Genomic DNA, 57,671 nt, shown 5'->3' on the forward strand with positions numbered 1-57,671 from the left:
TGCAATTACCTGATGATATAGATAATGAATTCAAAGCGGGTTTGGGTTTCAATTTAATTAATGCCGATGGTTTTGCTAAAATCCCTATTTCAAGTAAAACCGAATTGCAACTATCAACTCGTCGGTCTATAACAGATTTAATAAACACCTCAACATACAACCAGTATTTTAAACGCATTTTTCAAGATTCAGATTTCACAAAACCGAAGAATAACACCAATTCCATTTCACAGAATGAATCGTTTTATTTTTATGATGTTACTGCTAAATTTCTATATGATATTTCAGAAAAAGATAAACTTAGATTTCATTTTTTAAACGTAAAAAACAATTTAAATTATGACGAGCAATCTACTATAAATGATAAAGACGAAGCTTTAAACAGTAAACTCACACAGCGTAATACAGCCATTGATTTTACTTACACCAGAAATTGGAATGATGATCTTTCAACAACATCACAAATTTATGTTTCTAATTACGATTTAGATGCCACTAATTTTGATATTCTAAACAATCAGCGCCTAATTCAAGAAAATGAAGTTTACGATGGATCTGCAAAAATGGATATCAATTACAAACCAAATACACTAATTAAAATTAATGGTGGCTATCAATTTACAGAGGTTGGTATTAGCAATTTAGAAGATGTTAATAATCCTATTTTTAGAAGTTATATTAAAGAGGTTATTAGAAGCCATTCTATTTATGGTGAAACTAATTTTTTATCAAATAATGCCAAAACCAGATTGAATTTAGGCGGACGATTAAACTACATTAAAAAATTTGATATGTTTTTTGCTGAACCTCGCTTGAGTTTTAGTCAACGTTTTTTAAATCATTTCAGATTTGAAGTTTTAGGTGAGTTTAAAAGTCAGACCACCTCACAAATTATAGACTTACAAAACGACTTTTTAGGTATCGAAAAACGCCGCTGGGTGCTCTCTAACAATAATAATATTCCAGTCCTAAAAAGCAAACAGCTTTCAGCAGGAATTCATTTTAATAAAAATAAGTTGCTCGTAAGTGCCGAAGGTTACATTAAAAAAGCAGATGGTATTACAACACGAAGTCAAGGCTTTCAAAACCAATATCAATTTATAAATGCTATTGGTAGTTATAAAATAAAAGGTATTGATGTTTTGTTAAACAAACAATTTAACAATATTATTAGCAGTTGGATTTCCTATTCCTATAGCACCAATAATTATACTTTTAATGATTTAAATAATGGTGAATCGTTTCCTAATAATGCCGATATACAACACGCCATAACCTTTGCAGGCACCTATACTAACAACAACATAAAATTGGCAATAGGTTTAAATTGGCATTCTGGAAAACCAACTACAGAACCTAGCGAAACTGATGACGCAGAGGATAGTGTTATAACTTACGAAAAACCTAATAGTAAAAATCTAGATGATTACTTGCGTGCCGATTGTTCTGCAACTTATGCATTTAATATTTCTGATACTGCAAAAGCAACTATTGGTGCTTCGGTTTGGAATGTATTAAATAAAAGAAATATTATAAATACTTACTACACTTTAGACGATAATGATATGGTTAACAAAGTTGAAAACGAATCTCTTGGTATTACACCTAATGTGAGCTTTAGAGTTAATTTTTAAACTTATTGTATATTTAGGCTTTTAAATAAAAACCCTATGATATCTAAGCACACTTTAACAATAATTATTCTAATTTTCTCTTACACTTTTGGACATGCACAATGGAAATTAATGGACAAAAATGCTACAAGAGAAACTAAAAAACTGTTTCATAGTTTAAAAAAAATCCAAAAAAAAGGAACCATTTTTGCTCATCAACACGCAACAGAATATGGTCGGGGTTGGTCTGGTGATGATGATCGATCGGACGTAAAATCTGTTATTGGTACGCATCCTGGAATGATAGGTATAGATTTTCAAAATTTTACTGGTCCTAATGCTGAAGCTGATAAAGCTAGACTAAAAAAAATTGCTGAAGATGCATATAATCGTGGTGCTGTTATTACTGTTGCTTGGCATTTCTCTAATCCTGTTGGTCCCGGCGGATTTTATTGGCAAGATTCTATTTCCAAGCCTGTTGTAAATAAATTAATTCCTAATGGCGATGCTCATGACAAATACAAAGACATTTTAGATGGTATTGCAGAATGGGCAAATAGTTGTAAAGGTGCCAATGGGGAATTAATTCCTATGATTTTTAGACCATATCATGAGTTTGATGGCGATTGGTTTTGGTGGGGAAGATCTCATTGTACCGTTGAAGAATTTAAAACCCTTTGGAAATTCACGGCTTCATACCTAAGAGATGAAAAAAATGTACACAACTTTATTTGGGCATTTTCGCCGGATACTAAATTTAATACAGAAGAAGAATATTTAGAGCGTTATCCTGGTGATGAATGGGTAGATATGGTTGGTATGGATAATTATGCAGATTTAGGAAGAGACCAATATGATTTAGATACTGCCTATAAAAAATTAAAAATAGTTTCAGATTATGCCATAAAAAAGAAAAAGCTAGCTGCCTTTACAGAAACTGGTTTAGAGTCTATACCTAACACAACATGGTGGACAGGAACTTTATTAAACCTTATGAAGCGTGATGAATTGCGTTTATCGTACGTACTTGTTTGGCGAAATGATAGTAGAAGTGACACACATTATTACGCACCTCATCCTGGACATAAAAGCGTGCCAGATTTTATAGAATTTTATCAAGATAAATTCACTTGGTTTGAAGATGATTTAGCCAAGAAAAATATTTACAAGAAAAGAAAACATAAATAAAAAGTAGTTTAAAAAAACTCATCTTAAACTTATAACTTTACAAAGTGAATTTAAGAAGATTACATAAATGGTTTACATACATTGCATTATTAGCAGTTGTCTTGTCGTTTTCTGGCTTTACAAGCATTATTACTAATTACCAAAAACCACAAACCGAACTTGTCCATAACACAAATTCCATTTATGACTCCTCAGCTAAACAATATAAAAGTTTACACAGTGTTTTAACAAAAGTTAGTTTTAACCCGTACACTTTTTTTAGTTTTAAAAACCTTTTAAATAAACAACATCTAAACTTTAGTGTCAAGATAAAATCTCAAAAAGAAAAATTTCTAGAATTCACAAATTACAATGATATTTTAGAACAAAATCTCATTGCAAAATCCCAAGCTCAAAATTCTAACCACATCTATATAAAGTAACATCTTTTACTTGCTATCATTAATAGCGAATTAGATTATTATTCATTGCTAATTTGAATCTAGATAATTAGTTAGCAATGTCACTTCCTAATACTTTATAAAATGAAAACTTTAAAAAAAGCATTAAGGCTTTTGGCTTTAGCATTTATTATTGCGCTTGCATCTGTTTTGCCTGTCCCTATAACTTTTTACAGAAAAGATAATTTACCAAAATATACTATTGAACAAATTGACAAAAAAGAAAATGATGATGAAGACAAAGACATAAAAGAAATATTTTGACAGTTAATTTTACTAACAACCTCATTAATCTAAAACTGCTTAATTTAAGTTGTTTCTATTTAACATTGTAACAAAACCCATAAATCTATTACTAATAAATAAAGGTTACAATAAAACATCATGTTCAATCAAATTACATATTTACTTTTTAAACTGAAACTTATTCAGCCATCTGAAAGTGCTATTTATTTTTGGACACAGTATGGACATGTTGAAAAATTAGAATATGCATTAAGATTTGGGAACTACAAAACCAGAAAATTATCGGCTGAAGCTTTAGAAATTGCTGGTAAACCATCATCAATTCCAGTGCTTATTAATGCCATGAATGATAAAGTACATAACGTTTCTATTGCTGCTTTAAATGCCTTAGAAAGCATAGCCGAATCTGACGAGCTTATACAAACTATTGTAAAAAAACGCTTTAAATGGATAAAGAAAATTCGTGAAAACAAAGCAAAATATGAGGCTAATAAAAACAAGAAATATAAAATTTACCGATGGGAACGTGCCAGTAAAAAATCGTTTGATCGTGTAAAAGAACAACTTAAAAAACCCATACACTAGTTTGCGTTAGGGATTGTAGTGAAAATCCTTTTAGCGAGGCACGAACTAAAAGATTGCAACGAAAAGCCCGACCCTTGTGGTAACGCCCAAATTATTTTACTAAAACTTATACTCTGATAATGCTTTAGGAAATTTTTCTGGGTTTTCGGCTAAATGGTAACGTGGGTCGTCAATATCTTCTACTATAACTTCTCTAAACTTAGGGCTTGCTTTGTATAAAAGCACTTTACAATCTTCGCTTAAGTGTTTTAGTTTTATTGTTTTGCCTTCTGCTTCGTACTTATTAACTAAGCTAAAAATAGCTTCTAATGCAGAATGGTCACTTACACGAGATTCTACAAAATCTATTTCAACATTTTCTGGATCATTTTTCACATCAAACTTATCGTTGAAAGCTATAATTGAACCGAAAAATAATGGTCCCCAAATTTCGTATACTTTAGTGCCATCTTCTCGCATGCGCTTGCGTGCACGAATACGTTTTGCGTTTTCCCAAGAAAACACCAAAGCACTAATAATTACACCTGCAATTACAGCTATTGCTAAATCGAAAATAACGGTTAATGCAGAGACTGCTATTAAAACAATAACATCACTTAATGGGATTTTATTTAAAATTCTGAAACTACTCCAAGCAAACGTACCAATAACCACCATAAACATAACGCCTACTAATGCAGCTATTGGAACTTGCTCAATAAGTCCGGAAGCAAATAATATGAAGATTAATAACATTACTGCAGCAACAATACCTGATAATCTTCCGCGTCCTCCTCCTTTAATATTAATTAATGATTGACCAATCATGGCACAACCACCCATACCTCCAAAAAATCCAGTTATTATATTAGCACCACCTTGTGCCATACATTCTCTATTAGTATCTCCTCTGGTTTCGGTTAATTCATCAACTAAATTTAATGTCATTAACGATTCTATTAAACCTATGGCAGCAAGAATTAATGCATATGGCCCAATAAATACCAATGTTTGCATATTAAATGGTACTTTACTAAAAATATCTGTTTGAAATTGTGGCAAACCTCCTTTTAAACCTTCACCACCTCCATCGCGAATAAAACTTCCAACGGTTGCAACATCTAAATTTCCAAAAATAACAATAGCTGAAACTACTAAAATAGCTACTAAAGCTTCAGGTAATTTTTTAGTAAGTTTAGGTAACCCAAACATAATAGCCATGGTTAACAAAACTAAACCTAACATGATATATAGTTGTGAGCCTGTAAAAAAATCACCATTAGCATCTTTAAACATGCCTAATTGTGATAAGAAAATCACTATAGCTAAACCATTTACAAAACCCATCATAACAGGATGAGGAATAAGTCTTACAAACTTACCAAGTTTTAAAACACCTGCTAGCATTTGTATAATACCCATTAAAATAACGGTTGCAAACAAATAATATAAACCTAATTGCTCACCTTCTATCCCCATAGCATTTCCTTCGGCAACAAGACTTACCATAACTACTGCTAAAGCACCGGTTGCACCACTTATCATACCTGGGCGACCACCAAAAATTGAGGTTATTAAACCAATCATGAATGCCGCATATAAACCCACTAAAGGATCTACACCAGCAACAAAAGCAAATGCAACAGCTTCTGGAACTAAAGCTAAAGCTACAGTAATTCCACTTAAAATATCGTTTTTAGCATTGGCTGCACGCTTTCTAATAAATTCAGTCATGATAATTTGTTTGAAAATGCAAATTTACGTTTAATATACTGCCTTGCAAGTGAAGTATTATAATTTGCTTTATATGGAAACTATAACGTTTGAAAATTTATACATTAACCATTTTATTTAACCATACTAGAGCGTCTTCTCTTGCTCTAAAAAATCTTACATTCCAATTATTATCTTTATTTAAGCTTAATAAAGTTTCTGTAGACATTATTCCTGCATTTGATTCTACAAGCACACCCATTGCATTAATTTTTTTAAAATTAACAATGCTTTTTTGGGCTTCATAAGTATAACTGTATGAATTAGTTTTATTTATCAAAAGAGAAAAAGGAGCGTCAAGATTTGTTAAAAGAAAGTCATGATATTCATCTACCATTACTTCATCCATTACAACACCATCATCTACAATAACTTCTGCTAAATCATTTTTTAAAATGGTAATAGTACCAAAAGATAGTTTATAACTTTTCATGTAAAATTTAATTGTGAGAGAAAGATTAAATTACAAACAACTTCAAAGTAATTAATTTGAAAATAGCAATTGTTAACTCAAATCGAAAGTAATAATTTTATTTAATTTGAAAAGCAATAAATCAATTTTTCTTAAGAAATTGTAAGCTTAACAAACAATTCATTTTTCATGAAAAAAATACTTCTAGTTTTAGTTTTTGTAACAGCCTGTAACACTTCTAATAAGAAACCCGTTTATGATTTTGAAACTCATTTTGAAAAAACCAAAGGTTTAGAAACGGCTACTTACCAACAAACTATTAAGTTTTATAATAATTTAGCTGAAGCGTACCCAGAAATATCCATTGATAGTGTTGGTGAAACAGATTCTGGCAAGCCATTGCATATAATTACTTTGAATATAGATAAAGTATTTAGTTTCTCAGAAATTCATAAAACTGAAAAGAGAATTTTGCTGATTAATAACGGTATTCACCCAGGTGAATCTGATGGTATTGATGCCACCATGATGCTTTTTAAAGATATTGTTCAAGGCAAAATTGAAGCTCCTAAAAACACTATTTTAGTAACTATTCCTATTTACAATATTGGTGGAAGTTTAAACAGAAATTCTACAACACGTACCAACCAAAACGGGCCTAAAGCATATGGTTTTAGAGGAAATGCTAGAAATTATGATTTAAACCGCGATTTTATAAAATGTGACACTAAAAACGCTAAAACATTTGCTAAGATTTTTCATTTGGTAAAACCCGATGTTTTTATTGACAATCATGTTAGCAATGGCGCCGACTACCAATATGCTCTCACCCATTTATTTACGCAACACAATAAACTTGGTGGTAGTTTAGGGAATTATATGCATACTAAAATGATGCCTAAACTTGAAGAAAAACTAGCTATAAAGCATTGGGATATTACACCTTATGTGAATGTTTTTAACGAAGTGCCAGAAAATGGGTTTTCACAATTTATGGATTACCCTCGTTATTCTACAGGTTACACAACGCTGTTCAATACCCTCGGCATGATGGTAGAAACACATATGTTAAAACCATACAAACAACGTGTAGAAGGAACTTACGAACTCATGAAGAGTATGATTGAAATTGTTGAAGAAGATGGAGAAGCCCTTTCTAAATTAAAAAAGAATGCTTTATTAGAAATTCAAAATCAAAAAAAATATGTTTTAGATTGGGAAATTGATACAACAAAAACATCAATCTTAAATTTTAAAGGATTTGAAGGTGAAACCATAAAAAGTGATATTACTGGTTTTAATAGATTAAAATACGACAGAACAAAACCATTTACAAAACAGGTTACTTATCAAAATTATTTTAAACCAACTATTGAAGTAGAAATTCCAAAGGGTTATATTATACCTCAAGGTTGGTACAATATCATAGATTTATTAAAATTGAATAACGCTGAAATGACTACTATTAAAAAAGATACAATAATTACTGTTGAAGCTTATAAAATAGCTGATTATGAAACTAGACAAATGCCATATGAAGGACATTACCAGCACTATAACACAAATGTTGAAAAAGCAGAAAAAAGTATTCAATTTTTAAAAGGTGACTATATCATATATACAAATCAACATGCATTTAGATATTTAATAGAAACCTTAGAACCTCAAGCTCCAGATTCATTTTTTAATTGGAATTTTTTCGACACCATACTTCAGCAAAAAGAAGGTTTTTCCCCTTACGTTTGGGAAGATAAAGCGTTAGAAATACTTGCGGAAAATCCAAAACTGCAAATCGCGTTTAACACCAAGAAATCTTATGAAAAAGATTTTGCAAACAATTGGTATGAGCAACTAGATTGGATTCACAAGCAAAGCGAATATTATGAAAAAGCACATATGCAATATCCTGTTTTTAGAATCAGTAACTAAATTCTAGCGTTGACTTTGTCAGAAAAAAATGATAACTTCGTTTAACTATCAACTTAGATAATTTAAAAAAAACTTATCATAAAAATTTATATGTCTTAGTGCTAACTCAATAAAATTTAAATACTGAAATAATATGTTTGGAATTAAACACATAAAATTTGACTCAATGACTTATGTTCTTCATTTTAAAAATGGGAATATTAAGAGAGAAGGAAGAGGTCTTTCTTTTTTCTACTTTGCCCCGAACAGTTCTATAGTTGCAATTCCAATGGGAAGTAATGACTTACCTTTTGTATTCAATGAATCTACCAATGATTATCAAACTGTAACTATTCAAGGACAAATAAGCTACAAAATTAATAATCCTAAAACCTTAGCTGATGTGCTGGATTTTACGGTTCAGGATAACGGACAATATAAGAAAAATGACATTGAGAAATTAAATCAAAGAATTATTAATGAAGCTCAAACAGCCACTTCCGCATACATACATGGAATAAAACTGAAAGAAGCTATTCGTTCAGCTAAATTTATAGAAGAAAACATAACAAAAGGGCTTAAATCTTCACAAGCAATTGGAATGCTGGGTATAGAAATCCTTGGCGCTAATATTCTTGCAATTCAAGCAACACCAGAAATGACCAGGGCATTGGAAACAGAAACCCGTGAAAAATTACAACAAGAAGCCGACCAAGCAATATATGAAAGACGAAATTTTGCGGTTGAACAAGAACGAATAATTAAAGAATCAGAACTTAATACAGAAATTGCTGTTGAAGAAAAGCAAAAGCAAATTGCTGAAAAGAAAATGGAGTCGAATGTTCAAAATTCTGATAATCAAAGAAAATTGAGAGAAATGAAATTGGAAGCAGATATTTCAGTTGAAAATCAGCGAAAAGCTTTAATTGAGCAAAAAACCGAAAATGATAAAAAAGAAGCAGAAACTAAAGGTTACGTTTTAGAAACAACTCTAAAACCTTATCGTGAAATGGATTGGAAAACAATAACAGCTTTAAATAACAACTCAGACCCACGATTTAATATTTCACTTGCCTTTAGAGAATTGGCTGATAATGCTGAAAAAATAGGAAATCTAAACATAAGCCCTGACCTATTAGATTCAATTCTTAACGAAAAAAGAGAAACTATAAAATGAGTTTCGAGTATGCAATAATAGTAAAGAGCAAAACTCGTCTTGAAACACTTATTGAAAGATTTAATACTAAGGCACAAGCCAAATTTTACATTGAAAGACTTGGTGGTAATTTTGAAGAATACCAAATCGAAGATGAGATATTTAAAAACTCATTAAATTCTTTGCAAACACAGCTTTCTAAAATAATAAAAAACAAGACAATAGATAGGCAATATGTTTCTTCTTATATTTTTTCTGAGAAAAACATAATTGTTGTTATTGGACAGGATGGCCTAGTGGCGAACACTGCCAAATATTCAAATAATTTGCCAATTATTGCCGTAAACCCTGACACAAAAAGGTATGACGGAATATTATTACCTTTTAATACAAGTAATTTTATTCAAGGAGTTGAAAATGTAATAACGGAAAATTATAATTCTAAAATTTTAAAGTTTGCAGAAGCAAAATTAAATAATGGTCAAAGATTACTTGCTTTTAACGACTTATTCATAGGCGCTTCCTCTCACGTTTCTGCACGATATAAAATAACATTTAAAGATAAAACAGAACAACATTCCTCCAGTGGAATTATCATTTCAACGCCTGCCGGCTCAACAGGTTGGCTTAGTTCTATATTTAATATGGCCTATGGTGTAACAAGTATGTTTGAAAAAAACCTCACCCCTAAACAACCCAAATTAAAAGAAAATGATTTGCTTTTTGCTGTTAGAGAGCCATTCAAAAGTATTAAAACACAAACTAAATTGACTGCGGGTATTATTAGGAATAATTCGTTAAAAATAGAATCTTATATGCCAAACAATGGGATAATCTTTAGTGATGGTATTGAAAAAGATTTTTTACAATTCAATAGTGGATCGATAGCAACAATAGGAATAGCAAAAGAAACAGTAAATATAGTAATTAATAATGCTGTATAAATAATATTCCCTAAAGCTAATACTACTCAAAACTAAACCGTTAAAAAACATTGGTTAATCCATATCAAACCTTACTCCAATAGAAATATTGTTTTGCTTTATAGTTTGATCTTTAAAAATAGGTGACAAATCGTATTTAACATAGAGAGCAACTTCGTCAATAGCTATGTAACCGCTTAAACCATATACTAAATTAGTAGCATTAAAACCTCTTTTTTGTTTGTCTTTTATACGTTCACCATCCAACTCATATTTAAGTTTTTGACGCGTACCTATATTAAATCCTGCATAACCACCAATACCAATTTTAAATTTATTATCGGTTGAATATCTGAAGTAAGTGTCTTTATCAATTCGTTTAGATGGTCCAAATTCAAAATGCACAGGAAACACCAAATTAGTTATAGATAGTTTTGATTTTTTAAGTTCTTCTGGGAATTCTTGCAAAACGGTTTCGTTACCTTGTTGAACAAAATACTTATTATCATTTGGCTTAAGTCCATTAATCTGAAATGAATAACCGTATTTTAAACGTAAAAAATTAGATTCTTTAAACACACGTGTTTTCCAAGCCCAACCTATTTCAAAAAAACGTGAGCCTCCAAATTTATAAGGTGAATCATCTAGATTTTCACCTTCAATAATAGCATTATTTAAACCAAATGCTAAGACAAAATCGCTTGAGGTACGTAAATCATATTTTCTTGGTTTGTTTTTATTTTTAATTTTTATTCCGGCGAAACTGCTTTCTTCACCACCAAAATTAAAACCAATTTTAGATAATTCGCCATCATCATCCGTATGGTAACCATCTTCGTTACGCTTTAATAAGTCAATTTTATTATTAACGATTGCTATTCTATTTTCAATATTTAAAGCACGCTTTTTAGCAACTTCTTTTTTAAGCTTTTCGGCTTCTACATTTGTAATTTCACCTTTCTCTAAACGTAAATTAATAGCTTCAACTTCTACTTTCAAAAACTCTCGTTCTTGAATTTTAATCTCGTCCTTAACTTTTTGTAATTCTTCAATTTTATATTGATTATTAGAATTTTGAATGGTGTCTTGTGCACTGATGAATTGCACACTTAATGATAGCATAAGTAGTGCTAAAAATTTAGTAATTGTTTGCATAACTGTTCGTTTTTTGCCTAGTAAATAGGCGTTGATTTAATTGATTGAATTTAATCGTTACGTTGGGCAACTGCAGTTTTTACCGATTTGTAACTTAATCTTATAGCTTCAAAAACCTTGTTTCTAAAGGATTGATCTAACTCTGCTTCAACGTCTTGAAGCAACAAATTAGCATCCACAACTCCAGAGGTTTCATTAACTAATCTATATAATTTTATTTCCTGTTGAGCTTGCTTTAATAACGCATCAATACTAGCATCTGTCACTTCTTTATTATTACTTTTTAATGCCTGGACTTGTGCAACAACATCTTGTATTTTTTGTTCTTCGAATGTTAAAGCTTTTATAGGAGTTTCTATTTCCTCTATTTTTAAATCATTTTCGTTTAAGCTTTCATTTTCTCTGGAAGCGGCTATTTTAGTATCATTTGCACTATTACTTTTCAATAACTTTTTAACTTCAGTTCCTTCAATGATTACCTTTTTATTAACAGCCTCTACTTCATCCTTAACGATTTTCAAACTTTCTTTTTCTGGGTTTTCAGAAGCTATTTTAATTGTTTGATTTTGTTGAATAACCTTAGGTGTTTTAACAACTTTAATTTCTTCACTACTCTTTGTTTCAATATTCAAAAACTGCGAGACTACAAACAATATCCCAACAATACTTGCAGCAAAACCTAGCCACCAATAAGGCTTGCTATTCTTTTTTTCTTGAGTATCTAAACGACTTGAAAGTTTTTCCCAAGCATTTTCTGATGGCTGCAGCGTGCGTTTTTCAAGCTTGTCTTTTAATTTTTCTTCGTATTTAAGTGGTGCCATAGCTTGTTGTTTTATTTATTCTTTTAATTTTTTCTTGAAGCATTTTTCGCGCTTTAAATAATTGTGATTTGGATGTGCCTTCTGAAATATTAAGCATTTCAGCTATTTCATAATGCTTATACCCTTCAATAGCATACATAACAAATACTATTTTATAACCTTCTGGAAGTGCGTCTATAAATTCTTGTATTTGTGCAACTTCAATATTCGTGTCTATATTATTAGTGTAATTATCATGAATAAGCATGTCTTCAACTGGAAATTCCACTTTTTTTTGTTGTCTTAAAAATGAAATTGACTCTCTTACCATTATGCGACGTATCCAACCTTCAAAACTACCTTCGTTTCTAAAATTTTTTAAATTTGAAAACACTTTAAAAAATCCATTAAGCATCACATCTTCGGCATGTTGAATATCTTTTATATAATATCTACAAACACTTAACATTTTTGGTACATGCATCTCATATAAAACATGTTGTGCTTCACGATTTTGTTTAATCGCTTTTTTTATAAGTGCAGATTCGTTTTTATGGAGTTGTATGACTTTCAAAAATGATTTCATTTTGCTTTCTATATATACAGACGCAAATTTTATACAAATGGTTGCCTAAGATTAATTAATATTCTAAAATAGTTATATTTAATGTATAAATATTTGAATATCAATTTTATATAGCCATCTATATTCTTCGAAAAAAAATAATTTTATGGTATTTAAATTTATAAGAAAAATTAATCTCTTATTAAGGGCATAGTTGTACAACGCAATAAGCCTCCTTGTTTAGATATTTCAGCATAAGGTACTTCTTCAACTGTAAATCCTTGTTTGCGTAACCAAGTATTTAAACGAGTAAAGGTTTTTTCTGAAATAATAACATCTTCTGAAATGGAGAAAATGTTACTATTCATTTCATACATTTCATCTTTAGTAATTTCAAAAACGTTTTCTTTTCCAAAGAAATCAACTAACCAGTTATATTCCTTTTCTATTAAAAATCCGTTTTTATGAAGTATTGCTTTATCTTTTCCAATAGGCTGGAAACAACAATCTAAATGCAAAGCATTTTCCTTTGCGTTGGTATTCGATTTTCGAAGTTCAAAAGACTTCACAATCTTATCAGGAAATAGCTCTTGAATAGCAATTACAGCATCCATATTGGTGCGTGCAGTAATTAAGTCTGGGTAATCTTCACCAGAATATGTTCCTATAAAAATATAATCGTTCCAAGGCATGACATCACCGCCTTCTACATGGCATTCTTCTGGTAATATAATTCGATTTTCACTATCTACTTGATTCCAAATATATCCAATAGCTTCAATTTCTCTATCTCTATCTGGCAAAATATTGGCGCGGATAATTTTATCTTCTATAACAAATGCAATATCTCTAGAAAATATTTGATTACAATCTTTAATAACCTCTGGTCTAAAAACTTTAACATCATATTTTTTAAACACCTTAGCAACAGCTTCCATTTCTAAAGCCATATCAGATTCTTTTGGGTAAGTTTCTGCTAAAACATGCTCTACACTTTTAGGATCGTAGCAATCTTCAACTTTTGGAATAGATCCATTACTTTCGGCTGTTCCTAATATTACAGCACGAAGTCTTGAAGTTTCATTTTTGATATTAAGTTGTAACATGTTGTAAATATAAAAAAGCTCCATAAGTATTAACTTATGAAGCTTCATGTTTTTTATAATTTAAAAACTATCTTTTATTTATTGGCACAAACTTTCTTTCTGTTTCACCTATATAAACTTGTCTTGGTCTACCAATTGGCTCTTTGCGTAAACGCATTTCACGCCATTGTGCAATCCAACCTGGCAAACGCCCTAGAGCAAACATTACAGTAAACATATCTGTTGGTATCCCCATACCTCTATAAATTATTCCAGAGTAAAAATCTACGTTAGGATATAATTTTCTATCTACAAAGTATTTATCTTCTAAAGCTTCTTTTTCAAGACCTTTTGCTATATCTAAAATCGGATCTTCAACACCTAAATTACCCAATACTTCATCAGCTGCTTTTTTAATAATTTTAGCACGCGGATCGAAGTTTTTGTAAACACGGTGTCCAAATCCCATTAAACGAAAAGGATCACTTTTATCCTTTGCTTTTGCCATATACTTTTTAGTATCTCCTCCATCTTCTTTAATAGCTTCTAGCATTTCTAATACTGCTTGGTTTGCACCACCATGAAGTGGTCCCCAAAGTGCAGAAATACCTGCCGAAATTGAAGCAAATAATCCAGCGTGAGATGATCCAACAATCCTTACGGTAGATGTTGAACAGTTTTGTTCGTGATCTGCATGAAGAATTAAAAGTTTATCTAAAGCATCAACTAAAATTTTATTTTGAATATAACAAGCATTAGGCTGTCTAAACATCATTTTCAAAATATTTTCAACATAACCTAATTCATTATCACCATAATCAAGTGGTAAACCTTGTTTTTTACGAAGTGTCCATGCCACTAAAACAGGAAATTTACCTAAAATCTTTACTACAGATTTATACATATCCTCTTCTGAATCAACATTTACTGATGATGGATTAAATGCTGTTAACGCACTAGTTAAAGAAGATATTACACCCATTGGATGTGCCGTTTTAGGAAAGGCGTCTAATATTTTTTTTATGTCTTCATCAACAATTGATTGCGCCTTAATATCTGTATGAAATTTATCATTTTGTTCTTTAGTTGGTAATTCACCAAAGATTAAAAGGTAAGCTACTTCTAAAAAATCGGCCTTTTCAGCTAATTCTTCAATAGAATATCCACGATATCTTAAAATTCCTTTTTCACCATCTAAAAATGTAATTGCACTTTCACAAGAACCTGTGTTTTTATAACCAGGATCAATAGTAATAACACCTCCTGTAGTACCTCTTAGACTAGAAATATCTATTGCAATTTCATCTTCTGTTCCTTTTATTAAAGGATATTCACTTTTTTGACCGTTGATTTCTATAGTAGCAGTATTTGCCATATTTTGTAATGAATTTTTATATTAATATGCAGAAAGCTAAATTACGAAATATACCTTGATTTTTAAAGATTATTCCGAATGATTTAATCGATTAACATATTATTAAAATTGATACAAATAAAAAAGCGATTATTAAAAAATAATCGCTTTTTAAATATAAACTTAATAGAATATTATTTTATTTTGAATGCTTTTTCTTGAGGAAAATAAGCAACTTCTCCTAATTCTTCTTCTATACGAAGTAGTTGATTGTATTTTGCCATACGATCACTACGCGAAGCAGAACCTGTTTTAATTTGACCTGTGTTTAAAGCTACTGCTAAATCTGCAATAGTGTTATCCTCTGTTTCTCCCGAACGGTGAGACATTACCGAAGTATAACCTGCATTATGCGCCATGTTAACGGCTGCAATAGTTTCGGTTAATGTACCTATTTGATTTACTTTAATAAGTATTGAATTAGCTATACCATTTTCAATACCTCTTGATAAACGCTCAACATTAGTAACAAATAAATCATCACCAACTAATTGTACTTTATCTCCAACTAATTCTGTTAAGTATTTCCAACCATCCCAGTCATTTTCATCCATTCCATCTTCAATAGAAATTATAGGATACTTTTCAACCAATTCAGCTAAATAATCTGCTTGTTCTTTACTTGTTCTTATAACACCAGTTTCTCCTTCAAACTTAGTATAATCGTATTTTCCATCTACATAAAATTCCGCCGAAGCACAATCTAAAGCGATTTTTACTTCGTCACCATATTTATAACCAGCGTTTTCTACAGCTTTTGCAATAGTCTCTAAAGCATCTTCTGTACCACCTGCTAAGTTTGGAGCAAATCCACCTTCATCACCAACTGCTGTACTTAAGCCTCTATCGTGTAATACTTTTTTAAGATTATGGAAAATTTCTGTTCCCATTTGCATTGCATGCGTAAAGTTTTTAGCTTTTACAGGCATAATCATAAACTCTTGAAATGCAATTGGTGCATCACTATGAGAACCACCATTAATGATATTCATCATTGGTAATGGTAATGTATTAGCTGAAACTCCTCCCACATATCTATATAATGGTAAACCTAATTCTCCTGCTGCTGCTTTTGCAACTGCTAAAGAAACTCCTAAAATAGCATTAGCTCCTAATTTAGATTTGTTTGGTGTACCATCTAAATCAATCATAATTTGATCGATTAAATTTTGTTCAAATACTGAAACTCCTAATAATTCTTGAGCAATTATAGAATTCACATTATCTACGGCTTTTAATACACCTTTACCCATATATGCTTTTCCTCCATCACGCAATTCTACTGCCTCATGTTCTCCTGTTGAAGCTCCAGATGGTACAGCTGCTCTTCCTAATACATCATTTTCTGTTACAACATCTACTTCAACTGTAGGATTACCTCTTGAATCTAGAATTTGTCTTGCGTGGATATTAATTATAATGCTCATAATTGGTTTGTTTTTTAAACTTTTATTATTTCAAATTTACGGTTAAATCTTCTTTTTATTTAATGGTTTTTAAAGAAATTAGTAAAATAACTTCTATAACGTTTTAGTTAACAAAAAACCTCAAAAACATTTTTGTATAATTGAGGTTTTAATAAATTTTCTATTTTTTAATATTATCCATAAATTGATCAAAAAGATATGAGGAATCATGAGGTCCTGGACTTGCTTCTGGATGATATTGAACGGAAAAACAATTTTTATTTTTCATAGCTAAACCAGCAACAGTATAATCATTTAAATGCACATGCGTTATTTCTAAATCTGGATGTTTTTCTGCTTGTTCTCTATTAACAGCAAATCCATGATTTTGGGAAGTAATTTCTCCTTTACCTGTTTTAATATTTTTTACTGGATGATTAATCCCTCTGTGTCCATTATGCATTTTATATGTTGAAACACCATTAGCAAGTGCTATCACTTGATGCCCTAAACAAATACCAAACAGCGGTAAATTTCTTTTTATAATTTCTTTCGCTACTTCTTGAGCTTCTACTAAAGGCTCTGGATCTCCAGGTCCGTTTGATAAAAAATACCCATCTGGATTAAACGCTTCTAAATCTTCAAACTTACTATTGTATGGGAAAACCTTAATATAAACATCTCTTTTGGCAAAATTTCTTAAAATATTTTTTTTAATACCTATATCCAAAGCTGCTATTTTATATGTAGCATTTTCTTCACCAAAGTAATAGGGTTCTTTAGTTGAAACTTTTGATGATAATTCAAGACCTATCATATTTGGTACTTCCGCTAATTGTTTTTTTAAGCCTTCAATGTTATCTACTTCAGTAGAAATAACAGCATTCATGGCACCATTGTCTCTTATATAACTTACCAAAGCTCTGGTATCAACATCAGATATCGCTAAGAGATTATTTTTATCTAAGAAATTTTCTAAAGAATCGTCTGCTGTATCTCTAGAGTATTCATAGCTAAAGTTTTTTACAATAAGTCCAGCAATTTTAATCGAATCAGATTCTACTTCATCAACATTAGTCCCATAGTTACCAATATGTGCATTAGTAGCTATCATTAATTGACCGTAGTAAGAAGGGTCTGTAAAAATTTCTTGATAACCAGTCATTCCTGTATTAAAACAAACTTCTCCAAAAGCTGTTCCTTGTTTATTACCTACAGCTTTACCGTAAAAAATTGTACCATCTGCTAAAAGAACAATGGCTTTTTGTCTATTTTGATATTTCATGTTTTTTGAAAAGTTTTACAAAATTGCATAAAAAAAAGGATAAACTAAAATAGTTTATCCTTTATATTTTAAATGCTTATTAACATTTATTCTTCTTCGTTTGATGCTTTAGTTTCAACAGGAGCAGCAGCGGCTGGTTTAGAACCACCTCTTCTACTTCTACGAGTTGTTTTCTTCTCTGTTTTACCAGCGTTGTAAATCTCGTTATAATCTACTAATTCGATCATAGCCATATCTGCATTATCACCTAAACGATTACCAAGTTTAATAATTCTTGTATAACCTCCTGGTCTATCTGCAACTTTAGCAGCAACGTCTCTAAATAACTCTGCAACAGCTTCTTTTTGTCTTAGACGTGCCATAACAATACGTCTATTGTGTGTTGTATCTTCTTTAGATTTTGTAATCATTGGCTCAACAAATTGCTTTAAAGCTTTCGCTTTAGCAACTGTTGTGTTAATACGTTTGTGCTCAATTAAAGAACAAGCCATATTTGCCAACATTGATTTTCTATGTGCAGTTTTTCTACCTAAATGGTTTATTTTTTTTCCGTGTCTCATGACATTTGTTTTATCATCTTGCTACCAAACTCGACTTGCGCGAGGAGCAAAATATGATTAATTAATCTTTATCTAATTTGTATTTTGATAAATCCATTCCGAAATTTAGTCCTTTAACATTTACAAGCTCTTCAAGCTCAGTTAAAGATTTTTTACCAAAGTTTCTGAATTTCATTAAATCGTTTTTGTTGAATGATACTAAGTCTCCTAAAGTATCTACTTCTGCAGCTTTTAAACAATTAAGCGCACGAACAGATAAATCCATATCGATTAACTTAGTTTTAAGCAACTGTCTCATGTGAAGTGATTCTTCATCATAAGTTTCAGTTTGTGCTATTTCATCAGCTTCTAATGTAATACGCTCATCAGAGAATAACATGAAGTGGTGAATTAATGTTTTAGCAGCTTCAGTTAAAGCATCTTGTGGAGTAATTGATCCATCTGTAATGATTTCAAAAACTAATTTTTCATAATCAGTTTTTTGCTCAACACGATAGTTTTCAATACTATACTTAACGTTTTTTATTGGTGTATAAATTGAATCTGTAAAGATAGTACCAATTGGAGCAGCAGCTTTCTTATTTTCTTCTGCAGGTACATAACCTCTACCTTTTTCAATAGTAATTTCCATGTTAAAATTCACTTTAGGATCTAAATTACAGATTACTAACTCTGTATTTAATACTTGGAATCCTGAAATAAACTTTTGAAAATCACCAGCTGTGATACGGTCTTGACCAGATATTGAAATTGAAATTGATTCATTATCAATATCTTCAATTTGTCTTTTAAAACGAACTTGTTTTAAGTTTAAGATGATTTCTGTTACATCTTCAACAACACCAGCAATAGCTGAAAATTCATGATCTACACCTTCTATTCTAACCGATGTAATTGCAAATCCTTCTAAAGAAGAAAGCAAAACTCTTCTTAATGCGTTACCTACTGTTAATCCGTAACCAGGTTCTAAAGGGCGAAATTCGAATTTGCCTTCAAAATCTGTTGAATCAATCATGATTACTTTGTCGGGCTTTTGAAAATTAAATACTGCCATATTTGCGATTTGTATCAGTTATTATTTAGAATATAATTCGACGATGAATTGCTCGTTTATGTTTTCTGGAATTTGAATTCTAGCAGGAACAGAAACATAGGTTCCTTGCTTTGTATCATCGTTCCAAGTAATCCATTCGTATACTTGACTTGAATTTGAAAGTGATCTTTCAATGGCTTCAAGTGATTTTGATTTTTCTCTTACAGCAACAACATCACCAGCTTTTAATTGGTAAGAAGGAATATTTACTAATTCCCCATTTACAGTAATGTGTCTGTGTGAAACTAATTGTCTTGCACCGCTTCTAGTAGGAGCAACACCCATTCTAAATACTACGTTATCTAATCTAGATTCGCAAAGTTGTAATAAAACTTCACCTGTAATACCTTGAGCAGCTCTTGCACTTTTAAATAAATTTCTGAATTGACGCTCTAATATACCATAAGTATATTTTGCTTTTTGCTTTTCCATTAATTGGATTGCATATTCAGATTTTTTTCCACGACGTCTAGCGTTTCCGTGTTGACCTGGAGGATAATTTCTTTTTTCAAAAGATTTATCATCTCCAAATATAGCTTCGCCAAATTTACGAGCTATTTTAGTTTTAGGACCAGTATATCTTGCCATTTTAAATTTGTTTTTGAGAGTGATTATGAATTAAGGTCTTAATCTTATCCTTCGAAAATCGTTGATCTCTCTGTTGATACTTGTTAATTATTTTTTTCAGTTTGCAAATTTACATATAAAAAAATTAATATCAACTGTAAAAACAATTGATATTAATTTGAATATATATAGATATTAAACTCTTCTACGTTTTGGAGGACGACATCCATTATGTGGTAATGGAGTAACATCAATAATTTCTGTTACTTCTATACCTGCATTATGAATAGAACGAATAGCAGATTCTCTACCGTTTCCTGGCCCCTTAACATAAACCTTTACTTTCTTCAATCCAGCTTCTTGTGCTACACCTGCAGCATCTTCAGCAGCTAATTGAGCAGCATAAGGAGTGTTTTTCTTAGAACCTCTAAATCCCATTTTACCAGCTGAAGACCATGAAATAACATCTCCTTTTTTATTGGTAAGTGAAATAATGATGTTATTGAAAGAAGCTGTAACATGTGCTTCACCAACAGCATCTACTATAACTTTACGTTTTTTTGTGCTTGTTTTTGCCATATTTTCTAGTTTTCAGTTATTAGTTGATAGTCGCTAGAATCCTAAACCTTTATAATTTCAAACAGATTCCTTCCAACGTCTAAATACTAAAGACTAAATTATTATTTAGTTGCTTTTTTCTTATTAGCAACTGTTTTTCTTCTACCTTTTCTAGTTCTAGAGTTGTTTTTTGTACGTTGCCCTCTTAAAGGAAGTCCAGATCTATGACGAATACCTCTGTAACATCCAATATCCATTAATCGCTTAATGTTTAATTGAGTTTCAGAACGTAATTCACCTTCAATAGTGAAAGATCCAACTGCATCACGAATACCACTAATTTGGTCATCTGTCCAGTCTTGAACTTTAGTACTTTCATCAACTTTAGCTGTAGCTAAAATTTCTTTTGCTCTACTTCTACCTACTCCGTAGATATAAGTTAAAGAGATTACTCCTCTTTTGTTTTTTGGTATGTCTACACCTGCAATTCTTGCCATAATTACCCTTGTCTTTGTTTAAATCTAGGATTCTTTTTGTTTATCACGTAAAGTCTACCTTTTCTACGCACGATTTTACAATCTGCACTTCTTTTTTTAACTGATGCTCTTACTTTCATCGTATTAGTATCTATAGGTTATTCGAGCCTTAGTTAAATCGTAAGGACTCATTTCTAATTTTACTTTGTCTCCCGGTAATAATTTAATATAATGCATACGCATTTTACCAGATATATGTGCAGTCACAATGTGACCATTTTCTAATTCAACACGAAACATAGCATTTGATAATGCTTCTATAATTGTTCCGTCTTGTTCTATTGCTGCTTGTTTTGCCATAGTATAATAATTAAGCTACTGCTTTTCTATTTTTACCAGTCTTCATCAAACCATCATAGTGTCTATTCAACAAATAAGAGTTTACTTGTTGCATAGTGTCAATTGCAACTCCAACCATAATTAATAGCGAGGTTCCTCCGAAAAATAACGCCCAACCTTGTTGTACTCCCATTAGTTTAACTATAAATGCTGGGAACACAGCAATAAGAGCCAAAAACATAGAACCAGGCAAAGTAATTTGAGACATTATTTTATCTAAATATTCAGATGTTTCAGAACCAGGACGTATCCCAGGAATAAAACCACCACTACGTTTTAAGTCATCTGCCATTTTATTAGTAGGCACTGTAATTGCAGTATAAAAGTATGTAAATACTATAATTAATAAAGCAAAAGTTACGTTATACCAAAACCCAAAGATATCTGCATAATTTGTTTGCATCCATGCTCCAGCAGCTGTTTCTTTCAAGAAAGAAGACCCTCCTATTAAACTTGGTACAAACATAATTGCTTGAGCAAATATAATTGGCATAACTCCAGAAGCATTTAACTTTAAAGGAATGTACTGTCTAGAACCTGCCATTGCACTTTTTTCGTAACCCCCAGTTGCAGTTCTTCTTGCATACTGTACAGCTATTTTTCTAACTCCCATCACTAGCAGAATAGCCGCTAAAATAATCACGAACCATATTACTAATTCAAAAAGAATAAGCATTACATTATTACCTTCTAATCTAGTAGCTGCATTTTGTAAAAATGCTTGTGGTAATCTAGCAATAATACCTACCATAATTAATAGAGAAATACCATTACCTATACCTTTATCAGTGATTTTTTCTCCCAACCACATTGCAAAAATACAACCAGTTACTAAAATAGTAACCGATGAGAAATAAAATAATGGTCCAGTTCCTAATAAAAATGCGCTTTGTGGAATCCCTAAAGCTGGTAAACTTGCTAGGTAACCTGGTGCTTGTAATAAACAAATAGCAATTGTCAACCAACGTGTTATTTGATTAATTTTCTTTTGACCACTAGCTCCTTCTTTCTGCAATTTTTGCAAGTACGGAATAGCTATTCCCATTAACTGTACCACAATAGAAGCAGAAATGTAAGGCATGATACCAAGTGCAAAAACAGAAGCATTAGCAAATGCTCCACCAGTAAAGGCATTAAGTAATCCTAATAACCCTCCATCAGTTTTATCAGCTAAACCTCCTAATTGAGAAGCATCAATTCCTGGTAATACTACTTGTGCACCAAAACGATAAACCAATAACAGACCCAATGTGACTATGATTCTGTTTCTTAGTTCTTCTATTTTCCAAACATTCTTTAACGATTCTATAAATTTCATACTTATAATACGTCTTATAAAGTTACAGCTTCTCCTCCAGCAGCTTCTATAGCAGCTTTTGCTGAAGCAGTAAACTTATGAGCAGATACTTTTAATTTTGCTTTTAATTCTCCACGTCCCATTATTTTAACTAGATCATTTTTTCCAGCTAAACGGTTAGTAAATAACGTTTCAAAATCTACTGTATCTTTTATTTTCTTGTCATCAACCAATTGTTGTAAAGTATCTAAATTGATACCTTGGTATTCAACACGGTTAATATTAGTAAAACCAAATTTAGGAACACGTCTTTGAAGTGGCATTTGCCCACCTTCAAATCCTACTTTTTTAGAATAACCAGAACGAGATTTAGCTCCTTTGTGACCACGTGTAGCAGTACCACCTTTACCAGAACCTTGTCCTCTACCTATTCTTTTCCCTTGGTTTTTTACTGAACCTTCTGCAGGTTTTAAATTACTTAAATCCATTTTCAGTTTTATATTATTTTGTTTCTTCTACAGAAACTAAATGTGAAACTTTAGCAACCATACCAAGAATATTTGGTGTAGCCTCGTGCTCTTTTACTTGACCAATCTTTTTAAGACCTAGAGCTTCTAAAGTTCTTTTTTGTCTTTGAGTACGATTGATTGCGCTTTTAACTTTTGTTACTTTAATTTTTGCCATTTCTGTCCTTTATTAAGCCTTAAAAACTTGTTCAAGTGAAATACCTCTATCTTTAGCTATAGTATTAGCGTCTCTTAATTGTAATAAAGCATCAAATGTTGCTTTTACTACATTATGAGGATTTGAAGATCCTTGAGATTTTGATAATACATCATGTACACCAACTGCCTCAAGTACTGTTCTTACAGCACCACCAGCAATTACACCTGTACCAGGAGCAGCAGGAATAATATTTACTCTTGCTCCACCGTATTTACCTTTTTGCTCATGCGGTAAAGTTCCTTTTAAAATAGGAATTCTAACTAGATTTTTCTTAGCATCTTCAACAGCTTTTGCAATTGCACTAGCAACATCTTTAGATTTTCCTAAACCTTGTCCTACAACACCTGCTTCATCACCAACTACTACAATTGCTGAGAAACCAAATGCTCTACCACCTTTAGTTACTTTTGTAACTCTTTGTACACCAACTAAACGATCTTTAAGATCTAATCCACCTGGTTTTACTAACTCTGCACTTTTATATTTTTGAAACATAATTTCTTAGAATTTAAGTCCTGCCTCTCTAGCTCCTTCAGCTAATGATTTTACTCTACCGTGATATAAATATCCACCTCTATCAAAAGCTATAGTTTCTACACCAGCTTTTATAGCTTTTTCAGCAAGTGACTTACCTACTAATTTAGCTACTTCTGATTTAGTTGCTTTTGCAGCACTAATATCTTTATCTCTTGAAGATGCTGAACTGATAGTTATACCAGTTACATCATCAACTATTTGAGCATAAATTTCTTTATTACTTCTATAAACAGCTAATCTAGGTCTTGCTTCTGTACCAGAAACAACCTTACGGATTCTGCTTTTTATTCTTAGTCTTCTTTCGTTCTTTGTCAATGCCATAACTTAATTATTAAGCTGATTTACCTGCTTTTCTTCTTATTACCTCACCAACAAACTTAATTCCTTTACCTTTATAAGGTTCTGGTCTTCTAAAACCACGAATTTTTGCTGCTACCTGACCAACAAGTTGTTTATCGAATGATGTTAATTTTACAATTGGATTTTTCCCTTTTTCTGATACTGTTTCCACTTTTACTTCTGGAGCAATATCTAAAACTATATTATGAGAAAAACCTAAGGCTAAATCTAATTTTTGTCCTTGGTTTGATGCTCTATAACCTACACCTACCAATTCTAATTGTTTAGTCCATCCTTTAGATACACCTTCAATCATGTTATTCATTAAAGATCTGTATAAACCGTGTTTAGCTTTTTGATCTTTAGTATCTGAAGAACGTGTTACTAAAACATTTCCGTCTTCAACTTTTATCTCTATAGAATCGTAATTTTGTGTTAACTCTCCTAATTTTCCTTTTACAGTTACAACGTTATCTTTAACGTCAACTGTTACACCTTCTGGAATGGCTACTGGATTATTTCCTATTCTTGACATTTCTTTTCGGCTTTAAATTAGTAAACGTAACATAATACTTCTCCACCTACATTATCTCTCTTAGCTTGTTTACCTGTCATAACTCCGTGAGAAGTTGAAACAATAGCAATACCAAGACCATTTAAGATTCTAGGTAAATCATTAGCACCTGCATACTTACGTAAACCTGGTGTACTAATTCTTTGAAGTTTTTTAATTACTGGTTCTTTAGTTTCTTTATTATACTTAAGTGCTATTTTAATAGAACCCTGTACAGAAGAATCATCAAATTTGTAACTTAAAATATATCCTTGTTCGAATAATATTTTAGTGATGTCTTTTTTTAAATTAGATGCTGGTATCTCAACCACTCTGTGGTTAGCACGCACTGCATTTCTAATTCTTGTCAAATAATCCGCAATTGGATCTGAGTACATAATGAATTGATTTTGTGATCTTGGTTTTCGAACTATTTCGAACCTTAAATCTGATTATTTAAATAATATTACCAACTAGCTTTTCTTACTCCAGGAATAAGACCTTGGTTAGCCATTTCTCTAAAAGTTACACGAGATATTCCGAAAGTTCTCATATATCCTTTTGGTCTTCCTGTTAATTTACATCTATTATGCATACGAACTGGAGAAGCGTTTTTTGGTAACTTTTGTAAAGCTTCATAATCGCCAGCTTCTTTTAAAGCCTTACGTTTATCTGCATACTTAGCTACTGTTTTTGCTCTTTTTACCTCACGGGCTTTCATTGATTCTTTAGCCATATCTTAGTTCTTTTGAAAAGGTAATCCTAATTCGGTTAATAATGATTTTGCTTCTTTATCAGTCTCTGCAGTTGTTACAAATGTAATATCCATACCAGAAATTTTATTAACTTTATCAATGTTAATTTCCGGGAATATAATTTGTTCTGTAACTCCTAAATTGTAGTTACCACGTCCATCAAATCCTGTAGCTTTAATTCCGTTAAAATCTCTTACACGAGGTAAGGCAGAAGTTACTAAACGGTCTAAAAATTCATACATTCTTTGTCCACGTAAAGTTACTTTAACACCAATTGGCATTCCTTTACGTAATTTAAAAGAAGCAACATCTTTTTTAGAAATTGTTGCTATAGCTTTTTGTCCAGATATATTAGTTACCTCTTCTACTGCGTAGTCAATTAACTTTTTGTCTGCTACAGCTGCTCCAACACCTTTAGATATTACTATCTTAGTAAGTTTAGGAACTTGCATAACATTTTTATATCCAAATTCTTCTGTAAGAGCTGCAATTACTCTGCTTTTATACTCTTCTTTAAGTCTAGGTGAATATGCCATAACTATATTACTTCATTAGATTTTGTTGAAAATCTTACTTTTTTATCGCCTTCTACTCTAAAACCAATTCTTGTTGTTTCTCCTTTTGAAGTTAACAATGATAAATTAGAAATATGAATAGCTGCTTCTTTCTCTACGATTCCTCCTTGAGGGTTTTGCGCACTTGGTTTAGTATGTTTCTTAACCATGTTTACTCCCTCAACAATCGCTTTGTTCTTTTCTATCAATACTTTTTGTACTTTACCTTCAGATCCTTTATGATCTCCAGCAATTACCTTTACAGTATCTCCAGTTTTTATTTTAAGCTTTGTCATCTTACATTGATGTATTAAAGCACCTCTGGTGCTAATGATACAATTTTCATGAATTGTTTATCACGAAGTTCTCTAGCAACAGGACCAAAAACACGTGTACCTCTCATTTCACCCGTTGGGTTTAATAAAACACAAGCATTATCGTCAAATCTTATATAAGATCCGTCCGGTCTTCTTACTTCTTTTTTAGTACGAACAACAACTGCAGTAGAAACAGCACCTTTTTTAATGTTTCCATTAGGTGTTGCATCTTTTACAGAAACAACAATTTTGTCTCCTACAGAAGCGTATCTTCTTTTAGTACCACCTAAAACACGGATAGTTAAAACTTCCTTTGCTCCAGTGTTATCTGCTACTTTTAATCTTGATTCTTGCTGTACCATAATTATTTAGCTCTTTCTATGATTTCAACTAATCTCCAACATTTAGATTTACTTAAAGGTCTTGTTTCCATGATCTTTACAGTATCACCAATGTTACAATCGTTTGTTTCGTCGTGTGCAACGTATTTTTTCGTTTTTAACACGAACTTACCATACATAGGATGTTTTACTTTTTTAACTTCAGCAACCACAATTGATTTCTGCATTTTGTTACTAGTAACAACTCCTATACGTTCTTTTCTTAAATTTCTTGTTTCCATCTTTCAGCAGAATTATTGTAATTCTCTTTTAGTTAATTCAGTCGCAATTCTTGCTACAGTTCTTCTTATAGAACGTAATTGAATTGGATTTTCTAAAGGAGATATTGCATGAGCTAATTTTAGGTCAGAATAACTCTTTTTTGTTTCACCAAGTTTCTCTTGTAACTCAGCTACAGATAATTCTTTAATTTCTGATTGTTTCATAATATCAAATAAATTATGCTTCGTAATCTCTAGCAATTAAAAACTTAGTTTTTACAGGTAATTTTTGTGCTGCTAAGCGTAATGCTTCTTTTGCAACATCTAGAGGCACTCCTCCAATTTCAAAAATCACTCTGCCTGGCTTACAAACAGCAACCCAGTACTCAACGGCACCTTTACCTTTACCCATACGTACTTCAAGAGGCTTTTTTGTAATAGGCTTATCTGGAAATACTTTAATCCAAAGTTGTCCTTCTCTTTTCATGTAACGAGTAGCAGCAATACGAGCAGCTTCAATTTGACGCGATGTCAAAAAAGTTGAGTCTAATACTTTTATTCCAAAAGTTCCGCTTGAAAGTTGGTTTCCTCTTTGAGAAAGACCTTTCATACGTCCCTTTTGTTGCTTACGAAATTTTGTTCTTTTAGGCTGTAACATTTTTCTTTACTTTATAAAAAATTACTTTCTACGACGAGGTTTGTTGTCTCTGTTTCCGCCACGTCCTCCGGCTCCACCTTTTCCTTGCTTCTTAGATAATCCAACAAGCGGAGAAAGTTCTCTTTTACCATATACTTCACCTTTCATGATCCATACTTTAACACCCAATCTACCATAAGTAGTGTGCGCCTCAACTAAAGCATAATCGATATCGGCTCTAAAGGTTGATAAAGGAATACGTCCTTCTTTATAGTGTTCACTACGTGCCATTTCAGCACCATTTAAACGACCACTAATTTGGATTTTAATTCCTTCAGCATTCATACGCATTGTAGCAGCAATAGCCATCTTAATTGCACGTCTGTATGAAATTCTATTTTCAATTTGACGAGCGATGCTTGATCCTACTAAAAATGCATCAAGTTCAGGTCTTTTAATTTCAAAGATGTTAATCTGAACTTCTTTACCAGTAATTTTCTTAAGTTCTTCTTTTAACTTGTCTACCTCTTGACCTCCTTTACCAATAATGATACCTGGACGAGCCGTTGTGATAGTAACGGTTACAAGTTTTAAAGTTCTCTCAATAATTACTCTACTAACACTAGCTTTAGATAAACGTGCATGAACGTATTTTCTAATTTTATCGTCTTCGGCAAGCTTGTCTCCATAATCATTACCTCCGTACCAGTTAGATTCCCATCCTCTGATAATACCTAAGCGATTCCCGATTGGATTTGTTTTTTGTCCCATATCTATCTTAGCTTTGTGTGTTATTTTTTGCTCCAACTACTAATGTAACGTGGTTAGAACGTTTTCTAATTCTGTGTGCACGACCTTGAGGTGCTGGACGTAATCTTTTTAACATAGATCCTCCGTCAACTCTTATTTCTTTCACAACCAATTCAGCATCTTCGATACTAGCTTCTTCATTTTTAGATTGCCAGTTTGCAATTGCAGACAGTAACAATTTCTCTAAACGACCAGATGCTTCTTTTTGGTTGAATTTTAAGATATTAAGTGCATGTTCTACTTTTTCGCCTCTTACTAAATCAGCTACTAAACGCATTTTTCTTGGTGATGTAGGACAATTATTAAGTTTAGCAAAAGCAACTTGCTTTTTCCCTTCCTTAATAGCGTCTGCCATTTGTTTTTTACGACTTCCCATAGCTTACTACTTTTTACCTTTATTTTTAGCACCTGCATGTCCACGAAATGAACGTGTTGGTGAAAATTCTCCTAATTTATGACCTACCATGTTTTCAGTTACATAAACTGGAACAAATTGACGGCCATTATGTACTGCTATTGTTTGTCCAACAAAATCTGGAGTAATCATACTAGCTCTTGACCAGGTTTTGATTACTGTTTTTTTGTTAGCTTCAACATTGGTAGCCACTTTTTTCTCTAGTTTATAATGAACGTAAGGTCCTTTTTTTAATGATCTTGCCATGTCTTATTTCTTTCTACGTTCAACAATATATTTATTACTTGCATTCTTTTTAGAACGTGTTCTGTATCCTTTAGCTGGAATACCGTTTCTAGAACGAGGATGTCCACCTGAAGATTTACCTTCACCACCACCCATTGGGTGATCAACTGGATTCATAACAACTGGTCTTGTACGTGGACGTCTACCTAACCATCTTGTTCTACCTGCTTTACCAGAGACTAACAATTGATGATCTGAATTAGAAACAACACCTACAGTAGCCATACAGTTAACAAGAATTAATCTTGTTTCACCTGAAGGCAATTTAATAGTTGCAAACTTACCATCTCTTGCCATTAACTGAGCAAAAGCACCAGCACTACGAGCCATAATAGCTCCTTGTCCTGGACGTAACTCTAAACATGAAATAATAGTTCCTAATGGAATCTCACTTAAAGGCATTGAATTTCCAATTTCTGGAGCAATTCCTTCTTTACCAGATACTAAATTCTGCCCAACTTGTAAACCATTTTGAGCAATAATGTATCTTTTTTCACCGTCTTGATAATTCAACAACGCGATAAAAGCGGTTCTGTTTGGATCGTATTCGATAGACTTAACTTCTGCTGGAATTCCAGCTTTGTCACGTTTAAAATCGATAATACGATACTTTCTTTTATGACCTCCACCTATATAGCGCATGGTCATTTTTCCTTGACTGTTTCTACCACCAGACCTTTTATTCGGAGCTAATAAACTTTTCTCCGGCTTATCAGTAGTTATGGCGTCAAATCCATTTACTACTCTAAATCGCTGTCCTGGTGTGATTGGTTTTAATTTTCTTACTGACATTTTTGTCTAATTACATGTTACTGTATAAATCAATCATTTCACCTTCCGCCAGTTGTACAATTGCTTTTTTAACAGCATTTGTTTTACCATGTTGAATACCAGTTTTTGTAAACTTGGTACTACGATCTGGACGGACATTTATAGTACGAACTTTTTCAACAGAAACACCATAAGCAGCCTCAACCGCTTTTTTGATTTCTACCTTGTTCGCCTTTGTCTTCACTGCGAATGTATAGCAATTTCTTAACTCGCTATTTGCAGTCGCTTTTTCTGTGATTATAGGTTTAATTAAGATACTCATGGTTTCTATTTACTTAAATTTGTTTCAATTCCTGCTAAAGCCCCTTCTAAAAGCACTACTTGATTTGCATTCAAAATTTTGTAAGTACTTAATTCTGAAGAAGTTATAACTTCTGAGCCTTTTAAATTGCGCGATGACAAATATACATTATTATTTGACGCACCCAACACAAATAAAGACTTTTTGTTTTCTAGGTCTAATGCCTTTAAAACTGCTGTAAAATTCTTAGTCTTTACAGAATCAAAATTAAAGTCTTCTAAAACTGTAATTGATTGCTCTCCTGCTTTGATACTTAGAGCTGATTTACGAGCTAATCGCTTAAGGTTTTTATTAAGTTTGAAGCTGTAATTTCTAGGTCTTGGACCGAACATACGACCACCACCTTTAAATACACCAGACTTAATACTACCTGCTCTTGCTGTACCAGTTCCTTTTTGCTTTTTAATCTTACGTGTACTTCCAGAAATCTCAGCTCTTTCTTTCGATTTGTGAGTTCCTTGACGTTGGTTTGCTAAATATTGTTTAACATCCAAATATACAGCGTGATTATTAGGCTCAATAGCGAACACATCTTTAGAAAGGTCTGCCTTTCTACCTGTGTCTTTTCCGTTTATATCTAAAACTGCTACTTTCATTATTTTCTAATAATTACATAAGCGTTTTTATGTCCAGGCACACAACCTTTAACAACTAGTAGATTCTTTTCAGCAACTACTTTTAAAACTCTTAAATTTTGAACTTTAACTGTGTCTCCACCCATTCTTCCTGCCATTTTCATTCCTTTGAAAACTCTTGCAGGATAAGATGCAGCTCCAATAGATCCTGGCGCTCTTAAACGGTTATGTTGACCGTGAGTAGCTTGACCTACACCACCGAAACCATGACGTTTTACAACACCTTGAAACCCTTTACCCTTAGATGTTCCTGCTACATCAACAAATTCACCTTCGGCGAAATGTTCAACAGTGATTGCATCTCCTAATTTGTACTCCGCATCAAAACCTTTAAATTCAACGATTTTGCGTTTTACAGAAGTTCCTGCTTTTTTAGCATGACCTTGGTCAGCCTTAGTAGCACTTTTTTCTGTCGCGTCATCGAAACCTAATTGAACAGCTTTATAACCGTCAACCTCTTCAGTTCTGACTTGGGTAACGATACATGGTCCAGCTTCGATTACTGTACAAGGAATATTTTTCCCGTTTTCATCAAAGATGCTGGTCATACCGATTTTTTTTCCAATTAACCCAGACATAATTATTATTTATTTATTGTTACTATTTATTAAAATTCAAGGCTGAAAATACGTTTCAGCCTTGAATTGTATTTTTACCGTTTTTCCTTAACCATCGTTAAGGACATGTTTTCTTTTACTTAAACCTTAATCTCTACTTCTACTCCACTTGGTAATTCAAGTTTCATTAAAGCGTCAATTGTTTTTGAAGACGAAGAGTAAATATCTAATAATCTCTTGTAAGAGCTTAATTGAAATTGTTCTCTAGACTTCTTGTTTACGTGAGGTGAACGTAATACAGTGAAAATTTTCTTGTGTGTTGGTAACGGAATTGGTCCAGTTACAACAGCTCCAGTACTTTTTACTGTTTTTACAATCTTATCAGCAGATTTATCTACTAAGTTATGATCGTAAGACTTTAATTTTATTCTGATTTTTTGACTCATTTTCTTAACTTTTAAGATTGTTCTCCTTTAGCTGCTTTAATTACTTCTTCTGAAATACTAGAAGGAGTTTCAGCATAATGTGAAAATTCCATTGTTGATGTAGCACGACCTGAAGATAATGTTCTTAATGTTGTTACATATCCAAACATTTCTGATAATGGCACAGTAGCTTTTACAGTTTTTGCACCTGCTCTATCTCCCATGTCACTTACTTGACCTCTTCTTCTGTTTAAATCCCCAACGATATCACCCATATTTTCTTCAGGAGTAATTACCTCAAGTTTCATAATAGGCTCCATAATTACAGCTTTTGCTGCTTTGGCACAGTTCTTAAATCCAATTTTAGCTGCTAATTCGAAAGATAATTGATCCGAATCCACATCATGATAAGAACCGTCTTTCAAAGTGACTTTCATTGCATCAATTTCGTAGCCTGCTAATGGACCATTAACCATTGCCATTTTAAATCCTTTTTCAATTGATGGAATAAATTCTTTAGGAACGTTACCACCTTTAATTATAGATTCGAATTGAAGTCCTGTTACACCTTCATCAGCTGGTTCTACTGTAAATACAATATCAGCAAATTTCCCACGACCACCAGATTGCTTTTTATAAACCTCTCTATGATCTGCAGAAGCAGTAATAGCTTCTTTATATTCTACTTGTGGTTGACCTTGATTTACTTCTACTTTAAATTCGCGACGTAAACGATCTACAATTACATCTAAGTGAAGCTCACCCATTCCAGAAATAATTGTCTGTCCTGAAGCTTCATCTGAACGCACTGTAAATGTAGGATCCTCTTCAGCTAATTTAGCTAAACCAATACCTAATTTGTCAACATCTGCTTTAGTTTTTGGTTCTACCGCAATACCAATTACTGGATCTGGGAAGTCCATAGATTCTAAAACTATAGGATGTTTTTCATCTGAAAGTGTATCTCCTGTTTTTATAGATTTAAATCCAACAGCAGCTCCAATATCTCCAGCCTCGATAAAATCGATAGCGTTTTGCTTATTAGCATGCATTTGGTAGATACGAGAAATACGTTCTTTTTTTCCTGAACGATTATTTAACACATAAGAACCTGCGTCTAAACGACCAGAATATGCTCTAAAGAAAGCTAAACGTCCTACAAAAGGATCTGTAGCAATCTTAAATGCTAATGCTGCAAATGGCTCATCCACACTTGGTTTACGTAATTCTTCTTTTTCCGTATCTGGATTCATTCCTTTAATACCCTCTTTATCCATTGGAGAAGGCAAGTAACGACATACAGCGTCTAATAAGAATTGTACACCTTTATTTTTAAAAGCAGAACCACAAATCATAGGAATGATTGCCATATCCATCACAGCAGCTCTAAGTGCAGCATGCACTTCTTCTTCTGTAATAGAATTTTCATCTTCCATAAATTTTTCTAAAAGATTTTCATCATAACTCGCTACTTCTTCAATTAAAAGTGCACGATATTTACGAGCTTCATCTTTCATATCCTCAGGAATATCGATAACATCGAAAGTCGCTCCTTGAGTATCATCATGCCATATAATAGCACGATTTTTTACTAAATCAATAACACCTTTAAAATCTTCCTCGTCACCAATGTTTAAAACTATTGGCACCGCATTAGACTTTAACATGTCCTTTACTTGTTGGCAAACACTTAAAAAGTCTGACCCTTGACGGTCCATTTTATTAACGAAACCAATTCTTGGCACTTTATAATTATCTGCTAGTCTCCAGTTAGTTTCAGATTGTGGTTCAACACCATCAACTGCACTAAACAAGAAAACCAAACCATCTAGTACACGTAACGAACGATTTACTTCAACCGTAAAATCTACGTGACCAGGTGTATCAATAATATTAAAATGATATTCCTTCGAATTATCTGTTGGCTCACCATTTACCCTTGGAAATACCCATTCACAAGTTGTAGCAGCAGAAGTAATTGTAATACCTCTTTCTTGCTCTTGTTCCATCCAGTCCATTGTAGCAGCACCATCATGCACTTCTCCAATTTTATGCGAAACCCCTGTGTAATAAAGAATACGCTCTGTAGTAGTAGTTTTACCAGCATCAATATGCGCAGCAATACCTATATTTCTTGTTAATTTTAAATCTCTAGCCATATCTATTAAAATCTAAAGTGAGAGAATGCTTTGTTTGCTTCTGCCATTTTATGAGTATCAACTCTTTTCTTAACAGCCGCTCCTTCTTCTTTAGCTGCTGCTAAAATTTCTGAAGCTAAACGTAACGCCATAGATTTTTCATTTCTTTTACGTGAATAGCTAATTAACCATTTCATTGCAGTTGAAACTTTTCTATCTGGACGAATTTGCATTGGAATTTGGAATGTTGCACCACCAACACGACGACTACGTACTTCTACGTGAGGCATAACGTTTGATAAAGCATCTTTCCATGTTTCTAAAGCTGATTTCTCTTCGTCAGTTTTTTTTGAGTCTACAATGTCAATTGCATCGTAAAATACTTTAAAAGCTACCGATTTCTTACCATCCCACATCATCATGTTAACGAAACGAGTCACTAACTGGTCGTTAAAACGTGGATCCGGTAAAAGCGGTCTCTTTTTTGCTGCTCTTTTTCTCATGTCTTCTTCTTAAAGTTTTAATTACTTTTTAGGGCGTTTTGCACCATACTTAGATCTACGCTGTGTTCTACCTGCAACACCTGCTGTGTCTAAGGCACCACGAACGATGTGATATCTAACTCCTGGCAAATCTTTTACCCTTCCACCTCTAACCAATACTATCGAGTGCTCTTGTAAATTGTGTCCTTCTCCACCAATGTATGCATTAACCTCGTTACCGTTTGTTAAACGAACCCTTGCCACCTTACGCATTGCTGAGTTAGGTTTTTTAGGAGTTGTTGTGTAAACACGAGTACATACACCACGTCTTTGCGGACACGAATTTAAAGCAGCCGATTTACTCTTCTTGGTTATTTTGGCTCTTCCTTTTCGTACTAATTGTGAAATTGTTGGCATATATATTATATATAAATTTTAAAATCCTCTTCTAAGAGGGCTGCAAAGGTAGAAATTAAAATGAATATTTCAAACCCTAAATCATTAATTTTCAATAGAATTTAAAAAATATTTTATTAACTATATTATTACTCTTGTTTTTCCGTTAGATTTACAGAATAAAATAGCTGCTTAAAACGTGCAAAAAACTCCTTTTTTATACCTTATTATATGTATACTTTTTTCAACGAAATTATTTTGCCAAAGCTTACACTTAAAAATCCAAGGAAAAACCATCTACGAAACAAGGATTATTGATTCTTTAAACTATTTAAACACCCACAAGAATTACAAATCTATAAACAATGAAGTAGATTCAATTCAAAAAGCACTTTATAAGAAAGGCTTTATTGAAAATGAGTTAAAATTTTTAAGAAAAATAAATGACTCCACTTTCAGTGCTGAGTTTTATTTAAAAAAGAAATTCAACACCATATACATATACTACAAAAAAACTGAAGTTGACGCTTCAATTATTGAGATGATTTCAAAAGATATATTTGATGATTATTTCAAATTAAATTTTAGTGAGATTGAAAACACCTTAACTTTTATTAATTCCAAAATTTCTGAGAAAGGGAGACCTTTTTCTAAATTATATTTATCCAATATTAGAATTAGAGATAACTCAAATATAGAAGGCTCTTTAATTATTGAATCAACTCAACAAAAAAGATCTATAAATAATATAGTTGTTAAAGGTTATGAAAAATTCCCGCAATCTTATTTAAAGCATTATTTAAAAATTAAGCCAAAACAGATTTTTGATTTAAATAAAATAAAAAACAAAATAAACCAACTTAATAACTTAATCTTTGCTAAAGAAATAAAATCACCTGAAGTATTATTTTCAAAAGATTCAACAACGCTTTATTTATATTTAGAAAAAACAAAAAGCAATGCTTTTGATGGCTTTTTAGGTTTTGGTACAAATGAAGTAACCAGCAAATTGGAATTTGATGGTTACTTAAATTTAAATCTTGTAAACAACTTAAACTTTGGCGAGTCATTTAGATTATTATATAAGAGCGACGAAAACGATCAAAAAACTTTTGAAGTTGATGTATCTCTTCCTTATTTATTTAAATCTCCTATTGGAGCTGATTTTTTATTACGGATTTTCAAAAGGGATTCATCATTCACTACTACAAATCAATCTGCAAAATTACATTATCAAATAAATTCAAAACATAAAATTTACGCTGGCATAATTGCAACGGAATCAAACAATCTGCTAAGAGAAAATTTTAATTCAACAATATCTAATTACAAAACACAATACTTAACTATTGCTTACCAATTTTTAAAGCCCCAATTTTACAATGTGCTTTTTCCAACAAAATCAAAACTCTATTTTGAAACAGGTTTTGGAGGTAGAAAAACTTCAAATAGTACAGAAAGGCAAAATCAAATTACAATTGACGCTTTCAATATCTTTAACTTGAATCAAAAAAACAGCATATATTTTAGAATTAATGGAGCTAATTTGATATCGGACACATATTTTGAAAATGAGCTATTAAGATTTGGAGGAATTAATTCAATTAGAGGCTTTGAAGAAAACAGTCTATTTTCAAACTTATATGGATTGGTCAATACCGAATATAGGTTTCAACTAAATAATGCCATTTATATACATTCAATAATTGATGCTGCATATTTTGAAAACAAAATTATCAATACTAAAGAAAAGCTTTATGGTTATGGCTTTGGTTTTGGCATTCTCACCAAAGCTGGATTATTTAAATTTAATTACGCTAATGGCAAAAATGAGAATATCAAATTTAAACTATCCAATTCTAAAATACATCTCAGTTTGACAACTATTTTTTAATCGATTTTTACAGATTTGTTAAATTCGTTAAATATTTCTCAAATTTTAACCATTATTTATTGTTTTATTAACTTTTTATTATGATTTTTGGCGTTGACTAATTCAAATAATTACAAAATGAAAACAAAGTTTAGTGGAATTCTAACGCTACTTCTAGCGTTTGTCGTGCAACTAACATTTGCACAAGAAAAGACAGTTTCAGGTACAGTTTCAGATGCATCTGGACTACCGCTTCCTGGAGCTACTGTCTTAGTTAAAGGAACTACAAGTGGAACATCAACCGATTTTGACGGTAAGTATTCAATTGAAGCTAATCAAAGTGCTACTTTGGTTTTTAGCTTTGTTGGATATTCAACAAAAGAAGTTGTTGTTGGCGCTTCAAACACGGTTAATATTACATTAGAAGAAGATGCAGAATCCTTAGAGGAAGTTGTTGTAACTGCATTAGGTATTAAAAGAGAAAAGAAAAGTTTAGGTTATGCTACACAAGAGGTTAAAGGCGATGCCGTTTCTTCTGTAAAAAGCCAAAACTTTGTTAACTCTTTATCTGGTAAAGTTGCTGGTTTAAATATCAAGTCATCTGGTAACCTTGGTGGTTCTACTAACGTTGTTATTAGAGGTAATAACTCAATAGCAGGAAATAACCAAGCATTATTTGTTGTTGATGGTATTCCTGTAGACAACGGTAACACTAACTCAACCGACCAAAAAAGTGGTCGTGGTGGTTACGATTACGGTAACGCAGCATCTGATATTAATCCAGATGATATAGAATCAATTAACGTATTAAAAGGTGCAGCAGCTACAGCGCTTTATGGTTCTAGAGCATCTAATGGTGTTGTAATGATTACAACTAAAAAAGGTAGTACTAAAAAAGGTATTGGAGTAACAATTTCTTCAAGTCTTACTTTAGGTAATGCTGACAAAGAAACATTAGTAAAATATCAAAACCAATATGGAGCTGGTTATGGTCCTTATTATGACGGCCCTGGTGGATATTTTGGCTTATATGATGTAGATGGCGACGGTATTGATGATTTAACTACTGTATTTACTGAAGATGCTTCTTATGGAGCTCCTTTTGACGAAAACTTACTAGTATACCAATGGACTTCAATTTATCCTCAATTAGATACATATCAACAATCTACACCTTGGTCAGCTGGTAAAAATGATCCTAATTATGTTTGGGGAACAAGTATTACAGCTGTAAACTCTGTCTCTTTAGATGGTGGTAATGATAAAAGTTCATTTAGATTAGGTATTACAAATCTTTCTCAAGAAGGAAACTTACCTAACAGTCTACTTAAAAGAAATACTGTTTCTTTTAATGGAACTCATGATTTATCTGAAAAATTAACAGCATCTACATATTTCAATTTTGTTAAAACTGATGGAAAAGGAAGAAATGGTACTGGATATGATTCAAATAACATAATGCAACAGTTCAGACAGTGGTTTCAAACAAATGTAGATTTAAGAGAACAAAAAGATGCCTATTTTGCAACTGGTGATAATATTACTTGGAATCCTAATGGTCCAGATAATTTATCTCCAATATATTCTGACAACCCATATTGGACATTTTATGAAAACTACGAAACAGATACTAGAAGTAGATTCTTTGGTAATTTTGCATTAGATTATGAAATTAACGATTGGTTGAATGTAATGGGTAGATTCTCTTTTGATACTTACTCTGAATTACAAGAAGAAAGAACAAATGTTGGAAGTTCTAACGTATCAAAATATTCTAGATATAACAATAATGTATCTGAATACAACTATGACTTAATGTTAAACTTTAATAAAAATTTATCTGACAAATTAAATCTAGAAGGTAATATTGGTTTTAACTTAAGAAGAAACGATAACAATAGTATTTTTGCTTCTACAAACGGAGGATTAAACTTAAAAAGTCTTTATTCACTTTCTAACAGTGTAAGCCCTATTAATGCACCAACAGAATATGACGCAACTACCATGGTAGATGGTGAGTATATTAGAGCTAGTTTAGGTTATGACAACTTTGCTTACATAGAAGGTTCTTATAGAACTGACCGTTCTTCTACTTTACCTAAATCTGATAATAGATATGGTTATTTTTCTGTTTCTGGAAGTTTAATCTTTTCTCAATTGATTGATGCAGATTGGTTGAATTTTGGTAAGCTTAGAGGAAACTATGCTGAAGTTGGTAGTGACACAAATCCTTACAGAGTATTCAACACATTTGGTATTGGAACTCCTTTTAATGGAAATGGTATAGCTTCTAATCCTGGTGCTCAGGCCAATTTAAACCTTTTACCTGAAAGACAAAATAGTTATGAGGTTGGTTTAGAAATGGCATTTTTAAACAAACGTATTGGTTTTGATGTTTCTTATTATAATACTGAAAACATTAATCAAATTACAAGTATTCCTTTATCAACAGCTACTGGATATACATCAGCAATATTAAATGCTGGGACAATTGAAAATAAAGGATGGGAAGTGCAATTAAATCTTACTCCTTTAAAAACAGATAATTTCCAATGGGATATAACAGCTAACTGGGCAAAAAATGAAAGTTTAGTAGTTGAATTATTAAATGGTATCGAAAACTTACAATTAGCTTCACTACAAGGAGGTGTATCTATTAACGCTACTCCTGGCCAACCTTATGGAACAATAAGAGGTTCAGATTTTATATATCACGAAAATGGTCAACCAATTGTTAACCAAACGGGAGCTGCTAGTAGAATAGGTACTTACCAAAGAACATCAACAAGTAATGAAGTAATTGGTGATATAAACCCAGATTGGAAAGCTGGTATCTTTAATTCAATTAAATACAAAAACTTTACTTTAGGATTCTTAATTGACATCCAAAAAGGTGGTGATGTATTCTCATTAGATACTTGGTATGGTTATGCTACAGGTATGTATGATTGGTCTGTTCAAACTAATGAATTGGGTAATCCAATTAGAGATGTAGTAACTGGTACTCCAGGAAACTATGGTGCAGATGCTGGAGGCTTAATTGTAGCTGGTGTTGCACCTGATGGAACCAAAAATGAGGTAAGAGCAAATTTCGATATTTATGCTAATGCATATGGTTATGCAAGAGCTCCAAACAAACTTCACGTTTATGATGCTGGTTATATAAAATTACGTGAAGCTAATTTAACTTATAATATTGATTCTAAATTCCTAGAAAAATCTCCATTCACAAGTGCTTCAATATCAATTATTGGAAGAAACTTATGGATTATTGACAAAAGTGTTCCTTATGCAGATCCTGAAGCTGGTTTAAGCTCTGGTAACGTTCAAGGATATCAGTCAGGAGCATATCCTTCTATTAGAGAAGTTGGTGCAAGTATTAAATTACAGTTTTAAAAAAATAAATTATGAAAAAAATATTTTTAACCGTTCTATCTATAATATCATTAGTGTCATGTAAATCAGACGACGCTTATGAAAATTTAAATAGAGATCCAAAAAATCCAACTCAAGTTGATGCTAGTTTTTTATTCAATTCAGCAACAAAGAGTTTGTTTGACCAAATGACTAGTACAAGTGTAAACAATAACATATATAGAATGTTAGGTCAACACTGGACTGAAACAACTTATGTTGATGAAGCCAATTATGATTTTAATACAAGAAATATCACAGACAGTCATTGGTCTGAGATGTATAGAGACGTATTATTAGATTTGACCACAGCTAGTGAAAATGTAAATGCTAGTCCTGATTTAACTCAAGCAGAAAAAGATTCAAGAAATGCTCAAATTGAAGTATTAATGATTTATACTTGGGCGCAATTGGTAGAAACTTTTGGAGACATTCCTTATTCTCAAGCATTAAATGCTGGCGAATATGTGTTACCTGGTTATGATGATGCTGCAACCATTTATTCAGATTTATTATCTCGATTGACATCTGTAATTCCTGCAATTTCTGGAACAGGTTTTGGTTCATCAGACCCTATTTATAGTGGTAATGTGGGAGCTTGGAAAAAATTCGCAAATTCTTTATTATTAAGAATGGGCTTACGTGTTGTTGATGCCCCAGGTATGTCAACAGTTGCACAATCAGCAATTACATCTGCTGTAAGTGGTGGTGTATTTGAATCAAATGATGATAATGCCTCTTTAGCATATGCAAGTGCTACTCCTAATACTAACCCATTATGGGTATCATTGGTTCAATCTGGTCGTGCCGATTTTGTAGCAGCTAACACTTTAGTAGATTTTATGAATAATTTAGATGATCCTAGACGAGCTGTGTATTTTGATCAAAATTTAGGAGCAGACACTTATGAAGGTGGTCCTTATGGTGAAAATAATAGTTTTAGCAGTTATACTCATATTAGAGGGTACGATGATGGTGCAGGTCTACATGACCCTACTTTACCAGCCTCTTTAATTGATTATGCTGAAGTTTGTTTTTATTTAGCCGATGCAGCTGAACGTACTATTTCAGGAACTCCTGCTGCAGCTCAAGGTTTCTATGATGATGGTATTACAGCATCTTTTGAATATTGGGGAGCTACTGATGTTGATACTTATTTAGCAAATCCTGATGTAGATTACACTACTGCTCCTGGAGATTGGAAAGAAAAAATAGGTAACCAATTTTGGCTAGCTATGTACAATAGAGGTTTTGAAGCATGGACAGCATGGAGAGTTTATGACACTCCAACATTCAACTTACCAGCTGTTAGCGGTAGTCCAGTTCCTACTAGATATACTTATCCAATTAGCGAGCAAAACTTAAATGAAACAAATTACAATGCGGGTTCTTCAGCAATTGGTGGAGATTCTCAAACGACTAAATTGTTTTTTGATGTAAACTAAATTATAAATTTATATTAATAATATTAAGGGCTATTTTTTTATAAAATGGCCCTTTTATTTTAATAAAAAATATGAAACGTTTTAATATTTTATTTATAACTATAATTTTAATTATCAACCTTTGGAACTGCAATAATCCTAATATTAATTTTCAAGAAGACCTAGTAGAAGAAGAAAATAGTAATGGAAATACTTCAAGAACAGTAGATGATGTAAGACAAGATTTTCAAGATTTTGATTTACAGCCTGGCATAAATGATGTTTCTTTAGAATCTACTACAGAAGGTTTATTTTGGAATTTTAGAGTTATTGTCCCAGAAGGCACAGGCATTTCTAATAAAAAACCTTTGATTTTTAGTCTTCATGGTGGTGCACAAAATATTAATCCAGAAGCTCACAAATCTACTGACTGTTTAATTTCTCCTGGATTAAATGATATTATTGATGCTTACATAATTAGTCCTAATAGCAATGCTAAACTTTGGTATGACCAAAATAATCAAATACAAATATTAGCTCTTCTTGATTTAGCATCATCTTATTTATATGTTAACACAAATAAAATAGTAATAACTGGTTATAGCGATGGTGGTAATGGTAGCTGGTTTTATTCCCAATATTATCCAAATAAGTTTTCAGCAGCTATACCAATGGCAACTTCTTACAACACCATTAAAAACAATGGTATTATTGACCCTATAGAAATTCCATTATATGTAATTCATGGTGCTAACGATGAATTATTTCCTCTTGAGACTACACAAAGCTATGTAAATAAATCAATTGAAGCAGGATCAGACATACAATTTGTTATTGCTAAAGACTTAGATCATTACCAAGTATGCGATTATGTTCCTTATTTACGTGATGCAGCTCAATGGCTAGTAAACACTGTTTGGGATTAGTTTTATATTTTTAAGGAAAAATGTCCTTTATAAACTTCGCCATTAGGTAATTTAAAAAAATACCAATAATCATCTGGGGTTAAAAGAGTTCCATTGAATGTGCCATTCCAGCCAGAAGATGTTAGCGGGTTAAATGATTTTAAAAGTTTTCCATATCTATCATAAATTTCTACATGAATAATTTCTAAAATAAACTTGTTAGGATCTAGCCCATATACATTCCAATTATCATTTGTTCCATCATTATTTGGAGTAAAATACTTTGGAAATCCAAAAATATAAAAGCTTTCTGATATGGTTTCACAGCTATTAATATCTTTTATAAAAACTTGATGATATCCTTCAGGAATATTTAAAATAGTATTACTCTCTTGATATACCCCATTAATATCATCTAGAGCAAAAAGAAACTTTTCTTCAGAATTTATAAGAACAGTAATGCTATGTCCATCAATTATTATATCTTGAATATCTGGTATTTGATTCTGTTTTACCGTAATAGTAATACTATCTTCACAATTTAAAGATTCATCATATATGTTAACCTCATAAATACCGGACTCATTTACAAAAATTTCATTAGTAGTTTCAGAAGTACTCCATATATATTTATAATCTCCAATTAAATTAGTATCTAATCCCGTGTTAATATTAATTGGGAAATCTGATTTACATATATTGATAGATTGATCATTTAATTGTGGGAAAGATTTAACATTTAGCTTTAACTCACCATCACCATAACAAGCATTATCACTTTCAGCTCTAATAAACAAACCTTTACTGCTTGAAGTATAAATATTTGGTAATGCATTTACACCTATTGCAGCATCGCTTTCACTTTCATAAAATGTTATAGAAACATTGGAAGGTAAACTTAATTGTGCAGCTATTCTACTTCCTTCAGATTCTAAATCAAAATCTGCAAAGTTATCATTATCAAAATCACAATTAGACAACTCATGTTTACCAATATCTACTGGCTGCGTGGTTTTTAACCTAATTGTAGCCATATTATAACATTCGGTATTGGCTTTGTAAACTTTAGCATATAATAATTCATCTTGTGTTTGATTAGTATATACATAATTAAGCGCATTAATATTCAACGTATCATTTGTAGCATCAATAACTGATTGATAATAATAAACTTGAATAGCATCATTAGTATTTAAACTTATAGGGGCGTTAGCTTGCTCTAAATTAAAAGTAGTTATACCATCATTAGAATCATCATCATAAGAATCACATTGAACTAAGTCATAAATATCACTTAAAACATTTGGCGAATCTGATATAATTACTTGCTTTATTAATGGATCATATTGTACACCATTTAATGACATTGTTAAATTAACTGAATAGACTCCTATAGTATTAAAAACGTGATATGGTTCTTCTTCTGTAGAAGTTTGCCCATCTCCAAAATCCCAAACTACACTATCATAAGGTTCTTCTGAAGTAATAAAAAAATGGGTTTGATCTCCTAAACAAGTATATTCATAATCAAATGTATAAAGAAAAATAGACTGCACAAATGGCGGCAATCCTAACTTAGCTGCTCTTCCTCCAAGATAAATGGAGTTTTCTGAATAATTACAAGAAACCCCAATATTATTAGGCTTTTTAATTACAGAAATATCTAAACCAGTTGAAAAAACTTTGTATCCAGATCTATATATCTTTCCATCAATTGCTAGTTGCAAAGCACCAGCGATATTTTGTGAAGAAATGATAGTTTGTCTTGAATTTATGATATTATAATTTTCAAGATTGTATTGATATAATTGTCCATTTAAAAATGTATCTGTTTCATCGAAGGTACTATTAGTAACATATAAAAGTTTCGAATTTGGAGAAAATTCTAAACCATAAGGGTAAGCCCCTGATAAAAGTTCTAATTGATTTGAAACAATTCCATTTGAATTATTATAATCATATAATAATACTTTCCCAGATTTCTTTCTTCCTGTTCTTGGCCCTCCAATAGAAGTTGAACTATGTGCTATAGCAATTTTTTTTCCATTTGGAGATACTTTTAAATATCCTATTGCTGATACATTTGCCCCTTCATCATTTATAATAGGTTGCACCATTTGTTGAACAGTAGAAATTATTGGATTTGAATTAACACCGTTAAAATCAACTAAAAAGGAAAAAAACCTATTCCTAAAATTGGTAATAACCCATATTGAGCTACCATTACTATGTGTTACAGCAGTTATTTTTTCTGAAGATTTATATTTGTTTTCTGTAGAATCATTAGGATTATAAGTTATTAAGTGAAAATTTTTTACATTATCGACAACATCGCCAAATCCATTATTTAATGCCAAATCTACTTCAGAATAATTAACACCATTAATTACAGGAATATCTTTTAAAAAATAACTAGGTTGATCAATAGTGAAAATATAAAATCTGGTTTTGCTGCCTGGTTTTGGAATAATTAATGCAGATTCTGTACTTGAGCTGTGTCCTAATAAACCACTTCCATTTGGCATGATTTCATGGCGCCTATCCCAAACTGTTACACCATCAGTATAAAACAACAAATTACCATTTGGATCGGAAATAGAAGCACAACCTTCGCTAGTAACTAACTTTCCATCTAAAAGTGGTAATGGATTCCCAGAATTAAAGTTAAGTCCCGCAAAATCACCAAAATACCAATTTGCGGCTTCTTTTTGGGAAAATACAAAACTAAAACTCAATATTAATAAAATGCTAAAAGTTAGTTTCAATAGTTTTATTTAGGGTTAAAATTATATTAATTTCTAAATTAAGAAAAAAATATTCTGTATTTAGAATTATTATTAAAAAACTCACATTTCTAATAATAATTAATAATTTTTACCTTATTCTTAACAAAAATTCCAAATTGACTTAAATTTTAACGCATTTTTGTTGTTTTATTAACTATTTATTAAGATTTTTGACGTTGACTAATTCAAATAATTATAATATGAAAACAAAGTTTAGTGGAATACTAACGCTATTTCTAGCGTTTGTAGTGCAATTAACATTTGCTCAAGAAAAGACAATTTCAGGTATAGTCTCAGATAATTCTGGATTACCATTACCTGGAGCAACTGTTTTAATTAAAGGTACTAAAACAGGTACTTCCTCAGATTTCGATGGTAAATACTCAATTAAAGCTAATCAGGGTGCTACTCTGGTTTTTAGTTTTGTAGGATATACAACCTTTGAAGCTGTTGTTGGTACTTCTAACACAATTAACGCAACATTAGAAGACAGTGCTGAATCACTAGAAGAAGTGTTAATTGTTGGTTATGGTACATCAACAAAACAATCATTTGCTGGTAGTGCAAAAACTGTAAAAAGTGAAGATTTAGAAATAAAGAATGTTTCAAATATTTCTCAAGCACTTGCTGGAGAAGTTGCTGGTGTTACAGTAATTAACACTTCTGGTCAACCAGGTACAGAATCAACAATAAGAATAAGAGGTTATGGCTCTGTTAATGGAAGTAGAGACCCTCTATACGTTGTAGATGGTGTTCCTTATAGCGGTAGTTTAAATGCTATTAACCCTGCAGATATTAAAAGCACAACTGTTTTAAAAGATGCAACTGCAACAGCTATTTATGGTTCAAGAGGGGCAAATGGTGTTGTTTTAATTACCACTAAAACAGGTTCTTCTTCAGATTCATATATTGAGATAGATGTTAAAACAGGTATAAACACACAAATAATACCTCGTTATGATGTTATCACATCTCCAGAAGAATATATTGGATATGCATGGGAAGGTTTATATAACAGAGGTGTGATTAATGGAGAAGCTGACCCTGCTGGTTATGCTAATTCAAACTTTTTTGGTCCTGGTTATTTAGATCCTGGTTATAATATGTGGAATGTTAATAACCCTAGTGAATTAATAGATCCTGCAACTCATATGGTGCGTCCTGGAGTAACTAGAAGATATACACCAGAATTATATTCAGATGCTGCTTTTGATTCTGCTTTTCGTAATGAAGGAAGTTTACGTATGGGTGGAGGAGATGAGAAATCAACTTATTTCTTTTCTTTAGGTTACTTAAATGATGATGGTTACGCTATCAATACTGGGTACGATCGTTATACGACTCGTTTAAATCTTAATTCAGATATTAAAGAATGGTTAAACATTGGAGCTAATCTTGGTTACGCTTATTCTGAAAGTAGAAACAATGGACAAACTGCAGGTTCAGAAAACGTTTTTGAATTTGCAGATAAAACAGCACCTATTTTTCCAGTATTTTTAAGAGACAATAATTATCAATTAATAGAAGACCCTATTTACGGCGGTAATATTTATGATTTTGGTAATATCTCTGGTTTTCGTGCTCGTAATCAATCGGATGGTTTAAATCCAATTGCAACCGCTTTATATGACCGTGTTGGTTATAAGAGACATGAGGTAAATGGTAATTTTTCTATGAATATTAAATTCACAGATGAATTAACTTTTGAAACGCGTTTCGGTACTCAATATTCTATTGAGAGATATAAAAGTTATTCTAACCCATTTTATGGTGGAGGTTCTACAGGAGATAATCCAGGTAGCTTATTCGCAAGAGATAGAGAGCGTTGGGGTACAAACTTTTTACAATTATTACGCTACAAAAATCAATTTGGTGATCACTCACTTGAAGTATTAGCGGCTCATGAGAATAATGAATATACTTTTAAAGAATCTGCTCAAAGTAAAGCATTAGTAGTTGTTGACGGTTTATTAGAATTAGATAACTTTTTATTTAATTTAAGCCCTCCAAGTGGTTTTTCTGAAGGTAGTAGTATAGAATCATACTTTTCTCAAGTAAATTATGATTTAAAAGACAAGTACTACTTTACAGGTTCGATTCGTACAGATGGATCTTCAAGATTTATTAATGACAAATGGGGTGTCTTTGGTTCTGTTGGTGCTGCTTGGGTAGCTTCAAACGAAGATTTCTTACAAAGCGATTTATTTACGTTTTTAAAACTTAAAGCATCTTACGGTATAACTGGAGATCAAGCTGGTATCGATTATTATGATGGATATGACACATACAATACGTCTCTTTTAGGAGGTATTGCAATTTCTCCAAACACTAATGGTAATCCAGATTTAACTTGGGAGACATCTAAAATGTTTCAAGTTGGAGTTGAATTTAGTTTAGGATCTTTCTTAGATGGTTCTATCGATTATTATAAAAAATTAACAGATAACCTTGTTTTTGATCGTAGAGTTGGTCCTTCTCAAGGTATTGCTATTCTTACAGTTAATGATGGAGAATTAACAAATCAAGGTATCGAATTTGATTTAACTGGTCATTTAATTAATAAAGGTGACTTTAAATTAGACTTAACTGTAAATGGTGAAATACTAGATAATGAGATAAGCGTTATGCCTATTGACCCAGCTACTGGTGAGCAAAAATATTTAGACAACTCAAATGGTAGCTTCGGTTATTCTGTAGGTCGTTCTATTTTTGATTTTTATATCAGAGAATGGGCCGGAGTTAATCCTGCTGATGGTAGCCCTATGTGGTATCAATACTATGATGACAAAAACAATAATGATATTGCAGATGCAGATGAAACAGCTTTTGAAATACTAGAAAATGGTTTAAACACAAACCAAACAGGCTCTATTGTAGAATATACTCAAAGAGTTTCTGATGCTAATATAAAAAAGACAACCACTCAAACTTACGCTAACGCAACTCAAGTGTACGTAAATAAAAGTGCTATTCCAGATTTACGTGGAGCTATTAGATTAGGAGGTACTTTAAAAAACTGGAATTTCTCAACACAATTTACCTATAGTATAGGTGGTTGGGCATATGATGCTCAATATGCCGAGTTAATGAGTGATCGTTTTGGCGCATTAGGTAATAACTTCCATACTGATATTGCTGATAGATGGATGCAACCAGGAGATGTTACTAATGTACCTAGATTATCTGATGGTATAGACCAAACATCTACATCTGCCTCTACTCGTTTTTTAACTAAAACAGATTATATCGCTTTAAACAATGCTACAATAGGTTATACTTTACCAGAAAAATTCTTAAAAAACACTGGTATTAGTTTAATTAATATTTGGGCATCTGGTGATAATTTATTTGTAAAAACGGCTAGAGATGGATTTAATCCAACTACTAGTGAAAGTGGTAATTCAGGTCGTAGATTATATGCACCATTATCTACGTTCACTTTAGGTGTTAGAGTTAAATTTTAAAAAAAAAAGAAAATGAAAAAATTAATTAAATTAACATTAGTTACAGCTACCTTAATGCTAGCATATAGCTGTAGCGAAGATTATTTGGTAAAAGAACCTTCAGAGTTTATTACCACAGATCAAATAGCTGAAGCAGCTTCAAAAAACCCTGATGTAATTAGGGGTACCATGACTGGTATTTATGCCTTAATGTTTGAAACAGGTACTGGAGGAACAACAAATCATGACGATTTTGGTCAGAAAGGATATGATATTTATTCAGATATGATGTCTAGCGATATGGCTCTTTCTGTAAGTACTTATGGTTGGTATCGTGCTGAAATAACTGAATATCAAGCTGCATTAGATTTTACACGCACACGTAATTACATGGTATGGCGTTATTATTACAGAATTATTAGATCTGCTAATACAGTAATTGATGCCTTAGGAGGTAACGATGCTATTCCAGAAAATGATGAAAATAAATATATTTTAGGTCAAGCTAAGACCATGAGAGCACACTCTTATTTTTACTTAGCTCAATTTTTTCAAAAAACTTATAATCCTTCAGAAGAAATTTTACCTCTATATGATGATTTATTAGATCAAAATGGACCAAAGGTAGCTGCGTCTGAAATTTATGCACTTATTGAAAGTGATTTATTATCTGCTATTTCTTTATTGAACGGTTATACAAGAACTGCTAAAGTAGAAGTAAACCAAAATATTGCTAAAGGAGTATTAGCTTATGTTTATGGAGCTATGGGAGGAAAAGACCTAGATGTTAAAACACTTACTGGACAAATTATTAATTCTGGTGAATTTACTTTAATGAATGATACAGAAGTTTTAGGTGGTTTTAATGATGTAAACACTCCTGGTTGGATGTGGGGTGCAGATATAACTATCGACTCTGGATTAGATTTAGTTTCATGGTGGGGACAAGTGGACTATTACTCATATAGTTATGCTGCTTATGGTGATTATAAAGTAATTGATTCGGATCTTTTTGCTACAATTCCAGCAGATGATGTTAGAAAAGGTCAATTTTACAATAACCCAGCCGATGCCCGTCATTTAATGCCTTTATTCAAATTTTATGATGCAAGTCGTGTAGCTTATGGAGCAAGTACTTCTGTTGTTGCAGATTACATATATATGAGAGTTGCCGAGATGTATTTATTAAATGCAGAATCTTCTGCTAAATCAGGTGATGAGCCAGGAGCTAGAACAAGTTTAAAATTCTTATTAAATCAAAGAATTCCTGATGCATCTTATGTAGATGCATTGTCTGGTCAAGCTTTATTAGATGAAATTAGTCTTCAAACTAGAATAGAATTATGGGGTGAAGGTAAAAGTTATTTAGCAATGAAAAGATTTAAAGACACAAGAACTCGTGGAGATAATCACTTGTCTTTCGTAGGTCAACCTATTTCTTATGATGATGAAAAAATGACTTTTGAAATTCCTGAATCTGAAATTCAAAATAACCCTTTTGTTAGTAGTCAAAATAACTAATATTTAGTTATGGATTTAATAACTAAATTAAAACTAAAATTTATGAAAAAAATAGCATATATATTTTTGATATTATTATCAACTGTAGGTTTTTTACAAAGCTGTGAAGACACTTATTTACCACCTCCATTAGAATATGTTACATTTGGTGATGCAGTATATTCAACAGGTGTTGATATAGGTGGTTCAACTACTCTTGAAATACCTGTTTACACAGGTAATATAACTTCTGCTGATAGATCTTTCAACGTCATTGTAGATGATTCTAATGCGGCTCCAGGTTCTTTTTCTGTACCATCTTCTGTAACAGTACCAGGTGGTACTAATGAAGGTACTCTAGCAGTTAACTTATCTGATGTTGATTTAGGAATTGGAGTTAATAGACTTAATATTACCTTTGAAAACGGAGCAGAATTCTCTAATGGTCCAGCAGCTACAGTAGAATACATACAAAACTGTAATGAAATAATTGCTACTTTAGATTTTGCTTTCGATTACTATTCAAGTGAAACTGGCTGGTACATAACTGATGCATTAGATGGTGTGGTTGCTTCAAAATCAGGTTATGCTGATGGTCAAGGATCTGCTTCTGAAAGCATTACACTTTGTGCAGGAAGAGATTACACATTATACGTTACCGATGTTTATGGTGATGGTATGAATGATGGCACTAATCTTGGTTCTTATACTTTAACTATTGATGGTACTGTAAAAGCTACTGGTGGTGGAAATTTTGGAGCTAGTGAAGCGAGTGCTTTTGATACAAATTAAAATTTATTAAATTAAATTGCTTGAAAAGAGACTGTGAATAACAGTCTCTTTTTTTATACCTTTAACCCAATGGAAAATCAAACACAAATATTCGGTATTAGAGCTATAATAGAAGCTATAAATTCTAGCGAAACTATTGATAAAGTATTTCTTCAAAAGGGATTACATGGTGAATTGTTTAGTGAGTTAGAATCTTTATTAAATAGAAATTCAATTAATAAATCTTATGTTCCTGTTGAAAAACTGAACAGACTAACAAAAGGTAACCATCAAGGAGCTGTAGCTCAAATTTCACCAATTGAGTTTCACGATATTGAAGAATTAGTAATGAATGTTATAGAGTCAGGTAAAGCACCTTTATTTTTATTACTTGATCAATTAAGTGATGTTAGAAATTTTGGTGCCATAATTCGTACTGCTGAATGTACTGGTGTAAATGGTATTATTATACAGAAAAAAGGTGGAGCTCCTGTAAATGGAGATACTATTAAAACTAGTGCAGGTGCCGTTTTCAAAGTACCTATTTGTAAAGTAGATCACATAAAAGATGCGGTGTTTTTTATGCAGGCTTCTGGTATAAAAGTAATTGCTGCTACCGAAAAAACTAATGACACATTATACGATGTTTCATTTTCTGAACCTTGTGCTATAATTATGGGATCAGAAGGTAGAGGTATAAATCCTTCTATTTTAAAAGTTGTTGATGCCAAAGCGAAGTTACCTTTACTTGGTGAGATTGAATCATTAAATGTATCTGTAGCTTGTGGTGCTTTTTTATATGAAGTATTAAGACAGCGTCGCTAATCTTTATTTTTTTTGTAAATATAATTTATAGTGTGTTGCTCCTGCTCTATTTCAGGTTCAGTTTCAATTGATTCTATAAAATTTCCATTTTCATCAAAATGTTTCAAAAATGGATCATTGTCTTCATTATAATTTTCTTGTTCCCAAATATATTTCTTTGGTTTTGCTATTTCTTTTTTAAAAAATAATGCAAATAACAACCCTGTTATTAGACCAGACATGTGTCCTTCCCAGGAAATTCCTTTTTCAATAGGTAATGTATACCAAATCATACTTCCATATAAAAAAACTACTAAAAGCGATAAAGCTATTAACCTATAATGCTTTGCAAAAACGCCTTTAAAAAAAGTAAAACTAACTAAAACATAAATTAAGCCACTTACACCAATATGATATGAAGGTCTACCAATACACCATGTAAAAAATCCAGAAATCAAAATTCCAAAAATTATAACTCTCCAAGCAATATGGCGGTAGAAATAAAACAATGCCATTGATAGAACAAACAACGGAATCGTATTATGGTATATATGTTGAATATTTCCATGTATAAAAGGACTTAATAAAACACCTCTCAATCCCTTTAAGGTTTGTGGATATATCCCATATTTACTAAAATTATATCCAAACCTAACTTCTACCCAAAATACAATCCATATGGTTAATACAAATAGTATTGGATATGCCACAACTCCTGTTGAGAATTTAAAATGATCTGGTTTATTCATTGTACTAAAGTTAGCAAATAGTTAACCAAATTTGGCTATAATGCTAAATTGACAGGTATTTACATAAGTGCAAGAAGCTAAAACCAGTATTTTATTTTCTAAAGACACACCCAAAACTTAAAAAAATTGCTTTAATTTTACATTTATGAACGCGAATGAGCCATTAGCAGAACGATTACGTCCTAAAACATTAAATGACTATGTTAGCCAAAAACACTTAGTTGGAAAAAATGGCGCATTAACACAACATATAAAACAAGGATTAATTCCTTCGATGATTTTTTGGGGACCACCTGGCACTGGAAAAACAACGCTTGCGAATATTATTGCTACAGAATCTGGCAGACCATTTTACACTTTAAGTGCTATAAACTCTGGTGTTAAAGATATTCGAGATGTTATTGATAAAGCGAAACAAAGTGGTGGTTTATTTACTACTAAAAATCCTATTTTATTTATAGACGAAATTCATAGATTTAGTAAATCCCAACAAGACTCACTACTACAAGCTGTTGAAAAAGGTTGGATTACACTTATTGGTGCTACTACCGAAAATCCTAGTTTCGAGGTTATTTCGGCGCTTTTATCACGTTGTCAAGTTTATATTTTAAATGCATTTGATAAAAACGATTTAGAGCTACTTTTAAAACGCGCTATTAGTGATGATATTTATATCTCTAAAAAAAACATAGAACTTAAAGAAACGAATGCGCTTTTAAGATTATCAGGTGGTGATGCTAGAAAATTGCTTAATATTTTTGAGCTAATAGTGAATTCGTATGACAATGATTCCATAACGATAACAGATGATGATGTTCTTCAAAAAATACAGAATAATACAGTTCGTTACGACAAAACCGGAGAGCAACATTATGATATTATTTCGGCCTTTATAAAATCTATTCGAGGTAGCGATCCCAATGGAGCTGTTTATTGGTTGGCTCGTATGATAGAAGGTGGAGAAGATGTAAAATTTATTGCACGCCGTTTACTTATTTCGGCAAGTGAAGATATAGGAAATGCTAATCCAACAGCACTTGTTATAGCCAACAATACATTTCAAGCGGTTACAGCTATAGGTTATCCGGAATCAAGAATTCTATTAAGCCAATGTGCTACATATTTAGCTTGTTCACCTAAAAGTAATGCGGCATATAAAGCTATTGGTAATGCCCAACAATTGGTTAAAGAAACAGGCGACTTAAGTGTGCCTTTAGAAATTAGAAACGCACCTACAAAGCTTATGAAAGAGTTAGGCTATGGCGATAATTACAAATATGCTCATAATTACCAAGATAATTTTGCTAACCAAGAGTTTTTACCTGACGAAATAAAAAACACTAAACTTTACGAACCCGGAAATAATGCTAGAGAAAATGCGCATCGTGAGTTTTTAAAACAACGCTGGAAAGACAAGTATGGATATTAGGTAGCTGAAAATTAAAATTTAATATTTAATACATCTTGCTTTAAAACACTATCAGTATAATATTCTATAACCCACTCGTCACCTTTTTTGTAAATAATGGCACTTTTATTTTCAACTAAAAACACATTATTAAGGTTTGTCTTTTTAATTCGATAAACCACTTTTGGTGAGCTATCTACTAATTGAAATCCATTCTCAATTTCTTGTGGATATAATATGTTCGAAAATCCTTCTATAATATTTTCTTTTACAAGTTCTTCTTTTTTAATTGGTTCGGCTGTTATTTTTTCTACTTGAATAACCTCAACCTCAGCTTCTTTTTCCTTTTTAAGGTTTTGTATTTCTTGTTTTAATTGTTGTATTTCTTGTGCCACTTCACTTTTAGCAGCAACTTTAGGGTTAGCTAAAGACATTATTTCCTCACTAGGTTCATACTTATAATTCAATGCTTCAATAGATTTAAAAGCATCTCTTAAAGCTAAATTAAAAGCAATTTTATATTCCTTTTCTCTACTTTCACCAACTTCAGAGGTATAAACAACCCTATCGTTACAATCTTTAAGTTCTACATTTAATTTTGTTTTAAACATTCCTGAATCTTTTATAACATCAGATCTTAAACCTAAACATCTATTACTAGCTAAATCTTCTGGGTAATCATCACCTTCAAAAAGAGCTTCAAACCCATATTTATTAAATAAAAACTGTGCTAATGAATTTAATTGATATTGATCTTGTTCTTTTAAAAAATCAAACTTTTTGGGAACAATAACATATTTATAATCATTTAAATTTGATTGAGAAAATACTGCTGTAACTATAAAAAATGCTATAAAAATTGGAAAAAACTTAGTTTTCATCTTAATTAAATATAAAGTTTAATGGTATTTGTAAATATACAATTGCAATACTTATAAATACTTTTTTAGTTGAATTAAATTATCTATTTGCTTAACATTGGTATCTAAAACTATCTTGTTAATATCAAAAAAAACAACTTCCATACCTATGTTTTTAGCACCAAGAATGTCGGCTTCATAACTATCGCCTATCATTATACTTTGTTCAACTTTGGTATTTGCAAATTCTAAAGCAAAGTTAAAAATTTTAGGGTTGGGTTTCTTAACACCAACCATTTCTGAATTTGTAACGGTTTTAAAATACTTATTAATGTTAGAATTATTAAGTTTTTTTTTCTGAACCTCATCAAATCCATTAGTTATAATGTGTAAGTTGTAATTTAAACTTAAGTAATCTAAAATCTCAAATGTGTTTTCAAACAAATGATTAAAAGAACTTAAATGCATTATATAGTCATCAGATAATTTATAAATTAAATTTTCTTCAACTTTTAAATTAACAGCTAAAAAAGCATCATTTAATCTCCCAAAACGTAGTGCTTCTTTTTCTATTTTTTCTTCTCTAAAAAGCTTCCAATAATTTAAGTTTATAGGCATATAATGAGCCAAAAAATCATTAGTGCTAATGTTTATGTTATTTATTTCAAAAATCTTTTCGAATGTTAATGCAGAATTTTTATCAAAATCCCAAAGGGTATGATCTAAATCGAAAAACACATCGGTTATGCCTTTAATCTTCATTTGCTGAATCTAAAATAATATTAAACAATTCTTTATAACCATTCCATCTAGCATCATTACTAAATGTATAATTATGAAATACAGGAATAAACTCCCCGTTTACTTGTTTTACTTCTTTAATAATTTCATTTAACCTTTTCTTTTTGTCTAGTAAAGAGTGGTTTTTCAATAGCGCATAGTCCATAATGTGATACGAATTAATCATTAATGGCGTTTGTACTTCGTAATCTAAATCGTAAAACAGAAAAGGTGTACAAGACCCTGCTCTAAAACCTGCATGATTTACATAACCCATTGTATAGTCTTCTTGAATTTCTAACTCTATAAGATTTCTATAGGATTCTGGTAAATTTAGTTTTGAAAAAGATTGTCTTGAAGCTTTTAAATTTGTGTTTAAAATATCCTCCATTCTCAGCTTTTCTTTTTTCAAAATAGCAATATCTCCTAAGGCGAAAAAAGATGCTTTTAAACCCACTTTACAGTAATCTGCTACATGTTTTATTAGTGATACAAATTTCTTTTTATTAGGATTTATACCTTTATCATAAGTTGAATAATCGCCTATTAAAAAAAAGAACATAAACTTGAAACTTGTTTGTTTCTGCCTGTTTAAGATATATTTAAAAGTATCATAAGGGTCGTGTAAAAAACCTATAATTACCATAAACCTAATATATAAATTTTTAAATCTAAAACTAAAAAGGTCTTTAATAGTACCTCCTAAAGTTCTCATAATACCTTTCAATTTAAAATTATATGCAGTAGGCACATCAATAATTGGTTTTATTCTATAGGTTTTTATTGGGAATTCAAATTCTGGATATTGGTTTTGTAATGCGTCTTTAAATTTATATGCCCAAATATCTACAACTGGCTGATGTAAAAAGCCCTCGTTATAAGCTAAACTTTCTGTTGCTGTAAAACGGCCATAAGCGTCTTTTACATGTGGCAGATACTCTTCATAACGTGATAAGAGATAAAAAGCAGCAGAAAAAATATCAAAGGGAATGGCACTTTTATCGCCATTAAAAAAGAAACATTTTGTATCTCCCCAATTATTAATAGAAATCTCAACATCACTTAAACCTTGTTCGAATAAAATGTCATGACTTTTAATAAAAAACTCGTTACTAAGTTGTTGTTTGGTGTATGACATTTTAATGTCATCATGAGCTATAAATTCTTCTATTTTAGTTGTAAAACCAACATCAATACCCAAAACTCTAGTACAAATATGTTTAAATACATATTTTACTCTAGGTGATATTTTATGCGTGTAAACTAAAAGCATTTATAGTATGGTTTCATCTGCAAAACTAAAGTATGCTTTTTCAGTTATAATTAAGTGGTCTAAAACTTTTATATCTAAACTTTGTGCAGCAGTTTTGAGTTTATTGGTAATTTGCTTGTCTGCTTCACTTGGTTTTAATGTTCCTGATGGATGATTATGTGCTAAAATTAACCCCGTTGCACCAACTTCTAAGGCATTTTTAAGGACTAAACGTACATCAACCAAAGTACCTGTTATACCACCTTTACTTAATTGATTTTTCTGTATTACTTTATTTGAATTATTTAAGTAGATAATCCAAAACTCCTCATGTTCAAGTTCTCCAATAACAGGTTGCATGAGTTCAAAAACTGAAGCGCTTGACGTTATTTTCTTTTTCTCCAAAGCCTCCTCGCCTCTTCGCCGTCTTCCTAACTCCAAAGCTCCTGCTATGGTTATGGCTTTGGCTTCACCAATACCCTTAAATTCCATAAGCTGTTTTATAGATAGCTTTCCTAATTCACT

At 31.7% G+C, this 57,671-nt stretch carries 64 protein-coding genes (2 of these 64 cut by a window edge); 17 read left to right on the forward strand and 47 right to left on the reverse strand.

What is annotated here, in order from left to right; all coding sequences use genetic code 11:
* From BT151_RS00270 to BT151_RS00290, 5 genes are all read left to right on the forward strand, one after another.
* On the forward strand, positions 1–1,634 hold the 3' portion of the coding sequence (locus BT151_RS00270; RefSeq protein ID WP_245794665.1) for a TonB-dependent receptor. The gene continues 685 nt to the left of window position 1, outside the view; only the last 1,634 of its 2,319 coding nucleotides appear in the window; its start codon lies beyond the left edge, outside the window; its stop codon occupies positions 1,632–1,634.
* Positions 1,635–1,670: 36 nt separating this feature from the next.
* Positions 1,671–2,801: a glycoside hydrolase family 26 protein gene (locus tag BT151_RS00275; protein WP_072399556.1), complete on the forward strand. Its 1,131-nt coding sequence runs from the start codon at positions 1,671–1,673 to the stop codon at positions 2,799–2,801.
* 44 nt (positions 2,802–2,845) lie between these two features.
* Complete coding sequence (locus BT151_RS18715; protein ID WP_072399557.1) at positions 2,846–3,223, forward strand: hypothetical protein; 378 nt, start codon at positions 2,846–2,848, stop codon at positions 3,221–3,223.
* Positions 3,224–3,325: 102 nt separating this feature from the next.
* Positions 3,326–3,505, forward strand: coding sequence for a hypothetical protein (locus BT151_RS00285; protein ID WP_072399558.1), 180 nt, complete (start codon positions 3,326–3,328; stop codon positions 3,503–3,505).
* 120 nt (positions 3,506–3,625) lie between these two features.
* Entirely contained in the window at positions 3,626–4,072 is a 447-nt protein-coding gene (locus BT151_RS00290) for a HEAT repeat domain-containing protein (RefSeq protein ID WP_072399559.1), read from the forward strand.
* Between the two features lie 99 nt (positions 4,073–4,171).
* Here the strand turns inward: BT151_RS00290 and BT151_RS00295 are convergent, their stop codons facing one another.
* On the reverse strand, positions 4,172–5,785 hold the full coding sequence (locus BT151_RS00295; RefSeq protein WP_072399560.1) for a SulP family inorganic anion transporter: 1,614 nt from the start codon (positions 5,783–5,785) through the stop codon (positions 4,172–4,174).
* Positions 5,786–5,882: 97 nt separating this feature from the next.
* Positions 5,883–6,257: a hypothetical protein gene (locus tag BT151_RS00300; protein WP_072399561.1), complete on the reverse strand. Its 375-nt coding sequence runs from the start codon at positions 6,255–6,257 to the stop codon at positions 5,883–5,885.
* 168 nt (positions 6,258–6,425) lie between these two features.
* Here BT151_RS00300 and BT151_RS00305 point away from each other — a divergent pair, with 168 nt between their 5' ends.
* The 3 genes from BT151_RS00305 (at position 6,426) to BT151_RS00315 (ending at position 10,244) form a co-directional block, all read left to right on the forward strand.
* Positions 6,426–8,165 carry a M14 family metallopeptidase gene (locus BT151_RS00305; protein ID WP_072399562.1) on the forward strand — a complete coding sequence of 580 codons (1,740 nt, stop codon included), beginning with the start codon at positions 6,426–6,428 and terminating at the stop codon, positions 8,163–8,165.
* 166 nt (positions 8,166–8,331) lie between these two features.
* Positions 8,332–9,321 carry an SPFH domain-containing protein gene (locus BT151_RS00310; RefSeq protein WP_245794668.1) on the forward strand — a complete coding sequence of 330 codons (990 nt, stop codon included), beginning with the start codon at positions 8,332–8,334 and terminating at the stop codon, positions 9,319–9,321.
* Positions 9,318–10,244: an NAD(+)/NADH kinase gene (locus tag BT151_RS00315; protein WP_072399564.1), complete on the forward strand. Its 927-nt coding sequence runs from the start codon at positions 9,318–9,320 to the stop codon at positions 10,242–10,244. The genes BT151_RS00310 and BT151_RS00315 overlap by 4 nt, the downstream gene beginning before the upstream one ends.
* Before the next feature lie 54 nt (positions 10,245–10,298).
* On the opposite strand, the gene BT151_RS00320 is transcribed toward BT151_RS00315, so the two are convergent.
* From BT151_RS00320 to rpsL, 39 genes are all read right to left on the reverse strand, one after another.
* Positions 10,299–11,378 carry a hypothetical protein gene (locus BT151_RS00320; RefSeq protein ID WP_072399565.1) on the reverse strand — a complete coding sequence of 360 codons (1,080 nt, stop codon included), beginning with the start codon at positions 11,376–11,378 and terminating at the stop codon, positions 10,299–10,301.
* Positions 11,379–11,428: 50 nt separating this feature from the next.
* A complete protein-coding gene (locus BT151_RS00325) occupies positions 11,429–12,199 on the reverse strand; it encodes a hypothetical protein (protein ID WP_072399566.1) in 771 nt (256 codons plus the stop codon).
* Positions 12,186–12,764: an RNA polymerase sigma factor gene (locus BT151_RS00330; RefSeq protein WP_245794670.1), complete on the reverse strand. Its 579-nt coding sequence runs from the start codon at positions 12,762–12,764 to the stop codon at positions 12,186–12,188. Before BT151_RS00330 ends, BT151_RS00325 begins: the two co-directional genes overlap by 14 nt.
* A 170-nt stretch (positions 12,765–12,934) precedes the next feature.
* Positions 12,935–13,849, reverse strand: coding sequence for a dimethylarginine dimethylaminohydrolase family protein (locus BT151_RS00335; RefSeq protein ID WP_072399567.1), 915 nt, complete (start codon positions 13,847–13,849; stop codon positions 12,935–12,937).
* A gap of 67 nt (positions 13,850–13,916) precedes the next feature.
* Positions 13,917–15,203: a citrate synthase gene (locus tag BT151_RS00340; RefSeq protein ID WP_072399568.1), complete on the reverse strand. Its 1,287-nt coding sequence runs from the start codon at positions 15,201–15,203 to the stop codon at positions 13,917–13,919.
* A 173-nt stretch (positions 15,204–15,376) separates the two neighbouring features.
* Positions 15,377–16,669: a phosphopyruvate hydratase gene (gene eno, locus BT151_RS00345; RefSeq protein ID WP_072399569.1), complete on the reverse strand. Its 1,293-nt coding sequence runs from the start codon at positions 16,667–16,669 to the stop codon at positions 15,377–15,379.
* A gap of 160 nt (positions 16,670–16,829) precedes the next feature.
* Positions 16,830–17,933, reverse strand: coding sequence for a glutamine-hydrolyzing carbamoyl-phosphate synthase small subunit (gene carA / locus BT151_RS00350; protein ID WP_072399570.1), 1,104 nt, complete (start codon positions 17,931–17,933; stop codon positions 16,830–16,832).
* A gap of 86 nt (positions 17,934–18,019) precedes the next feature.
* The gene (rplQ, locus tag BT151_RS00355) at positions 18,020–18,493 is read right to left on the reverse strand and encodes a 50S ribosomal protein L17 (protein WP_072399571.1); all 474 of its coding nucleotides are present in this window, start codon (positions 18,491–18,493) and stop codon (positions 18,020–18,022) included.
* Positions 18,494–18,554: 61 nt separating this feature from the next.
* Complete coding sequence (locus tag BT151_RS00360; RefSeq protein ID WP_072399572.1) at positions 18,555–19,547, reverse strand: DNA-directed RNA polymerase subunit alpha; 993 nt, start codon at positions 19,545–19,547, stop codon at positions 18,555–18,557.
* A gap of 21 nt (positions 19,548–19,568) precedes the next feature.
* Positions 19,569–20,174 (reverse strand): 30S ribosomal protein S4, encoded by a 606-nt coding sequence (rpsD, locus tag BT151_RS00365; RefSeq protein WP_072399573.1) that lies wholly within the window; start codon positions 20,172–20,174, stop codon positions 19,569–19,571.
* A 174-nt stretch (positions 20,175–20,348) separates the two neighbouring features.
* The gene (gene rpsK, locus BT151_RS00370) at positions 20,349–20,732 is read right to left on the reverse strand and encodes a 30S ribosomal protein S11 (RefSeq protein WP_034043346.1); all 384 of its coding nucleotides are present in this window, start codon (positions 20,730–20,732) and stop codon (positions 20,349–20,351) included.
* A gap of 101 nt (positions 20,733–20,833) precedes the next feature.
* Positions 20,834–21,208, reverse strand: a complete 375-nt coding sequence (gene rpsM, locus BT151_RS00375; protein ID WP_072399574.1) for a 30S ribosomal protein S13 — start codon at positions 21,206–21,208, stop codon at positions 20,834–20,836.
* Positions 21,209–21,210: 2 nt separating this feature from the next.
* Complete coding sequence (gene ykgO / locus BT151_RS00380) at positions 21,211–21,327, reverse strand: type B 50S ribosomal protein L36 (protein WP_013305171.1); 117 nt, start codon at positions 21,325–21,327, stop codon at positions 21,211–21,213.
* 4 nt (positions 21,328–21,331) lie between these two features.
* Positions 21,332–21,547: a translation initiation factor IF-1 gene (gene infA, locus BT151_RS00385; protein ID WP_007094967.1), complete on the reverse strand. Its 216-nt coding sequence runs from the start codon at positions 21,545–21,547 to the stop codon at positions 21,332–21,334.
* Between the two features lie 10 nt (positions 21,548–21,557).
* Positions 21,558–22,904: a preprotein translocase subunit SecY gene (gene secY / locus BT151_RS00390; protein ID WP_072399575.1), complete on the reverse strand. Its 1,347-nt coding sequence runs from the start codon at positions 22,902–22,904 to the stop codon at positions 21,558–21,560.
* Positions 22,905–22,918: 14 nt separating this feature from the next.
* Positions 22,919–23,371, reverse strand: coding sequence for a 50S ribosomal protein L15 (gene rplO / locus BT151_RS00395; protein ID WP_072399576.1), 453 nt, complete (start codon positions 23,369–23,371; stop codon positions 22,919–22,921).
* Positions 23,372–23,384: 13 nt separating this feature from the next.
* Positions 23,385–23,567 (reverse strand): 50S ribosomal protein L30, encoded by a 183-nt coding sequence (gene rpmD / locus BT151_RS00400; RefSeq protein WP_054729595.1) that lies wholly within the window; start codon positions 23,565–23,567, stop codon positions 23,385–23,387.
* Between the two features lie 12 nt (positions 23,568–23,579).
* Positions 23,580–24,104: a 30S ribosomal protein S5 gene (gene rpsE / locus BT151_RS00405; protein WP_072399577.1), complete on the reverse strand. Its 525-nt coding sequence runs from the start codon at positions 24,102–24,104 to the stop codon at positions 23,580–23,582.
* 6 nt (positions 24,105–24,110) lie between these two features.
* Entirely contained in the window at positions 24,111–24,467 is a 357-nt protein-coding gene (gene rplR / locus BT151_RS00410) for a 50S ribosomal protein L18 (RefSeq protein WP_072399578.1), read from the reverse strand.
* A gap of 10 nt (positions 24,468–24,477) precedes the next feature.
* A complete protein-coding gene (gene rplF / locus BT151_RS00415; protein ID WP_072399579.1) occupies positions 24,478–25,020 on the reverse strand; it encodes a 50S ribosomal protein L6 in 543 nt (180 codons plus the stop codon).
* Positions 25,021–25,037: 17 nt separating this feature from the next.
* Entirely contained in the window at positions 25,038–25,436 is a 399-nt protein-coding gene (rpsH, locus tag BT151_RS00420; RefSeq protein WP_072399580.1) for a 30S ribosomal protein S8, read from the reverse strand.
* Between the two features lie 68 nt (positions 25,437–25,504).
* Positions 25,505–25,774: a 30S ribosomal protein S14 gene (rpsN, locus tag BT151_RS00425; RefSeq protein WP_072399581.1), complete on the reverse strand. Its 270-nt coding sequence runs from the start codon at positions 25,772–25,774 to the stop codon at positions 25,505–25,507.
* 3 nt (positions 25,775–25,777) lie between these two features.
* A complete protein-coding gene (gene rplE / locus BT151_RS00430; protein WP_072399582.1) occupies positions 25,778–26,329 on the reverse strand; it encodes a 50S ribosomal protein L5 in 552 nt (183 codons plus the stop codon).
* Between the two features lie 2 nt (positions 26,330–26,331).
* Positions 26,332–26,643, reverse strand: coding sequence for a 50S ribosomal protein L24 (gene rplX, locus BT151_RS00435; protein WP_072399583.1), 312 nt, complete (start codon positions 26,641–26,643; stop codon positions 26,332–26,334).
* Positions 26,644–26,657: 14 nt separating this feature from the next.
* Positions 26,658–27,026, reverse strand: coding sequence for a 50S ribosomal protein L14 (gene rplN, locus BT151_RS00440; RefSeq protein WP_019386277.1), 369 nt, complete (start codon positions 27,024–27,026; stop codon positions 26,658–26,660).
* 2 nt (positions 27,027–27,028) lie between these two features.
* Positions 27,029–27,286, reverse strand: a complete 258-nt coding sequence (rpsQ, locus tag BT151_RS00445) for a 30S ribosomal protein S17 (RefSeq protein ID WP_072399584.1) — start codon at positions 27,284–27,286, stop codon at positions 27,029–27,031.
* A gap of 12 nt (positions 27,287–27,298) precedes the next feature.
* The gene (gene rpmC / locus BT151_RS00450) at positions 27,299–27,490 is read right to left on the reverse strand and encodes a 50S ribosomal protein L29 (protein WP_034043309.1); all 192 of its coding nucleotides are present in this window, start codon (positions 27,488–27,490) and stop codon (positions 27,299–27,301) included.
* A 13-nt stretch (positions 27,491–27,503) separates the two neighbouring features.
* Complete coding sequence (gene rplP / locus BT151_RS00455; RefSeq protein WP_072399585.1) at positions 27,504–27,923, reverse strand: 50S ribosomal protein L16; 420 nt, start codon at positions 27,921–27,923, stop codon at positions 27,504–27,506.
* A gap of 21 nt (positions 27,924–27,944) precedes the next feature.
* Positions 27,945–28,673 (reverse strand): 30S ribosomal protein S3, encoded by a 729-nt coding sequence (rpsC, locus tag BT151_RS00460; protein ID WP_067147346.1) that lies wholly within the window; start codon positions 28,671–28,673, stop codon positions 27,945–27,947.
* Positions 28,674–28,680: 7 nt separating this feature from the next.
* Positions 28,681–29,088 carry a 50S ribosomal protein L22 gene (rplV, locus tag BT151_RS00465; RefSeq protein ID WP_072399586.1) on the reverse strand — a complete coding sequence of 136 codons (408 nt, stop codon included), beginning with the start codon at positions 29,086–29,088 and terminating at the stop codon, positions 28,681–28,683.
* A 6-nt stretch (positions 29,089–29,094) separates the two neighbouring features.
* Entirely contained in the window at positions 29,095–29,373 is a 279-nt protein-coding gene (gene rpsS / locus BT151_RS00470; protein WP_072399587.1) for a 30S ribosomal protein S19, read from the reverse strand.
* A gap of 3 nt (positions 29,374–29,376) precedes the next feature.
* Positions 29,377–30,204, reverse strand: a complete 828-nt coding sequence (rplB, locus tag BT151_RS00475) for a 50S ribosomal protein L2 (protein WP_072399588.1) — start codon at positions 30,202–30,204, stop codon at positions 29,377–29,379.
* A gap of 10 nt (positions 30,205–30,214) precedes the next feature.
* Positions 30,215–30,505 (reverse strand): 50S ribosomal protein L23, encoded by a 291-nt coding sequence (gene rplW / locus BT151_RS00480; RefSeq protein WP_072399589.1) that lies wholly within the window; start codon positions 30,503–30,505, stop codon positions 30,215–30,217.
* A gap of 5 nt (positions 30,506–30,510) precedes the next feature.
* Entirely contained in the window at positions 30,511–31,140 is a 630-nt protein-coding gene (gene rplD / locus BT151_RS00485) for a 50S ribosomal protein L4 (RefSeq protein WP_072399590.1), read from the reverse strand.
* Positions 31,140–31,757: a 50S ribosomal protein L3 gene (gene rplC, locus BT151_RS00490; RefSeq protein ID WP_072399591.1), complete on the reverse strand. Its 618-nt coding sequence runs from the start codon at positions 31,755–31,757 to the stop codon at positions 31,140–31,142. The genes rplD and rplC overlap by 1 nt, the downstream gene beginning before the upstream one ends.
* Before the next feature lie 119 nt (positions 31,758–31,876).
* Positions 31,877–32,182 (reverse strand): 30S ribosomal protein S10, encoded by a 306-nt coding sequence (rpsJ, locus tag BT151_RS00495; protein ID WP_007650482.1) that lies wholly within the window; start codon positions 32,180–32,182, stop codon positions 31,877–31,879.
* 11 nt (positions 32,183–32,193) lie between these two features.
* Positions 32,194–34,320 carry an elongation factor G gene (gene fusA / locus BT151_RS00500; RefSeq protein WP_072399592.1) on the reverse strand — a complete coding sequence of 709 codons (2,127 nt, stop codon included), beginning with the start codon at positions 34,318–34,320 and terminating at the stop codon, positions 32,194–32,196.
* A 5-nt stretch (positions 34,321–34,325) separates the two neighbouring features.
* Entirely contained in the window at positions 34,326–34,802 is a 477-nt protein-coding gene (gene rpsG / locus BT151_RS00505; protein ID WP_072399593.1) for a 30S ribosomal protein S7, read from the reverse strand.
* Between the two features lie 21 nt (positions 34,803–34,823).
* A complete protein-coding gene (gene rpsL / locus BT151_RS00510; RefSeq protein ID WP_042499114.1) occupies positions 34,824–35,198 on the reverse strand; it encodes a 30S ribosomal protein S12 in 375 nt (124 codons plus the stop codon).
* A 178-nt stretch (positions 35,199–35,376) separates the two neighbouring features.
* On the opposite strand from rpsL, the gene BT151_RS00515 reads away from it, so the two are divergent.
* The 4 genes from BT151_RS00515 to BT151_RS00530 all read left to right on the forward strand — a co-directional run bounded on the left by BT151_RS00515 (position 35,377) and on the right by BT151_RS00530 (position 42,814).
* On the forward strand, positions 35,377–37,071 hold the full coding sequence (locus BT151_RS00515) for a POTRA domain-containing protein (protein WP_084647814.1): 1,695 nt from the start codon (positions 35,377–35,379) through the stop codon (positions 37,069–37,071).
* A gap of 117 nt (positions 37,072–37,188) precedes the next feature.
* Entirely contained in the window at positions 37,189–40,446 is a 3,258-nt protein-coding gene (locus tag BT151_RS00520) for a SusC/RagA family TonB-linked outer membrane protein (protein WP_072399595.1), read from the forward strand.
* A gap of 11 nt (positions 40,447–40,457) precedes the next feature.
* Positions 40,458–41,909 carry a SusD/RagB family nutrient-binding outer membrane lipoprotein gene (locus BT151_RS00525; protein ID WP_072399597.1) on the forward strand — a complete coding sequence of 484 codons (1,452 nt, stop codon included), beginning with the start codon at positions 40,458–40,460 and terminating at the stop codon, positions 41,907–41,909.
* Between the two features lie 71 nt (positions 41,910–41,980).
* Entirely contained in the window at positions 41,981–42,814 is an 834-nt protein-coding gene (locus BT151_RS00530; RefSeq protein ID WP_072399599.1) for a carboxylesterase family protein, read from the forward strand.
* A gap of 2 nt (positions 42,815–42,816) precedes the next feature.
* Here the strand turns inward: BT151_RS00530 and BT151_RS00535 are convergent, their stop codons facing one another.
* Positions 42,817–45,558, reverse strand: a complete 2,742-nt coding sequence (locus tag BT151_RS00535) for a T9SS type B sorting domain-containing protein (protein WP_143144225.1) — start codon at positions 45,556–45,558, stop codon at positions 42,817–42,819.
* Between the two features lie 221 nt (positions 45,559–45,779).
* Between BT151_RS00535 and BT151_RS00540 the strand changes: the two genes are divergently transcribed.
* From BT151_RS00540 to rlmB, 4 genes are all read left to right on the forward strand, one after another.
* Positions 45,780–49,043, forward strand: coding sequence for a SusC/RagA family TonB-linked outer membrane protein (locus tag BT151_RS00540; RefSeq protein WP_072399603.1), 3,264 nt, complete (start codon positions 45,780–45,782; stop codon positions 49,041–49,043).
* Positions 49,044–49,055: 12 nt separating this feature from the next.
* Positions 49,056–50,543, forward strand: coding sequence for a RagB/SusD family nutrient uptake outer membrane protein (locus tag BT151_RS00545; protein ID WP_072399605.1), 1,488 nt, complete (start codon positions 49,056–49,058; stop codon positions 50,541–50,543).
* Between the two features lie 42 nt (positions 50,544–50,585).
* Positions 50,586–51,314: a hypothetical protein gene (locus BT151_RS00550; RefSeq protein ID WP_143144226.1), complete on the forward strand. Its 729-nt coding sequence runs from the start codon at positions 50,586–50,588 to the stop codon at positions 51,312–51,314.
* 69 nt (positions 51,315–51,383) lie between these two features.
* Positions 51,384–52,118, forward strand: a complete 735-nt coding sequence (rlmB, locus tag BT151_RS00555; RefSeq protein ID WP_072399609.1) for a 23S rRNA (guanosine(2251)-2'-O)-methyltransferase RlmB — start codon at positions 51,384–51,386, stop codon at positions 52,116–52,118.
* Here the strand turns inward: rlmB and BT151_RS00560 are convergent.
* A complete protein-coding gene (locus BT151_RS00560) occupies positions 52,115–52,846 on the reverse strand; it encodes a rhomboid family intramembrane serine protease (RefSeq protein ID WP_072399611.1) in 732 nt (243 codons plus the stop codon). The genes rlmB and BT151_RS00560 overlap by 4 nt on opposite strands.
* Before the next feature lie 145 nt (positions 52,847–52,991).
* Between BT151_RS00560 and BT151_RS00565 the strand changes: the two genes are divergently transcribed.
* The gene (locus BT151_RS00565) at positions 52,992–54,275 is read left to right on the forward strand and encodes a replication-associated recombination protein A (RefSeq protein WP_072399613.1); all 1,284 of its coding nucleotides are present in this window, start codon (positions 52,992–52,994) and stop codon (positions 54,273–54,275) included.
* Positions 54,276–54,286: 11 nt separating this feature from the next.
* Here the strand turns inward: BT151_RS00565 and BT151_RS00570 are convergent, their stop codons facing one another.
* The 4 genes in view from BT151_RS00570 to radC are tightly spaced (at most 51 nt apart) and all read right to left on the reverse strand, a layout consistent with a single transcriptional unit that may run on beyond the window.
* Positions 54,287–55,135: a hypothetical protein gene (locus BT151_RS00570; protein ID WP_072399615.1), complete on the reverse strand. Its 849-nt coding sequence runs from the start codon at positions 55,133–55,135 to the stop codon at positions 54,287–54,289.
* Positions 55,136–55,186: 51 nt separating this feature from the next.
* Positions 55,187–55,876, reverse strand: a complete 690-nt coding sequence (locus BT151_RS00575) for a YjjG family noncanonical pyrimidine nucleotidase (RefSeq protein WP_072399617.1) — start codon at positions 55,874–55,876, stop codon at positions 55,187–55,189.
* Entirely contained in the window at positions 55,866–57,167 is a 1,302-nt protein-coding gene (locus tag BT151_RS00580; protein ID WP_072399619.1) for a polysaccharide deacetylase family protein, read from the reverse strand. The genes BT151_RS00575 and BT151_RS00580 overlap by 11 nt, the downstream gene beginning before the upstream one ends.
* On the reverse strand, positions 57,168–57,671 hold the 3' portion of the coding sequence (radC, locus tag BT151_RS00585; protein ID WP_072399621.1) for a RadC family protein. The gene runs 195 nt beyond the window's last position; the window shows 504 of its 699 coding nt (coding positions 196–699); its start codon lies beyond the right edge, outside the window; it ends in the stop codon at positions 57,168–57,170.

The organism is Flaviramulus basaltis, assembly GCF_900114265.1.
Taxonomy (GTDB): domain Bacteria; phylum Bacteroidota; class Bacteroidia; order Flavobacteriales; family Flavobacteriaceae; genus Flaviramulus; species Flaviramulus basaltis.

What these genes read in the sequence shown, in the direction of transcription:
- BT151_RS00275 (WP_072399556.1), top strand. Translation starts at nt 1,671, where the DNA reads ATGATATCTAAGCACACTTTAACAATAATTATTCTAATTTTCTCTTAC.
- BT151_RS00285 (WP_072399558.1), top strand. Translation starts at nt 3,326, where the DNA reads ATGAAAACTTTAAAAAAAGCATTAAGGCTTTTGGCTTTAGCATTTATT.
- BT151_RS00290 (WP_072399559.1), top strand. Translation starts at nt 3,626, where the DNA reads ATGTTCAATCAAATTACATATTTACTTTTTAAACTGAAACTTATTCAG.
- BT151_RS00295 (WP_072399560.1), bottom strand. Translation starts at nt 5,785, where the DNA reads ATGACTGAATTTATTAGAAAGCGTGCAGCCAATGCTAAAAACGATATT.
- BT151_RS00300 (WP_072399561.1), bottom strand. Translation starts at nt 6,257, where the DNA reads ATGAAAAGTTATAAACTATCTTTTGGTACTATTACCATTTTAAAAAAT.
- BT151_RS00305 (WP_072399562.1), top strand. Translation starts at nt 6,426, where the DNA reads ATGAAAAAAATACTTCTAGTTTTAGTTTTTGTAACAGCCTGTAACACT.
- BT151_RS00310 (WP_245794668.1), top strand. Translation starts at nt 8,332, where the DNA reads ATGACTTATGTTCTTCATTTTAAAAATGGGAATATTAAGAGAGAAGGA.
- BT151_RS00315 (WP_072399564.1), top strand. Translation starts at nt 9,318, where the DNA reads ATGAGTTTCGAGTATGCAATAATAGTAAAGAGCAAAACTCGTCTTGAA.
- BT151_RS00320 (WP_072399565.1), bottom strand. Translation starts at nt 11,378, where the DNA reads ATGCAAACAATTACTAAATTTTTAGCACTACTTATGCTATCATTAAGT.
- BT151_RS00325 (WP_072399566.1), bottom strand. Translation starts at nt 12,199, where the DNA reads ATGGCACCACTTAAATACGAAGAAAAATTAAAAGACAAGCTTGAAAAA.
- BT151_RS00330 (WP_245794670.1), bottom strand. Translation starts at nt 12,764, where the DNA reads ATGAAATCATTTTTGAAAGTCATACAACTCCATAAAAACGAATCTGCA.
- BT151_RS00335 (WP_072399567.1), bottom strand. Translation starts at nt 13,849, where the DNA reads ATGTTACAACTTAATATCAAAAATGAAACTTCAAGACTTCGTGCTGTA.
- BT151_RS00340 (WP_072399568.1), bottom strand. Translation starts at nt 15,203, where the DNA reads ATGGCAAATACTGCTACTATAGAAATCAACGGTCAAAAAAGTGAATAT.
- eno (WP_072399569.1), bottom strand. Translation starts at nt 16,669, where the DNA reads ATGAGCATTATAATTAATATCCACGCAAGACAAATTCTAGATTCAAGA.
- carA (WP_072399570.1), bottom strand. Translation starts at nt 17,933, where the DNA reads ATGAAATATCAAAATAGACAAAAAGCCATTGTTCTTTTAGCAGATGGT.
- rplQ (WP_072399571.1), bottom strand. Translation starts at nt 18,493, where the DNA reads ATGAGACACGGAAAAAAAATAAACCATTTAGGTAGAAAAACTGCACAT.
- BT151_RS00360 (WP_072399572.1), bottom strand. Translation starts at nt 19,547, where the DNA reads ATGGCAGTATTTAATTTTCAAAAGCCCGACAAAGTAATCATGATTGAT.
- rpsD (WP_072399573.1), bottom strand. Translation starts at nt 20,174, where the DNA reads ATGGCAAGATATACTGGTCCTAAAACTAAAATAGCTCGTAAATTTGGC.
- rpsK (WP_034043346.1), bottom strand. Translation starts at nt 20,732, where the DNA reads ATGGCAAAAACAAGCACAAAAAAACGTAAAGTTATAGTAGATGCTGTT.
- rpsM (WP_072399574.1), bottom strand. Translation starts at nt 21,208, where the DNA reads ATGGCAAGAATTGCAGGTGTAGACATACCAAAAAACAAAAGAGGAGTA.
- ykgO (WP_013305171.1), bottom strand. Translation starts at nt 21,327, where the DNA reads ATGAAAGTAAGAGCATCAGTTAAAAAAAGAAGTGCAGATTGTAAAATC.
- infA (WP_007094967.1), bottom strand. Translation starts at nt 21,547, where the DNA reads ATGGCAAAACAAGCAGCAATAGAACAAGACGGAACAATTATAGAAGCA.
- secY (WP_072399575.1), bottom strand. Translation starts at nt 22,904, where the DNA reads ATGAAATTTATAGAATCGTTAAAGAATGTTTGGAAAATAGAAGAACTA.
- rplO (WP_072399576.1), bottom strand. Translation starts at nt 23,371, where the DNA reads ATGGATTTAAGTAATTTAAAACCTGCAGAAGGTTCAGTAAAAAACCAA.
- rpmD (WP_054729595.1), bottom strand. Translation starts at nt 23,567, where the DNA reads ATGGCAAAAATTAAAGTAACAAAAGTTAAAAGCGCAATCAATCGTACT.
- rpsE (WP_072399577.1), bottom strand. Translation starts at nt 24,104, where the DNA reads ATGTTTCAAAAATATAAAAGTGCAGAGTTAGTAAAACCAGGTGGATTA.
- rplR (WP_072399578.1), bottom strand. Translation starts at nt 24,467, where the DNA reads ATGGCATTGACAAAGAACGAAAGAAGACTAAGAATAAAAAGCAGAATC.
- rplF (WP_072399579.1), bottom strand. Translation starts at nt 25,020, where the DNA reads ATGTCAAGAATAGGAAATAATCCAGTAGCCATTCCAGAAGGTGTAACA.
- rpsH (WP_072399580.1), bottom strand. Translation starts at nt 25,436, where the DNA reads ATGTACTCAGATCCAATTGCGGATTATTTGACAAGAATTAGAAATGCA.
- rpsN (WP_072399581.1), bottom strand. Translation starts at nt 25,774, where the DNA reads ATGGCTAAAGAATCAATGAAAGCCCGTGAGGTAAAAAGAGCAAAAACA.
- rplE (WP_072399582.1), bottom strand. Translation starts at nt 26,329, where the DNA reads ATGGCATATTCACCTAGACTTAAAGAAGAGTATAAAAGCAGAGTAATT.
- rplX (WP_072399583.1), bottom strand. Translation starts at nt 26,643, where the DNA reads ATGACAAAGCTTAAAATAAAAACTGGAGATACTGTAAAGGTAATTGCT.
- rplN (WP_019386277.1), bottom strand. Translation starts at nt 27,026, where the DNA reads ATGGTACAGCAAGAATCAAGATTAAAAGTAGCAGATAACACTGGAGCA.
- rpsQ (WP_072399584.1), bottom strand. Translation starts at nt 27,286, where the DNA reads ATGGAAACAAGAAATTTAAGAAAAGAACGTATAGGAGTTGTTACTAGT.
- rpmC (WP_034043309.1), bottom strand. Translation starts at nt 27,490, where the DNA reads ATGAAACAATCAGAAATTAAAGAATTATCTGTAGCTGAGTTACAAGAG.
- rplP (WP_072399585.1), bottom strand. Translation starts at nt 27,923, where the DNA reads ATGTTACAGCCTAAAAGAACAAAATTTCGTAAGCAACAAAAGGGACGT.
- rpsC (WP_067147346.1), bottom strand. Translation starts at nt 28,673, where the DNA reads ATGGGACAAAAAACAAATCCAATCGGGAATCGCTTAGGTATTATCAGA.
- rplV (WP_072399586.1), bottom strand. Translation starts at nt 29,088, where the DNA reads ATGGGAAGTCGTAAAAAACAAATGGCAGACGCTATTAAGGAAGGGAAA.
- rpsS (WP_072399587.1), bottom strand. Translation starts at nt 29,373, where the DNA reads ATGGCAAGATCATTAAAAAAAGGACCTTACGTTCATTATAAACTAGAG.
- rplB (WP_072399588.1), bottom strand. Translation starts at nt 30,204, where the DNA reads ATGTCAGTAAGAAAATTAAAACCAATCACACCAGGACAGCGATTTAGA.
- rplW (WP_072399589.1), bottom strand. Translation starts at nt 30,505, where the DNA reads ATGAGTATCTTAATTAAACCTATAATCACAGAAAAAGCGACTGCAAAT.
- rplD (WP_072399590.1), bottom strand. Translation starts at nt 31,140, where the DNA reads ATGAAAGTAGCAGTTTTAGATATAAACGGAAAAGACACAGGTAGAAAG.
- rplC (WP_072399591.1), bottom strand. Translation starts at nt 31,757, where the DNA reads ATGTCTGGGTTAATTGGAAAAAAAATCGGTATGACCAGCATCTTTGAT.
- rpsJ (WP_007650482.1), bottom strand. Translation starts at nt 32,182, where the DNA reads ATGAGTCAAAAAATCAGAATAAAATTAAAGTCTTACGATCATAACTTA.
- fusA (WP_072399592.1), bottom strand. Translation starts at nt 34,320, where the DNA reads ATGGCTAGAGATTTAAAATTAACAAGAAATATAGGTATTGCTGCGCAT.
- rpsG (WP_072399593.1), bottom strand. Translation starts at nt 34,802, where the DNA reads ATGAGAAAAAGAGCAGCAAAAAAGAGACCGCTTTTACCGGATCCACGT.
- rpsL (WP_042499114.1), bottom strand. Translation starts at nt 35,198, where the DNA reads ATGCCAACAATTTCACAATTAGTACGAAAAGGAAGAGCCAAAATAACC.
- BT151_RS00520 (WP_072399595.1), top strand. Translation starts at nt 37,189, where the DNA reads ATGAAAACAAAGTTTAGTGGAATTCTAACGCTACTTCTAGCGTTTGTC.
- BT151_RS00525 (WP_072399597.1), top strand. Translation starts at nt 40,458, where the DNA reads ATGAAAAAAATATTTTTAACCGTTCTATCTATAATATCATTAGTGTCA.
- BT151_RS00530 (WP_072399599.1), top strand. Translation starts at nt 41,981, where the DNA reads ATGAAACGTTTTAATATTTTATTTATAACTATAATTTTAATTATCAAC.
- BT151_RS00540 (WP_072399603.1), top strand. Translation starts at nt 45,780, where the DNA reads ATGAAAACAAAGTTTAGTGGAATACTAACGCTATTTCTAGCGTTTGTA.
- BT151_RS00545 (WP_072399605.1), top strand. Translation starts at nt 49,056, where the DNA reads ATGAAAAAATTAATTAAATTAACATTAGTTACAGCTACCTTAATGCTA.
- BT151_RS00550 (WP_143144226.1), top strand. Translation starts at nt 50,586, where the DNA reads ATGAAAAAAATAGCATATATATTTTTGATATTATTATCAACTGTAGGT.
- rlmB (WP_072399609.1), top strand. Translation starts at nt 51,384, where the DNA reads ATGGAAAATCAAACACAAATATTCGGTATTAGAGCTATAATAGAAGCT.
- BT151_RS00560 (WP_072399611.1), bottom strand. Translation starts at nt 52,846, where the DNA reads ATGAATAAACCAGATCATTTTAAATTCTCAACAGGAGTTGTGGCATAT.
- BT151_RS00565 (WP_072399613.1), top strand. Translation starts at nt 52,992, where the DNA reads ATGAACGCGAATGAGCCATTAGCAGAACGATTACGTCCTAAAACATTA.
- BT151_RS00570 (WP_072399615.1), bottom strand. Translation starts at nt 55,135, where the DNA reads ATGAAAACTAAGTTTTTTCCAATTTTTATAGCATTTTTTATAGTTACA.
- BT151_RS00575 (WP_072399617.1), bottom strand. Translation starts at nt 55,876, where the DNA reads ATGAAGATTAAAGGCATAACCGATGTGTTTTTCGATTTAGATCATACC.
- BT151_RS00580 (WP_072399619.1), bottom strand. Translation starts at nt 57,167, where the DNA reads ATGCTTTTAGTTTACACGCATAAAATATCACCTAGAGTAAAATATGTA.